Raw genomic sequence first — 55,809 nt, 5'->3', positions numbered from 1 at the left:
GCCAGATGCCGCTGTATCGCCGCCTGCCCAAGCGCGGCTTCAGCAAGCCGAATCGCCTTGAGTTCGCGGTGGTGAACCTGGGCCAGCTGCAGGCCTTTGTCGACGCGGGCAAGCTCGATGCGAAAGCCGCCGTGACCGAGGATGCTCTGGTTGCTGCCGGCGTCATCCGCCGCAAGCTGGACGGCGTCCGCGTGCTGGCCAAGGGTGAGCTGAAAGCCAAGCTGGACCTGACCGTGGCCGGCGCATCGAAGACCGCCGTCGAGGCCATCGAGAAGGCCGGCGGCAAGATCACCCTGACCCGCCCGGTCAAAGAAGAAGCTGCGGCCGAATAAGCTGTTGAAGGGCGCGCCTGCGCCCAATACATAGCTTTCCAAGTTTTCCAGGCGCCGCGGGATCGGGAAACGATCCGGCGGCGCTGCCATGAAGGGGCAGAAGAATGGCGTCAGCCGCAGAACAGATGGCCGCGAACCTTTCCTGGGGGGCGCTTGGCAAGGCGACCGAGCTTCGCCAGCGGATCTGGTTCACCCTCGGACTTCTTATCATCTATCGTCTTGGCACCTATATCCCGGTGCCCGGCATCGACGGCGGCGCGCTGCGCAACTTCATGGAAGAGGCGCAGGCCGGCATCGGCGGTATCCTGTCCATGTTCACCGGCGGCGCGCTGGGGCGGATGGGGATCTTTGCGCTGGGGATCATGCCCTATATCAGCGCCTCGATCATCGTGCAGCTTCTGGCCTCGATGGTGCCCGCGCTTGAGCAGCTCAAGAAAGAGGGCGAGCAGGGCCGCAAGAAGATCAACCAATATACCCGCTATGGCACCGTGGCGCTGGCGCTGTTCCAGGCCTGGGGTCTGGCCGTAAGCCTCGAGGCCGGCAACCTGGCCCATGATCCGGGCCTGTTCTTCCGCGCATCCGTGGTGATCACGCTGGTCGGCGGCACCATGTTCCTGATGTGGCTGGGTGAGCAGATCACCGCCCGCGGCATCGGCAACGGCATCTCGCTGATCATCTTTGTCGGCATTGTGGCCGAGATCCCGACCCATATCGCGCAATTCCTCGCGCAGGGCGCGTCCAGCGGCTCGACGCTGGTGACGCTGGGCATCGTCGTGATGGTGGTCGCGGTCATCGCCTTCGTGGTGTTCATGGAGCGCGCGCTGCGCAAGATCCACATCCAGTATCCGCGCCGTCAGGTGGGGATGAAGATCTATGACGGCCAGTCGTCGCACCTGCCGATCAAGGTCAACCCGGCCGGCGTCATTCCGGCGATCTTTGCCAGCTCGCTGCTGCTGCTGCCGGTCACCATCTCGACCTTCTCGGGCAACCAGACCGGGCCGATCATGTCGACGATCCTGGCCTATTTCGGTCCCGGCCAGCCGCTTTACCTGCTGTTCTTCACGGCGATGATCGTCTTCTTCGCCTATTTCTACACTTTCAACGTCAGCTTCAAACCCGATGACGTGGCCGAGAACCTGAAAAATCAGGGCGGCTTCATCCCGGGCATCCGTCCCGGCAAGAAGACCGAGGATTACCTGACCTATGTGGTGAACCGGGTGCTGGTGATCGGCTCGGCCTATCTGGCCGCCGTCTGCCTTCTGCCCGAGGTGATCCGCCATCAGCTGGCGATCCCGTTCTACTTTGGCGGCACCTCGGTGCTGATCGTGGTCAGCGTCGTCATGGACACGATCAATCAGGTGCAAAGCCACTTGCTTGCGCATCAATACGAAGGTTTGATTGAGAAATCACAACTGCGTGGCAAGCGCGGCAAGCCCGGTGCGGCCAAGCCGAAAAAAGCGCCCGCGCGTCGCTGAGGGAACCCCACCGGAAGGGTAGGAGAGGGACGACAATGACGATCGATATCATTCTGCTGGGACCTCCGGGTGCGGGCAAGGGCACTCAGGCCCGCCGCCTGATCGAAGAGCGGGGCCTGGTCCAGCTCTCGACCGGGGACATGCTGCGCGAGGCAAAGTCCAGCGGGACCGAGATGGGCAAGCGCGTCGCCGAGGTCATGGACCGTGGCGAGCTTGTCACCGATGAGATCGTCATCGGCCTGATCCGCGAAAAGCTGGCTGCCGGCGGCAAGGGGTTCATCTTTGACGGCTTCCCGCGCACGCTGGCCCAGGCCGATGCGCTTGAGGCGCTGATGGCCGAGATGGGCCAGCATGTCGATGCCGTGGTCGAGATGCGCGTCGATGACGAGGCGCTGGTCGCCCGCATCTCGGGCCGCTTTACCTGCGGCAATTGCGGCGAGGTCTATCACGACGTGACCAAGCCGACCAAGGTTGCGGGCGTCTGCGATGTCTGCGGCTCGACCGACCTGCGCCGCCGGGCCGATGACAATGCCGAAAGCCTCAAGACCCGGCTGATGGAATATTACAAGAAAACCTCGCCGCTGATCGGGTATTACTATGCCAAGGGCAACCTGAATCCGGTCGACGGTCTGGCCGATATCGACGATGTCGCGGCCGAGGTCGCGGCGGTGCTGGACAGGATTCCCGGTCAGGGTTGACGTTCCGCGGGGAATCCCTTAATCCGCCTCATCTCGCAAGAGAATCGCCTCTCAGGCCCGAAGGCATGGCTTTCGGGTCTTTGGTTGTGAAAAAAGGTTCCGGTGCTACGGAACCGCAACATGAAAAGGAAAACGCGTGGCTCGTATTGCTGGCGTCAACATTCCGACCGGGAAACGCGTCCCGATCGCTCTGACCTATATCCATGGCATCGGCCCCAAATTCGCCGAAGAGATCGTCACCTCGGTCGGCATTGATCCGGCCCGTCGCGTGAATGACCTGTCGGATGCCGAAGTTCTGCAGATCCGCGAATATATCGACGCGAACCTGACCGTCGAGGGCGACCTGCGCCGTGAAACCCAGATGAACATCAAGCGCATGATGGACCTGGGTTCGTATCGTGGCCTGCGTCACCGCCGCGGCCTGCCGGTTCGCGGTCAGCGCACCCACACCAATGCCCGCACCCGCAAGGGCCCGGCGAAGCCGATCGCCGGCAAGAAGAAATAAGGGGGCTGATCCATGGCACGCGATAAAACCCGCATCAAGCGCAAAGAGCGCAAGAACATCGCCACTGGCGTGGCGCATGTGAACAGCTCGTTCAACAACACCAAGATCCTGATCTCGGACGTGCAAGGCAACGCCATCTCGTGGTCGTCGGCTGGCACCATGGGCTTCAAGGGCTCGCGCAAATCGACGCCTTACGCTGCCCAGATGGCCGCTGAAGACGCCGGCAAGAAGGCGCAGGAACACGGTGTCCGCACCCTCGAAGTCGAGGTTCAGGGCCCCGGTTCGGGCCGTGAATCGGCGCTGCGCGCGCTGGCTGCCGTCGGCTTCAACATCACGGCCATCCGTGACGTGACCCCGATCGCGCATAACGGCTGCCGTCCGCCGAAGCGCCGCCGCGTCTGATTTCTAAGCTCTTATCGCGTCCCGCGCCGCATTTTGGCGCGGGACGCGCATTCGCATTTCACCTCGGGCGTTTTCGACCACCGGTCATGGGTCGAAAACTGGTATGGAGGAAAACGCATGATCCACAAGAATTGGGCTGAACTCATCAAGCCGACCCAGCTTGAAGTCAAGCCGGGCGCCGATTCGGCCCGTGTCGCGACCGTGGTCGCCGAACCGCTGGAACGCGGCTTCGGTCTGACGCTCGGCAACGCGCTGCGCCGCGTGCTGCTGTCCTCGCTGCAGGGCGGGGCCATCACCTCGGTGCAGATCGACAATGTGCTGCATGAATTCTCGTCCGTTCCCGGCGTGCGCGAGGACGTGACCGACATCGTCCTGAACCTCAAGGGCGTGACGCTGAAAGTGGACGTCGATGCGCCCAAGCGCCTGGCGCTCTCGGCCAAGGGGCCGGGCGAGGTCAAGGCCGGCGACATCCAGGAATCGGCCGGCATTACCGTGCTGAACCGTGATCATGTCATCTGCCATCTGGATGACGGCGCCGAGCTGCACATGGAACTGACCGTTGCCAATGGCAAGGGTTACGTCGCCGCCGACAAGAACCGTCCCGAGGACGCGCCCATCGGCCTGATCCCGATCGACGCCATCTTCTCGCCGGTCAAGCGCGTCAGCTACGAAGTCACGCCGACCCGCGAAGGTCAGGTACTGGACTATGACAAGCTGACGATGAAGGTCGAAACCGACGGTTCGCTGACCCCGGAAGACGCCGTGGCCTATGCCGCGCGCATCATTCAGGACCAGCTGTCGGTCTTCGTGAACTTCGACGAGCCGGAAGCCGCGACCCGCTCGGATGCCGAGGACGGTCTGGAATTCGACCCGCGCCTGCTGAAGAAAGTCGACGAGCTGGAGCTGTCGGTCCGTTCGGCCAACTGCCTCAAGAACGACAATATCGTCTATATCGGCGACCTGATCCAGAAAACCGAAGCCGAGATGCTGCGCACCCCGAACTTCGGCCGCAAGTCGCTGAACGAGATCAAGGAAGTGCTTTCGGGCATGGGCCTGCATCTTGGCATGGACGTCGTCGACTGGCCGCCGGAAAACATCGAAGATCTGGCCAAGCGCTTCGACGACCAGTTCTGATCGGGCAGTTCTGATCGGGCGGTGCGTGTAAACACGCATCCTGCGGTCTTGCGAATCGGGTAGGGTGCGTGTTTACACGCACCTTCCCAAATACCGGGCATCCCGCCCCAAGGAGAGCGGCTTTCACGCAAGGGCCGCCAGACAAAGCAAAAGACGTAAACGGAGAAACATCATGCGTCACGCCCGCGGCTACCGCCGACTGAACCGTACCCACGAACACCGCAAGGCGCTGTTCGCCAACATGGCTGGCTCGCTGATCGAGCACGAGCAGATCAAGACCACGCTGCCGAAAGCCAAGGAACTGCGCCCGATCGTCGAAAAGCTGATCACGCTGGCCAAGCGCGGCGATCTGCATGCCCGCCGTCAGGCCGCCTCGCAGCTCAAGCAGGACATGCATGTCGAGAAACTCTTCGACGTGCTCGGCGCCCGCTACAAGGACCGTCAGGGCGGCTATGTCCGCATCATGAAGGCCGGCTTCCGCTATGGCGACATGGCGCCGATGGCAATCATCGAATTCGTCGAGCGTGACACCGATGCCAAGGGTGCCGCTGACCGCGCCCGTCTGGAAGCCGAATCGGCCGCTGACGAAGCGTAAACCCAGGTCTTTCCTCGGGTTAACAGAAAGTTCATGCCCGCGGCCAGAGCCATGGCTGCGGGCTTTTTGCAACAGCAGAAGTGCAAATCTTGCACGCGCGGTGGCGGCTGTTGGCCGGTCCGTAAAATTTTCGGTTGTGCAGGGCCTTGGAATACGCGCATAAATCGCGCGTTATTGTTGTGGAGAGGTGACGGTTGTCTGGGAACAGCGAAATTTTCTTCACTAAGTTTACCTTAGGGAAGGGTAAAAAACGTCATGTTATTTTGCAGTATCGCTTGAATAGCCTGCAAACTCTGCCATTTTTCCTGCTAACGTAAAAAAACGCAATCTGTCCAAATCGTCATGTCGTCTCGCGCGGAAATCAATGCAGCACTGGCCAAGCTGAAGAAGCTCTCTCCGGCGGGCTACTTCGTTGGGCTTCACATTCGCTTTGCTGCACCCTTGATGCAGTTCCAGACCTATAACAAGGACTGGGCGCAGCGCTATTCCGAACGCGCCTATGCCCTGCGCGATCCCACCATCGCCTGGGGGTTCTCGACGACCGGCGCCTGCCGCTGGAGCGTTTTGCCCATTCCCGACCCGTTCTCGATTCTGCAGGACGCGGCGGATCACGGGCTGCATTACGGGCTTGCCATCGCGCATGGGCCGATCAAGTCGCGAACGATTTGCTGCTTCGCCCATGACAAACGCGAATTCACGGATGACGAGATCGAAGTGATCTCGGCCATGGTACGACGGCTTCACGAAGTGACGGAGCCGCCGGAGAGCCTGACAAAGGCTCAGCAAGAGGCCCTTCGGTGTATCGCAGAGGGGGATCGCCACGCGGCGGCGGCTGCCAAACTTGGTATTACGGAAAGTGCATTCAAGGCTCGTTTGATCTCGGCGCGTGAAAGGCTGATGGCGCGAACAACGGCCGAGGCGCTGCAACGGGCCAAGGACTACCGCTTGCTATAAACGGTCCGTCTATCGTTGCGGTATATCCTGGGGGCCACCACCACCACCACCCCAGGAGAAAACCACCATGCAGACCACCACCACAATTCGCAGCGCTGACGTTCAGACCACGACCATCCGGACCCCTGACGCACGGCTGCCCGAAGTTCAGACAACCACACTTTCGTTCGCCAACATGCATAATCATGGCGAACTTTTTGCCAATATCTTCCGCGCGCGGAAACAAAGCTTCATCGATCTCAAGAAATGGCCACTGCCCGAGGTCGATGGGATGGAGTTCGACCAGTATGACACGCCGATGAGCCGCTGGGTCGCCATCCATGAACATGGCCGTGTTCTTGCCGGCGTTCGCCTGACGCCGACCACCGCCCGCTGCGGTGTGTATTCCTATATGATCCGTGATGCGCAAGAGGACCTGCTGGGCGGCTCGATCCCGCAGAACCTGCTGGACGGGCCGGCCCCGGTCGAGGAAACCACCTGGGAGGCGAGCCGCCTGTTCATCGATCATTCGATCCCGGCCGGGCGGCGCATGCGTGTTCAGATGAGCCTGATCGCCGAGATGAGCAATTCGGCCCGTGCGCTTGGCGCCAGCCGGCTGATCTGTCTGGTCAAGGCGACCTGGCCGCGCTGGCTGAACCCGCGTGGCGTCGATGCGCAGGCCATGGGTCCGGTCATTTGGATCGATGACGATTATTTCCAGTGTGTTTCGATCAATCTTGCACCCAAGATGCATTGATGGTGGCGCATGGGCGGTGGGCCTTTCGTGTCGGGTCTGCACGGCGTAACATGTTGCGCTGATGGCAGACCTATTCGACACGGCGCCCCCCGCTGGCGACCCGCAGCCCGACGTGACACGCCCTCTGGCCGACCGGATCCGTCCGGCGCGGCTAAGCGACGTTGTCGGGCAGGGCAAGGTGATGGGGCCGGACGGCCCGCTGGGGGCCATGCTGGCCTCGGGCAGCCTGTCCTCGCTGATCCTTTGGGGGCCTCCCGGGGTTGGCAAGACCACCATCGCGCGGCTGCTGGCGCGGGAAACCGACCTGGCTTTCGTGCAGATCTCGGCGATCTTTTCGGGTGTGCCGGAACTGCGCAAGGTTTTCGATGCCGCCCGCCTGCGCCGCCAGCAGGGTCGGGGCACGTTGCTGTTCGTCGATGAGATTCACCGCTTCAACAAGGCGCAGCAGGACAGCTTCCTGCCGCATATGGAGGACGGCACCATCACCCTGGTCGGTGCCACCACCGAAAACCCCAGCTTCGAGCTGAACGCCGCGCTTTTGTCGCGCGCGCAGGTCATCGTGCTCGAGCGTCTGAGCCTTGCCGATCTGGAGCTTCTGGCGCAGCGCGCCGAGCAAGAGCTTGGCCGCCCCTTGCCCCTGACCGGCGAGGCGCGCGAGCGGATTTTGGAAATGGCCGATGGCGATGGCCGCGCCGCCCTGAACCTGATCGAACAGGTCATGGCCTGGAAAATCCCGGCCAAGGAGAACGGCGGCAAGCTGAACACCGAACAGTTGTCGCAACGGCTGATGCGGCGCGCGGCGAAATATGACAAATCCGGGGACGAGCATTACAACCTGATCTCGGCCCTGCACAAATCCGTCCGTGGCAGTGACCCGGATGCGGCGCTTTACTGGTTTGGCCGCATGCTTGAGGGGGGCGAGGACCCGCGCTATCTGGCGCGCCGCCTGACCCGCATGGCGGTCGAGGATATCGGGCTGGCAGATCCGGCCGCGCAGCGTCACTGCCTTGACGCATGGGCGCTTTACGAGCGCCTTGGCAGCCCCGAGGGGGAGCTCGCGCTGGCGCAGGCGGTGATCTATCTGGCGCTCGCGCCGAAATCGAATGCGGGCTATGTCGCCTACAAGGCGGCGCGCGATCTGGCGCGGCGCAGCGGCAGCCAGATGCCCCCGGCCCATATCCTGAACGCCCCCACGGCGCTGATGAAGGATCAGGGCTATGGCGCGGGCTATGCCTATGACCACGATGCCGAGGACGGCTTTTCGGGTCAGAATTACTTTCCCGAGGGTATGAAACGCCCGGTCTTTTACCTGCCGGTTGAGCGCGGCTATGAGCGCGAGCTGAAAAAGCGCGTTGAATGGTTCGCCAGCCTGCGCCAAAAGCGGCGGCCAGAGGGCAAGACATGACACATAATTTCCTGCAGGTGGCGCTTGGCGGGGCCATTGGCGCCTCGGCGCGTTACGGCGTCAATATTCTGGCCGGGCGCATCAGCCCCGGCTTTCCGCTGGGCACGCTGACCGTCAATGTGCTGGGCTGTCTGGCCATGGGCATGCTGGCATCGCTGCTGGCCCTGCGCGGCGGCCAGCATCTGGCGCCCCTGCTGCTGACCGGGGTGCTGGGCGGCTTTACCACGTTTTCGGCCTTTGCGCTGGACACGATGACCTTGTGGGAACGCGGTGCGGGCGGGCAGGCCATCGGCTATGTGCTGGCCTCGGTCCTCCTGTCGCTCGTGGCAGTGATGGCTGGCCTTGCCATCGGACGGGGAGTTTTCGCATGAGCGGCGTCCAGACCATCCAGATCGGCCCCGATGAGGGCGACCAGCGCATCGACCGCTGGCTGAAAAAGAAATTCCCGCAACTGACCCAGGGCGCCATCGAAAAGATGTGCCGGACCGGGCAGTTGCGCGTCGATGGCGGCCGGGTCAAGGCAAATACCCGCATCGAGACCGGCCAGGAGGTGCGCGTGCCGCCCTTGCCCGATGCCTCGGCCCCGGTGCCGGCGCGGGCGAAAAAGCCATCCGTCAAGCAATCGGATGCCGAGATGATCCAGTCCGCCGTGCTGTGGCGGGACGAGCATATCATCGCTCTGAACAAGCCGCCGGGCCTGCCCTCGCAGGGCGGCTCGGGGCAGGGGGACCGGCATGTGGACGGGCTGACCGAGGCGCTGATGTTCGGCTATAAGGACCGGCCCAAGCTGGTCCACCGGCTGGACAAGGACACTTCGGGCGTGCTGCTGCTGGCGCGCACCGACCGCATCGCGCGTTCGCTGAGCGAGGCGTTCCGTCACCGGCTGACGCGCAAGATCTATTGGGCGGCGGTGGCGGGGGTTCCGCATCCGCGCATGGGTTCGATCAAATACGGGCTGGTCAAGGCGCCGGGCCGGGGCCGCATGGGCGAGGGCGAAAAGATGGTCGCCGTCCATCCCGGTGAGGTCGCCACGACCGAGGGCGCCAAGCGCGCCCATACCGATTACGCGGTGCTGGATGCGCTTGGCGGGCGGGTCAGCTGGGCGGCGATGGTGCCGGTCACCGGCCGCACCCACCAGCTGCGCGCCCATATGGCCGAGATCGGCCACCCGATCGTGGGCGACGGCAAATATGGCGGCTCGGGCCAGGAAAACCTGGGCGATGGCTGGGGCGCGCAACTGGGCGGTGAGATCAGCCGCAAGCTGCATCTGCATGCCCGCCTGATCCGCTTTGAACATCCGATCACCAAGAAGCTGATCACCGTGACCGCACCGCTGCCCGAGCATATGGCGCGGACATGGCAGACGCTGGGCTGGTCCGAACAGGACGTTCCCGAAGATCCTTTTGCCGAGGACCCATGAAACTTGTCATTTTCGATGTCGACGGGACCCTGATCGACAGCCAGCTGATGATCGTCAACTCGATGAATGCCGGCATGGCCGAGGCCGGTCTGCCGCCGCTTACGCGTGAGGCGATCCTGTCCATCGTCGGTCTGTCGCTGCCCGTCGCCATCGCGCAACTGCTGCCCGAGGCGTCGCAGGCCCAGCTGGACAAGGTGGCGGCAGGCTATCGCGCCGCCTATATGGCCTCGCGCATGCATCTGGAATCGCCGCTTTATCCCGGCGCGCAGGATTGCCTGGATGCGCTTGCGGCGCATGAGGGCGTACTTTTGGCCATCGCCACCGGCAAAAGCCGGCGCGGGCTGGATGCGCTGATTGAAAACTATGGCTGGGACGAGCTGTTCGTCAGCCGCCAGACCTCGGATTTCCACCCCTCTAAGCCGCATCCGGCCATGCTGCAGGCGGCGCTGGACGAGGCGGGCGTCGCCGCCGCGCAGGCCTGCATGGTCGGCGATACGGAATTCGACGTCGCCATGGGGGTTGCGGCGGGGATGCCGTCATTCGGTGTCGCCTGGGGCTATCACCCGGCCGACCGGCTGCTGGCGGCGGGGGCGGTGATGGTCGCGCCCGATTACCCGGCCTTGACCCGTGCGCTGCTGGAGTGGGCCGATGACTGAATGGAAGGCGCGCCGCTTCTGGAAAACCGCCGGTATCCGCCCGCAGGGTTCGGGATGGGAGGTGGTTCTGGACGACCGCCCGCTGCGCACGCCGGGAAAACTGCCGCTGGTCCTGCCGACCGAGGCGCTGGCCCGCGCCATCGCCGCCGAATGGGATGCGCAGACCGATGTGATCGACCCCAACACCATGCCGCTGACCCGGGCCGCGAACTCGGCCATCGAAAAGGTCACGCCGCAGTTCCATGACGTGACCTCGATGCTGGGCGATTACGGCGGCACCGATCTTCTGTCCTATCGCGCCAGCGAACCCGAGGCGCTGACCCAGATGCAGGCCATGGGCTGGGACCCGCTGATCGACTGGGCCGCGACCGAGCTGCGCGCACCGCTGCGCATCACCCATGGCGTCATCCCGGTGCCTCAGGATCCGGCGGTCCTGCTGAAACTGCAGGCCGAGATTGCCTCGCTGGACGCCTTCGCCCTGACCGCGCTGCATGATCTGGTCACGCTTCCCGGCTCGCTGATTCTGGGGCTGGCGGTGCTGCGCGGACGGCTGGACGCCGAAACCGCCTGGAAGCTGGCCCGAATCGATGAAGAATTTCAAGCTGATCGCTGGGGCCGCGACGAGGATGCCGACCTTGCGGCCCAAGGCAGGCTGGACGCGATGCGCAATGCCGAGCGTTTCTATCATCTCAGCCGGCCCTGACCGGCGCGGCATGTATATTTCTTGACGCAAGCGTGCCGATCGGCACAATACAAGCTTATAGGGGCATAAACGCCCCTTGTGAAACGGGCTGCGCAGACCCTGCTGACGCAGGGCTGGGGCAAGTCCGAAACAACAGTGAGGAACTCCATGTATAAGTCTGTACTCTTCGGCTCTGTGACCGCGCTGGCTTTGGCTGCGTCGGGCGCCATGGCGGCCGAGGGCGATACGCTGAAAGAGGTCAAAGCCCGCGGCGTGCTGAACTGTGGCGTGAACACCGGTCTGATCGGCTTCGCCGCCCCGGACGCGAACGGCAACTGGTCCGGTTTCGACGTGGCCTTCTGCAAGGCGGTGGCTGCCGCCGTTCTGGGCGATGCGACCAAGGTGAAATACGTGCCGACCACCGGCCAGACCCGCTTTACCGCCCTGTCCTCGGGCGAGGTGGATCTGCTGGCCCGGAACTCGACGGTGACTTTCCAGCGCGACACCGACCTCAAGCTGGATTTCATCGGTGTGAACTACTATGACGGCCAGGGCTTCATGGTGCGCAAGGATCTGGGCGTCAGCTCGGCCAAGGATCTTGGCGGGGCCACGGTCTGCATCCAGACCGGCACCACGACCGAGCTGAACCTGGCGGATTATTTCAAGTCCAACAACATGGAATACCAGCCGGTCAACATCGATTCGAACGCCGAGGGCGAACAGCAATACATGGCCGGCGCCTGCGACGCCTATACGACCGACGCCTCGGGCCTTGCCGCGACCCGCGCCAGCTTCGCGGACCCGGAAAACCACATCATCCTGCCCGAGATCATCTCGAAGGAACCGCTTGGGCCGGCCGTGCGTCACGGCGACAACAACTGGGGCGACATCGCCCGCTGGACGCTTTACGCGCTGGTCGCCGCCGAGGAATACGGCGTGACCTCGGCCAATATCGACGAGTTGGCCAAGTCCTCGCAGAACCCCGAGGTGCAGCGCCTTCTGGGCACCACCGACGATCTGGGCAAGATGCTGGGTCTGGATGCCAACTGGGCGCTGAATGCCATCAAGGCCAGCGGCAACTATGGCGAGATCTTCGCCGCCACCATCGGCGAGCAGACCCCCATCGGTCTGGCCCGCGGTCTGAACGCACAGTGGACCCAGGGCGGGCTGATGTACGCCATGCCCTTCCGCTGATCGCGGCCTGACACTGACGCGCGGGATCCATTCCCGCGCGTTTTCAAATGATAAGACCGGTGTCGGCAGCAGAGGCCAGAATGGCCCGCCCGTTCAAACCGGACTCAGGGGGTTAAAACATGGTCGCTTATCCGGGCGCGGACAATCCGCCGTTCCGAATGTCTATGCTGATCTATGATCGGCGCTATCGTTCGCTGACCTTGCAGGCGGTGGTGTTCATTCTGGTCATGCTGATGGCCAGCTGGCTGATCAACAACACGCTGCATAACCTGTCCGCCATGGGCAAGACGCTCAGCTTTGATTTCCTGTTCCGGCGGGCGGGGTATGACATTCCCCAGCAGTTGATCCCCTATACCTCGGACGACACGCATCTGCGCGCGACCATGGTCGGGCTGTTGAACACGCTGCTGGTGTCGATCCTGGGCTGCATCGCGGCGACGGTGCTGGGGGTGACGGTCGGCGTGCTGCGCCTGTCCTCGAACTGGCTGATCGCGCGGCTGATGACGATCTATGTCGAGATCTTCCGCAATATACCGCTGCTCTTGTGGATCCTGGTGATCCTCGCGATCTTCACCGAGGTGCTGCCGCCCCCGAACGCCTATCGCGGCGACAATCCGGCGGCGCATATGATGCTGTTTGACACCATCGCGCCGACCAACCGCTATACCGCCATTCCCTCGATCGGCATGACCAATCCGCCCGGCGTCATCGCTTTGGGGCGCGAGGGGATCAGCTGGGCCGTCGTGGCCTTTGCCGTCGTCATCGTGGCGGCGTGGTTCGGCCGGCGGATGCTGAACGCCCGCGCGCAGCGCATTCAGGACGCGACCGGCCTGCGCCCGACGACCTGGTGGATCAACCTCGCCATGTTCGTGCTGCCGGTGCTGGCGCTGAGCTGGTATTACGGGCTGCACCTGAACCGCCCGGTGCTCAAGGGCTTCAACTTTGCCGGCGGCATCACGCTGGACAACTCTTTCGTGGTGCTGTGGCTGGCGCTGACGCTTTATACCGGCGCCTTCATCGCCGAGATCGTTCGCGCCGGCATCCTTGCCGTCAGCAAGGGCCAGTCCGAGGCCGCATCCGCACTGGGCCTGCGTCCGCAGCGCACCATGTCGCTGGTCATCCTGCCGCAGGCGCTGCGGGTGATCGTGCCGCCGCTGATCTCGCAATATCTGAACCTGACCAAGAACAGCTCGCTGGCGATTGCCGTGGGCTATATGGACCTGCGCGGCACGCTGGGCGGCACGACGCTGAACCAGACCGGCCGCGAGATGGAATGCATGGTGTTGATGATGGGGATCTATCTGTTGCTCAGCCTGATCATCTCGGGCGGGATGAACGTCTTCAACAGCAGCGTCAAGCTGAAGGAGCGGTGAGATGAGCGATATCCAAGCCCAATCCCCCGCCTTTGTCCGCGAGACCATGCTGCCGCCGCAACCGCCGCCCAGCAGTGCGGCGGGCGTGGTGCTGTGGCTGCGCACCAACCTGTTCTCGGGGCCGCTGAACATCGCGCTGACCGTGCTGGGGCTGGCGATCATCTGGATGATCTTCCGCACGCTCTGGCCGTGGCTGTCGCATTCGGTCTGGAACGCCGGCAGCATGGCCGAATGCCGGCAGATCATCTCGGAGGCTTACGGCCCCGATGCCCATGGCGGCTGCTTTGCCATCATCAAGCATCGCTGGAACCAGTTCGTCTTTGGCTTCTATCCGCAGGATCTGTATTGGCGGCCGGTGCTGGCATTCGGCTTGCTGTTCCTGGCGCTTGCGCCGGTGCTGTTCGCCGACAGCGCCAAGGCGCGGCGCATCGTGCTGGGGCTGGCGGTCGGCCTGACGCTGATCTTCTCGGCCATGCTGGGCGGGGGGGCTGGCGCGCTGGTCGGCATGGCCGTCCTGATGCTCGGCTGGGTCGCGTTGATCGAGACCCGTCCCGGCTGGGCGCTGCTGGCCAGCCTGCTTTACCCCTTCCTTGCGGTCTGGCTGCTTTGGGGTGGCTCGCTTTGGGGGCCGGTGATGGCGCTGGCGGGCTTTGGCGTGGGCTTTGCCGTCTGGCAGGCCGGCGCCCGCTATGGGCTGTTCGCCGTCGCTCTGGGCGCGGTGGCGGCGGCGCTGTGGTGGATGTTCGCGGCCGCGCCGGTCGCCCATACGCTGGCGGGGCTTGTGCCCTTGCGGCTGACGCCGGTCTCGTCGGACCAGTTCGGCGGGTTCGTCCTGTCGATCACCATCGGCGTCGCCGGCATCGCGCTGTCGCTGCCCATGGGGATCATTCTGGCGCTGGCGCGGCGTTCGGACCTGCCCGTCATCAAGATGATGGCAGTGATGTTCATCGAGTTCATCCGCGGCGTGCCGCTGATCACGCTGCTGTTCGTGGCCTCGCTGCTGCTGAACTATTTCCTGCCGCCGGGGACGAATTTCGACATCATCCTGCGGGTCATCATCATGGTGACACTGTTCTCGTCGGCCTATATGGCCGAGGTGATCCGCGGCGGTCTGGCCGCCCTGCCCAAGGGGCAATACGAGGCCGCCGACGCATTGGGGCTGGACTACTGGAAAGCGCAGCGGCTGATCATCCTGCCGCAGGCGCTGAAGGTCAGCATCCCCGGGATCGTCTCGACCTTCATCGGCATGTTCAAGGACACGACGCTGGTCGTTTTCGTGGGCCTGTTCGATCCCCTCAAGGCCATGTCCGACACCGTGCGGGCCAGCTTCGAATGGAAGGGCGCCTATTGGGAACCCTATATCTTCGTCGGCTCGATCTTCTTCATCCTCTGCTTCGGCATGTCGCGCTATTCCATGTATCTGGAACGCCGGCTGAAGCGCGACCATCGCTGAGGAGCGCAATCCATGACCGCAACCAACCCCGTCGCGACGCCCGAGCTTGGCGAAACCGCGATCGAGATTGCCAAGCTGAACAAGTGGTATGGCACTTTCCACGTCCTGCGCGACATCGACCTGAATGTCAGCCGGGGCGAGCGGATCGTCATTGCCGGGCCTTCGGGCTCGGGCAAGTCGACGCTGATCCGCTGCATCAACCGGCTTGAGGAACATCAGGCCGGCAAGATTGTCGTGGATGGGACCGAACTGACCAACGACCTGAAAAACATCGACAAGGTGCGGTCCGAGGTCGGGATGGTGTTCCAGCACTTCAACCTGTTCCCGCATCTGACCATTCTGGAAAACTGCACGCTGGCGCCGATCTGGGTGCGCAAGATCCCCCGCCGCGAGGCCGAGGAAACGGCGATGCATTTCCTGACCAAGGTCAAGATCCCCGATCAGGCCCATAAATATCCGGGCCAGCTTTCGGGCGGTCAGCAGCAGCGCGTGGCGATTGCCCGGTCGCTCTGCATGCGGCCGCGGATCATGCTGTTCGATGAGCCGACCAGTGCCCTTGACCCGGAAATGATCAAGGAAGTTCTGGATACCATGATCGAGCTGGCCGAGGACGGCATGACCATGCTGTGCGTCACCCACGAGATGGGCTTTGCCCAAGCCGTGGCGCATCGGGTCATCTTCATGGATCAGGGCCAGATCGTCGAACAGAACACCCCGCGCGAGTTCTTCAACAATCCGAAATCGGAGCGCACCAAGCTGTTCCTCAGCCAGATTCTGGGGCACTAAGGGCGTGAATGGCCGGTTGCCGGGGCCTTGCGCCCCGGTCTATCCTGCCGCCGACCGTTTCGGAGATTAATGATGAATCAGACCATCTTTCTGATGCTGGGCCTGCTGGGTCTTGTCGGCATCGGTGCGGCCGTTTCCGGCAATGACGACGACCATCCGCCCGAGGGCCCGGCCGACGATCCCCGGCTGGAGTTTGATGAAGATACCGCCATCGGGGATGATGACTGCAACGACGATCAGGTCGTCACCGGCACCGATGGCATCGACTTCATCCAGGGCGGCGACGGCAACGATACGCTGAACGGCCTTGCGGGGAACGACGGATTCCGCCCCGGCGATGGCGATGACGTCATCTCTGGCGGGGCAGGCGATGACGGCATTCGCGGTGAGGATGGCGACGACACGATCGACGGCGGCGAGGGGGATGACCTGGTCGGCGCGGGCTATGGCGACGATTCCGTGGTCGCCGATGTCGGCGATGACTCGATCTATCTGGGTTCGGGCGACGATATCTATGGCGCCGATGCCCCCGGCGTGAACGAAGGCAATGACACCATCTATGCCGGCTATGGTGACGACACCATCACCACCAATCTGGGCAACCATTCGATCGAGGGCTTTGATGGCAATGACGAGATCCGCGACTATGGCGGCTCGGTCTATATCAACGGCGAGGCGGATAACGACCTGATCGTGTCGCCCGATGCCTCGGACCCCGAGGCGGTCGATACGCTGATCGGCGGCGAGGGTGCGGATACCATCCATGCCGGTGCCGGCGATCTGGTCGACCCGGGCACCGGCTCGGACGTGATCATGCTGCGCAGCGATGCCGGCGGCGCGGCCGACATCACCTATGGCGGCGCCGACAGCATCACCATCACGCTGGCCGCCGATTACACCGGCGAAGCCAGCTATGAGCTGGTTCAGGACGGCGAGGATGTGCGTCTGGTGGTCGATGGCGTCGATCTGGCGATCCTGCGCGCGACCAATGTTGCCGACGTCGATTCCATCTCGCTGGTGCGCGAAGCCGTCGAGTAACGGCCAGGCGCCTTGCGCCGGACAGGAATGAAAACGGCGCGCGGGGGGATACCTCGCGCGCCGTTTCCTTATGTGCCTTGGCGTCGGATTACTGCGCGGCCTTGCGCGATTCCTCAAGATAAAGTTCGCGCAGGCGGGCGGCGACCGGGCCGGGCTTGCCGCTGCCCAGCTTGACGCCATCGATCTCGACCACCGGCATCACGAAGGCCGAGGCCGAGGTGAAGAAGGCCTCATCCGCCGCCTGCGCCTCGGCGATGGTGAAGGGGCGTTCCTCGATCTGCATCTGCGCCTCGGCGGCATAGCGCAAGAGCGAGGCGCGGGTGATCCCGTGCAGGATGTCGTTGGACAATTGCCGGGTGACGATCTTGCCGTCCTTGACGATATAGGTGTTGTTCGAGGTGCCCTCGGTCACGAAACCGTCCTCGGTGAACCATGCGTCATCGACGCCCTGATGCTTGGCCTCCATCTTGGCCATCGAGGGATAGAGAAGCTGCACGGTCTTGATGTCGCGCCGGCCCCAGCGCAGGTCGGGGATCGAGATGACGCGGATGCCGGTTTTCGCCTGCGGATTGTCGGCGAGGCCGGGCTTGGCCTGGGTGAACAGCACCACGGTCAGCGGCGTGCCCTCGGGCGGATAGGCGAAATCGCGGTCGCCGCCATTCCCGCGCGAGACCTGCAGATAGATCAGCCCCTCGTCGATATCGTTCAGTTCGACCAGCTTGTGATGGATCGCCAGCCACTCGGCGCGGTCCATCGGGTTCTTCATCCCCAGGGCTTCCAGCGAGCGGGTCAGCCGCGCCAGATGGCCATCGAATTCCAGGATCTGGCGGCCCAGCACGCTGGTGACCTCATAGACCGCGTCAGCCATCACGAAACCACGGTCAAAGATCGAGACCTTGGCCTCGGCCTCGGGCAGGTAGTCCCCATTCAGATAGACGGTGCGGGTCATGTCGTCGTTCTCCTGTCCTCAAGGCGCGGGTGCCGGGCGTTGTCATGGCATCCTGTGTTCGCGCGTCAACTTCGGCCAAGAGGCCGGGCTGTGCAACCGCAATCGCGCGGAGCGGCGCGCGCCGCGATCGCTCAGGGGCCGGCAAGATCAAGCCAAAGCTCCTGTCAGCACGGTTGACAGGGCGTTCATTGCTCAGGCAAAAGTGATGCAGTGGCGGGCAGGTCTGGCGACCGCGTGACCACGAGGAACACCTGGGCGGCTATGCGGGGAGGCTGGCCGCCATTCAGGGGAGGAGCAACAGGCCCTGCGGTGACCGCAGGGCCTGTTGTCGTTCAGGCGGCGATCGGAAAAAAGCTGACCGCCAAACCCATGGAAACCGGGAGATTAGGCAATATTGCCTATATGGCGCCCGCGCCAGGCACGCGCCACGCGGGCAGGCTCAGGCCGCGGATCTGATCGCTTCGCCGGTTTCGGCCAGCGGGTCGGGGGTGCGATTGCGGGCGGACCAATCCGGCATGGGTGATTCGGGCATCGCCAGAGGCTTGCCGTGATCCGTCGCCATATCGGGCTGGATCGCGCCGGCAAGATCCGGCGTCCGGGTGGTGATCGAGCTGCTCATCGCTTGCCTCGCATTCATAAAAGCGAGGGGGAGTTAGGCGTTGGGGCCGGAAAGTGCAAGCCTGCTGACCTATTCGTGAGCGATCCAGCCCTCGGGGATCTGCGGTGACGCTGCGATCAGGCGCCGGGTATAGGGGTGTTCGGGCGCTTCCATGACCTTATGGGTGGCGCCGCTTTCGACGATCTTGCCATTTTCAAGAATCAGCACGCGATCGGTGATCTTGCGCACCACCGACAGGTCATGGCTGATGAACAGATAGGCAAGGCCGTGACTGACCCGCAGTTGCGCCAGCAGGTCCAGAACCTGCGCCCGCACCCGCACGTCCAGCGCGCTGACCGCCTCGTCCAGAACGATCAGGCGCGGCTTGATGATCAGCGCCCGGGCAATGGCGATGCGCTGCCGCTGCCCGCCCGAGAATTCGTGGATATAGCGGCGCATGGCATCGCCGGTGATGCCAACGTCATAAAGTGCTTCGGCGACCTGCTCGCGCCAGTTGCGGGGCCGGCCGGTCAGATGAAAGGGCTCGGCCACCAGCCGCTCGACCCGCCAGCGCGGATCGAAGCTGCCATAGGGGTCCTGAAACACCACCTGCATCTGGGCGCGCAGTTTTGGGGCAAGGTCGCGCCCGGCGCGGATTTCCTGCCCGTCCAGCGTGATGCGCCCGCCTTGCAGCGGATCAAGGCCAAGGATGGCGCGGGTCAGCGTCGATTTCCCGCTGCCGGATTCGCCGATCAGCCCCACGGATTCGCCCTGATCGATGTGAAAGCTGACCTCATCCACCGCGCGCCAGCTTTGCGCGGGGCCAAAGCCCGAGGCGCGGGGCAGGGGATATTCGCGCACCAGCCCCTCGACCTTCAGCAGGGGCTTGGCCTCTGCGGGCTTCAGCACCAGCCGGGGCTGGTGGTTCGAGGCGGCGAAAAGCTGGCGCGTATAGGGATGGCGCTGGTTGCGAAACAGCTCTTCGGTTGGGCCTTCCTCGACGATGACGCCCTGCTGCATGACCGCGACCCGGTCGGCGATGCCCGCCACCACCGCAAGGTCATGGGTGATCAGCAGCATCGCCATGTTTTCGTCGCGCACGAGGCCGCGCAGCAGGTCAAGGATCTGCGCCTGCGTGGTCACGTCCAGCGCCGTTGTCGGCTCGTCCGCGATCAGCAGGTCCGGGCGCTCGGCAATGGCCATGGCGATGGCGACGCGCTGGCGCTGGCCGCCCGACAGCTCATGCGGGAAAAGCGTCAGCGGAAAGCGCGGCGCGGTCAGGCCGACGCGGTCCAGCCGGTCGCGGGCGCGCGCCAGGGCCGCCTCGCGGTTCAGGCCCTGATGGATGCGCAGCACCTCGGCCACCTGATCGCCGATGTTCATCAAGGGGTTCAGCGCCGTCATCGGCTCCTGAAAGATCATGCCGATGCGATGGCCGCGAATGCGACACAGCGCGATCTCGGGTTCAGTCAGCAGGTTCCTGCCGTCCAGCGCGACCTGTCCCTCGGCCTGCATGCCGGGGGGCAGCAGCCCGATGATCGACAGCGCTGCCATGGACTTGCCCGAGCCGCTTTCGCCGACCAGCCCGGTGATCTGCCCCGGCATCAGCCGCAGATCGACATCGCGCAGGATCTCGCGCGTGCCGATGGAGACGGAAAGGTCGCGGGTCTCGATCATGGCACGGACCTGCGCAACCGGGGGTCCAGCGCATCGCGCAACCCGTCGCCCAGAAGGTTCAGGCCCAGGACGGTGATGACGATGGCAAGGCCGGGGACGATGGCGACATGGGGGGCGATGGCGAACATGGTCTGCGCCTCGGCCAGCATCCGGCCCCAGCTTGGGGTGGGGGGCTGCGCGCCCAGCCCGACATAGGAAAGCCCCGCCTCGGCCAGAATGCCAAGGCTGAACTGGATGGTGCCCTGCACGATCAGCAGGTTGGCGATATTGGGCAGGACATGCTGCAGGCTGATCCGCCCCGCACCCTTGCCCGCCACCTGCGCCGCGCGGATATAGTCCAGCGTCCAGATCGGCAGCGCCCCGCCACGGGTGACGCGGGCAAAGACCGGGATGTTGAAGATGCCGATGGCGATGATCGCGTTCACGGCGGACGGCCCCAGCGCCGCCGTGATCAGGATGGCGATGACAAGGCTGGGGAAGGCAAAGATCAGGTCATTGCCGCGCATGATCGCCTCGTCCAGCCAGCCGCCGCGCCGGGCGGCGGCGATCAGGCCAAGGGGCACGCCAAAGCCCATGCCGATCCCCACCGCGACCAGCGCCACCGCGATCGAGGTCCGCGCGCCCATCATGATCATCGACAGCATGTCGCGGCCCAGCTGGTCGGTGCCCAGCCAATGCTGATCCGATGGGGGCTGCAGCTTCTCCGCGACCGAGATCTGCAGCACATCGCCCGGCGTCCAGACAAAGGACAGCGCCGCCGCGACCAGCGCCAGCCCGGCCAGCACCCCGCCAAGGATCAGCGACCACCTCATTTGCGCAGCCTCGGGTCGATCAGCGCATAGCCCAGATCGACAAGGAAGGTGACAAGGATCACGGCGGCGACCAGCACCAGCACCGCGCCCTGCACCACGATCAGGTCGCGCTGGGTGATGGCCTGAAAGATCATCCGCCCCAGCCCGGGCAGGTAAAAGACATTCTCGATGATGATGGCGCCGGCCAGCAGAAAGGAAAACTGCATGCCCAGAATGGTCAGGACCGGGATCAGCGCATTGCGCAGCGCGTGGCGGGTCAACACCTGCGCCGCGCTCAGCCCCTTGGCGCGGGCGGTGCGGATATAATCCTGTCCCAGGGTCTCGACCAGGGATGAGCGCAGGACCCGCGCAAGGATCGCCGCCTGCGGCAGCGCCAGCGCGACCGCGGGCAGGATCAGCGCCCTGAGTGCCGCCAAAGGATGGCCCCAGCCCGGAAAGCCGCCCGCCGGCAGCAGTTGCAGATTGACCGCAAAGACCAGCACCAGCAGCATGGCGAACCAGAAATTCGGCAGCGAGATCCCGATCTGCGTCACCCCCATGGCCAGCGTGTCGCCGACCCGACCCCGGCGCGCGGCGGCATAAAGCCCGATGGGAAAGGCGATCACCACCGCCAGCACCAGCGCCATCAGCGCCAAGGGCAGCGACACTTGCATCCGGTCAAGGATCATCCCCGCGACCGGGGTCTTGTAGGTAAAGCTATAGCCCAGATCGCCGGTCAGAACGCCGCCGATCCAGCCCGCGTAGCGCATCGGCCAAGGCCGGTCCAGACCCAGCTGCTCGCGCAGCGCGGCGACGGTATCGGGCTGGGCGCCGGTTCCCAGCATGTAGCTGGCCGGGTCGCCCGGCACCAGCTCGACCACCGCGAAAATCACCAGAGACGCCACAGCAAGGCTGAGGCCAAGGGCGGTCAATCTGTGAATGACGTAGCGTCGCATGTCTAAAAGGCTAGTGCCGTCCGCAGGAACGGTAAAGCGGTCATGCACGGCGCTTGGGTTGTCCCTTAGGGCAGTTCCAGCTTGCCCAGCAGCGGCAAATCGTCACTTTGGCTGACCGCGTGGCGCTCGATCATGCGATGCACGGCGGGCGGGTGCTCGCCGCGATGCAGGCGGTGCAGGTCCTCATAGGTCTGGAAGTCGGCCTTGGTGCGGCGCAGGTTGTGGCGCACATATTCGTCCCAGGTGGCGATGTGATAGCTTTCGGTCCAGCGCTCGGGGTTCTCCAGATCGCGCAGAAGCGCCCAGTTCCGCGCCCCGTCGCGGCGGCGGATATTGCGGCGCAGCGCCATCAGGCGCAGGAATTCGGGCACGTCCTTCTGGTCGATCTCATAGTCGATCATCACCATGATCGGGCCGGAGCGGCCGCGCAGGTCCAGCCGCAAGGCCGGCTCGCGAAAGCGGTTCACCGGGTCCAGATCGACAGTGCCGAATTCAGGGATGCGCAGCCATTGCCCCAGCACCGCGCCAAGGATCAGCGGGATCGCCGCCAAGGCCATCGCCATGTCGACGCCATGGGTCGAGGCGACGGCCCCCCAGACCCAGCTTCCCAGCGCCATGCCGCCGAAAACGGCGGTCTGATACAGTGCCAGGGCGCGCGCCACCACCCAGCGCGGCGTCGAAAGCTGCACAGTCACGTTGAAAAGCGACAGCGCCAGAACCCAGCTTGCACCGGCGGGCAGCATGGCCGCGGCATGCGCCCAGACGCTTTCGGTCCATGCCAGCACCAGCGCGGCAGTGGCAAAGCCCGCGAAAGCCAGCCGCACGACGTTTTCATTGTCCAGCCGCTCGCGCAGGCGGGGATTCAGCAGCGCGCCGCCGATGGCGCCAAGGCCAAAGCAGCCCAGCAGCAGGCCGAACAGCAAGGATCCGCCCTGCGGCTGTTCCTTGGCGACAAGCGGCAACAGCGCCATGACGACAATCGCCGAAAAGCCGAACAGCGCGCCGCGCAGCAGCACCCGCATCAGGTTCGGCGACAGCGCCACATAGCGCAGGCCGGCGCCGACGGCGGCCACGAAGGGCTCGGGCGAGGTGGTGCGGGGCGGGGTCTGCGGATGCCAGCGCAAAAGCGCCCCCAGCAGCGGGATATAGCTGACCGCATTGACCGCGAAGGCTGCCGCCGCCCCGAATGCGGCGGTGATGATACCGCCCGCCGCCGGCCCCACGCTGCGCATCAGGTTGAAGCCGACCGAGTTCAGCGACACCGCGGCGGGCAGGTCCGCGCGCGGCACCAGATCCTGCATGCTGGCCTGCCATGGCGGGTTGTAGATCGCCTGCCCGACCCCGATCAGAAAGGTCAGCGACAACAGCAGCAAGGGCGTCATCCAGCCCTGCCATGTCAGCACCGCCAGCAGCACCGAGACCGCCGCCATGAAAGCCTGCGCCGCCAGAAGCAGCGTCTTGCGGTCAAAGATATCCGCCAGCGCCCCCGAGATCAGCGCGAAAATCATGATCGGCAGCGTGTTCGAGGCCTGCACCAGCGCGATCAGCGTCGCCGAGTCGGTCAGCTGCGTCATCATCCATGCCGCGCCGACCGATTGCACCAGCGCCCCGAAATTCGAGATCAGCGTCGCCGTCCAGAGCGTGCGGAAATCGCGATGACGAAACGGGGCAAAAGGGCTTGGGCGCGCGGAACTTGGCATGGGGCTGAAAACCTGGGGCAGCGGTCCCGCCAGCCTAAGCAGAGCTGCCGCGGGCTGCAATCACCCCGGCGCAAATTCTGCCGGGTGATTCCGCTTCGCCGCCACCGGATGTCCCGCCATATCCGGTATGGATCGAAGAATATTTCCTGAAACCGCCAATCGGTCGAATATCCATCGACGGGATGGTCAAATTTGTCGCAAGATCGGGAATTCATTTTCCGGCATTCGGCTATTTTTGCCGCAACTTGGTGTTGGGGATGCGCGAAGATGAAAGTCATCGTTCTGGGGGCTGGCGTTCTTGGGGTTACTTCGGCCTGGTATCTGGCCAAGGCCGGCCATGAGGTCACGGTCATCGACCGCCAGCAGGGCCCGGCGCTGGAGACCAGCTTTGCCAATGCCGGCGAGGTCTCGCCCGGCTATTCCTCGCCCTGGGCCGCGCCCGGCATTCCGATGAAGGCGCTGAAATGGATGTTCCAGCGCCATGCGCCGCTGGTGATCCAGCCGAAACTGGACTGGCAGCGCATCTCGTGGATGGCGCGCATGCTGGCGAACTGCACCAGCTCGGCCTATGCGATCAACAAAAGCCGCATGGTGCGTCTGGCCGAATACAGCCGCGATTGCCTGGGCGAGTTGCGGGCCGAAACCGGCATCCAGTATGACCAGCGCATGCAGGGCACGCTGCAGGTCTTCCGCAAGGCTGAGCAGATGGACGCGGCCGGCAAGGATATCGAGGTGCTGCGCGCCGATGGCGTCCCCTTCGAGGTTCTGGACCGCGCCGGCTGCATCGCCGCCGAGCCGGGTCTGGCCGGATCGGCCGACCGCATTGCCGGGGGCCTGCGCCTGCCGGGCGATGAGACCGGCGATTGCTTCAAGTTCACCAACCGTCTGGCCGAGATGGCCGAGGCGGCGGGCGTCACCTTCCGCTGGGGTGTCTCGATCGAGGCGCTCGAGGCCGAGGGCGGCCGCATCAGCGCCGTGCGCACCGACAAGGGCCGTATGACCGCCGACCGCTATGTGCTGGCCATGGGCCCGCATTCGCCCAAGCTGGTCAAGCATCTGGGCCTGAACCTGCCGATCTATCCGCTCAAGGGCTATTCGCTGACCATCGACATCGAGGACGAAAGCCGCGCCCCGGTCTCGACCGTCATGGACGAGACCTACAAGGTCGCGATCACCCGTCTGGGCGACCGCATCCGCGTCGGCGGTCTGGCGGAAATCGCCGGCTATGACCTGCGCCTGAACCCGCGCCGCCGCGCCACGCTGGCGAAATCGGTCAGCGAACTGTTCGGCGGCTCGGGCGACCCGGACAAGGCGCTGTTCTGGACCGGGCTGCGGCCGATGACGCCCGATGGCACCCCCATCGTCGGCGCGACGCCGATCCCGAACCTGTTCCTGAACACCGGCCATGGCACGCTGGGCTGGACCATGTCGGCCGGCTCGGGCCGTCTGGTCGCCGACCTGATCTCGGGGCGGACGCCCGACATCGCCGCCGACGATCTGGGCTATGCCCGTTATCTGCGCGGCGCCAAGCGCCCGGCCATGGGCGTGCTGCAACCCGCCGGGGCCTGAGGCCAGGACGCAAGGGGAAACAAGGGGCTGGCGGTGACGCCGGCCCTTTTGCTTTTGGGGTGGTGGTGCGGGGCGGGGCTGCTCTCAAGTTTTCCAAACGCGGGGCGTTTGCCAAAACCATTTGGCAACAGTCGGGTAACGAATTGTTCTGCTTGCCGGGCTTGCCCTTGACGTCCCGAGGGTATGAAACACTGATATGCCTTTACGAATCGCGCTTGGCCTTTTGCTCGGGTCGGGCGCGCGATCTGACGAATCGTCAATGCTGCCACGGCTGCGCCCTTTGCGCGCGCCGCGTTACGAAGGGAAATAACCATGCGCCTTGCTTCGCTGATGCTGGCCATGGGGCTTGGCCTTGCCGCCTGTGCCCCGACGCCTCAGACCACGACCGCGCCCGCCGATCAGGGCGTTTACGGCGCCCGCACCGATAGCGGCCCCAATGGCGAGCCGATCGAGATCCATGCCGTCCGCCCCGCCTATCTGACCGAAAGCAACCGCCGCCAGCGTGTCGCCTATAATGGCCCCGAGGCGCCCGGCACCATCGTTGTCGATCCCTATGCGCGCTTTCTCTACCACGTTCTGGACAATGGCGAGGCCATGCGTTTCGGCATCGCCGTCGGTCAGGCCGGCAAGAATTTCCAAGGCAATGCCACCATCCGCCGCAAGCAGGCATGGCCCAGCTGGACGCCCACCGCGAACATGGTGCGCACCCAGCCCGAGCTTTACGGCCCGCTGAAGGGCGGTCTGCGCGGCGGCGTCGACAACCCGCTGGGTTCGCGCGCGCTGTATCTTTATCGCGGCGGGCGCGACACGATGTATCGCATCCACGGCACGATGGACCCGTCCTCGGTCGGCAAGGCCACTTCGGCCGGCTGCATCCGGCTGTTCAATCAGGACATCATGGACCTGTTCGACGAGATCCCGAACGGCACGCCGGTCAAGGTCCGCACGCCGGGCGAAAGCCGCGCGCTTGAGGGCGAGATGATCCAGCAGCCGAACGGCTATCTGGTCCCCGCCAATCAGGTCCAGACCGCCGCCGCGACCCCGGCGCCATAAGCGACATCGCAGCGTGAACACATGCGCCCCTGCCTTGCGGCGGGGGCGTTTCCATGTGCCGCAGGGGCAAGACGGTTTTCAAGCCGCGCCGGGGCTGCTATCTGACGGGCAGGTTCTCGGGGTCATGGTCGATATGCGTCATCTGGTTTGGGCATTTCTTGTCGCGCTGACGGCGACCTCGGCCTTGGGCTATGAGGCGATGAATGCAACTGACAGCCATCCCGCGCCGCGCAAATCCGACAAGATCCGCTGCACCGACGATGCCAGCACCTGCATTTCGGTGGTGAATTACGTCCCCGATGTCTGCTCGGCCATCGAGCGCTCGGCCGGGCGGCACCGGCTGGACCCGCATTTCTTTGCCCGCCTGCTGTGGAAGGAAAGCCTGTTCGAGCCGGGTGCCGTCAGCCCGGTGGGCGCGCAGGGGATCGCGCAATTCATGCCCGGCACGGCGGCGCTGGTCGGGCTGGACGATCCCTTCAATCCGGCCAAGGCCATTGATGCCTCGGCCCGCTATCTCAAGCAACTGAGCGACGGTTTCGGCAATCTGGGGCTGGCCGCCGTGGCCTATAATGGCGGCGAGAACCGGGCCGCGCGCTTCAAGGCGCAGGGCGGCAACCTGCCCTGGGAGACGCAGGATTATGTGCAGGCGATCACCGGCAAGGATGCCTGGACCTGGCGCGACAATCCGCCCGAGGCGCTGGATATCCGGCTGGACAAGGAACAGTCCTTTTACGCCGCCTGCGTCGATCTGGCCAGTTCGCGCAAGCTGCGCGAGTTCAAGACCAAGGACCACGCCTGGCCCTGGGGCGTCATCGTCGCCACCCATCCCAGCCAGTCGGGCGTGACCGGGCAGGTCTCGCGGCTGAACCGGCAATTGCGTCCCATTCTGGGCGGCAAGCGTGTCAGCTATGTGCGGCGCAAGGTTTCGGGCGGGCCGAGGCGGGTCTATACCGCGCAGATCGGTTATTCCTCGAAATCCGAGGCGCATGCCTTTTGCAGCCGGTTGCGCGGGGTCGGTGGCCGCTGTCTGGTGCTGAAGAACTGAACGCCGCGCTTGTGGCGGCGTTCGATGGATATTTGAGTGAAGAAGAAACTGGGTGAGGGGGGCGCTGTGGGGGCGCCCTTAGTCTTTCCAGTGGACGCCGGTCAGGTCATTGGCGGGCATGGGGGCGTTTTCCCACAGGCCTTCGATTTCGGCCTTGGCGACGCCGGTTTTCGCCAGCTGGAACAGGTAGGCGTTGACATAGTCATTCGCGATGATTTCCTGCGCCTGTTTCAGCAGGTTTGAGCGTTCGCTTGGGTCGGTGGCGGCATCGAGTTTCGTCAGCACCTCGCGCAGGGCCGGGTTCTGGTAGTTGAAGTAATATTTGTCGCGGCCATAGATGCCGATATCCATCGGCTCGACATGGCTGATGATGGTCAGGTCGTAATCGGCATTCTTGTAGACCTGCTCCAGCCACTGCGCCCATTCCATATTGGTGATCTGGGTCTCGATGCCGATGGCGCGGAGTTCCGCCGCGACGATCTCGCCGCCGCGTCGGGCATAGGGGGTGGGCGGCAGGGCAAGGCGCAGCGTCAGGTTGGTGACGCCGGCATCCGCCAGGAGCTTTTTCGCCAGTTCCGGGTCATGGGCGGATTTCGCCGTCAGGTCGGTGTAATCCGGGTGATGGGGGGCGAAATGCGTGCCGATCGGGGTGCCATAGCCGAACATGGCGCCGTCGATGATGTCCTGACGGTTCACCGCATGGGCGATGGCCTCGCGCACCCTGGCATTGTCGAGCGGGGCTTTGGCGTTGTTCATCGCCAGGATCGTCTCGCCCTCGGTGGTGCCGACCAGCACCTTGAAGCGCGGATCGGACTGGATCTGCGCCAGCGTCTCGGGCGCCGGATAGATCGGGAAGGCGTCAATATCGCCGGCCATGATTGCCGCGAATGCCGCCGTCGGGTCGCCGATAAAGCGGAAGGTCGCGGTCTTCAGCGCCGGTTTCTCGCCCCAATAGCCGTCATAGGCGGTCAGGGTGATGTGGTCGCCCTGTTTCCATTCGCCGAATTTGAACGGGCCGGTGCCGACCGGATGGGTGGCGATCTCCTTGACGCTGGCGGGGTCCAGCATCACCGCGTCGCCCCAGGCCATCTTGAAGGGAAAGGCGCCGTCCGGGGCTTTCAGCGTCACGCGCACGGTCTGGGGGTCGATGGCCTCGACGGTCTCGATGCCTTCGAACAGTCCCTTCTGGGCATTGGTGCTGTCGGGCGCGCGGGCGCGGTCGAGCGAAAAGATCACGTCCTGCGCGTCAAAACCTGCGCCGTCATGGAAGGTCACGCCGGGGCGCAGATGAAAGGTATAGGCCTTGCCGTCATCAGCCACATCCCAGCTTTCGGCCAGACCCGGCTTGACGCTGCCATCGGGGCCGATGCGGGTCAGCCCCTCGAAGAGGTTGGCATAGACCACCTCGTCGATGGCGGCGGCGGCGCCGCCGGTCGGGTCGAGGTTCGGGGGCTCAAGCACCATGGCCAGCGTGATCGTGTCGGGCGCGGCAAGGGCCGGCGTGGCAAGCAGGGCCGTCAGGGCGGCCGTTTGCAGGAATCTGGCGAACATGCGCGCCCCTTTTTTGGTTAACCTGTCGGGGGCAGCTTCCGGGTAAATGGCCTGGCGATCAAGCCCGTCTCTCGGTCAGTTGCTGGGCGAGGCCTGCGAAGGTCAGCCAGAGCGAGGTCACAAGCAGGCCCCAGCGGGCAATGCTGTCGGGGTGGAAATCGTCCAGCACCGCCCAGACTGCGAAGACCACCCAGGCGGCGGTCATCGGCAGCGAGATCGCCCGCCAGCGCACGGTGCGGACCGGGTGGATGAACTTGATATTGGTGAACATGGTATAGGTCAGCGCCACCACCACGATCAGGATGATCCAGAAGTTCGGCTTCAATGCGAACAGGACCAGCACCAGCATGTTCCAGCAGGCCGGAAAGCCCGCGAAGGAGTTGTCCTTGGTCTTCATCCGGGTGTCGACGAAATAGAGCACGCTGCCATAGGTGATGGCGATGATCGCGATCCAGCCGGTCCAGCCGGGCAGCAGACCCGACATGAACAGCGCATAGGCCGGGATGAATACATAGGTCAGGTAGTCGATGATCAGGTCCATCAACACGCCGTCATAGGTCGGCCAGTAGCGCGTGACGTCATAGCGCCGCGCCAAGGGGCCATCGATCCCGTCCACGATCAGCGCGATCACCAGCCAGAAGAACATTTCCGGCCAGTCGCCCTTGCCCGCGGCCAGCAGGGCGAGCATGGACCAGACGGCGCCGGTCGCGGTAAGCAAATGAACGGACAAAGCTTTAAGACGAGGACTCATGTCCTGCTTTTGTCACCGAACCGTTGTAATCGCAAGTTCGTGAGCCGCCATTGGCGCCGGTTTCGGGGCTGGGTGCGGCTGGGATGCGACGCGCGCGGGTCTTATTCGACGAACTCCTCGGCCGCGTAGCCTTGCAGATACAGAAGCGCGGTCAGATCGCCATGGTTGATTCGGATATTCACCTGCGCCGCAACCGAGGGTTTCGCGTGCGCCGCGACCCCCGTGCCCGCCAGTTGCAGCATGCCAAGGTCATTGGCGCCGTCGCCGACCGCAATCACATCGGCGGGGGTCAGCCCGCGCGCGGCGGTGATGTCCTGCAGGGCCTCGACCTTGGCTTCGCGGCCCAGAACCGGCAAGGCGACATGGCCGGTCAGCACGTCATTGTCGGCCAGAAGCGTGTTGGCGCGGTGTTCGTCGAACCCCAGCGCGGTCGCGACCGGGCCGGTGAATACGGTGAAGCCGCCCGAGACCAGCGCCGTATAGGCGCCCTGCGCGCGCATGGTGGCGACCAGTTGCCGCCCGCCCGGCATCAGGGTGATGCGCGTGTCCAGAACCTCGTCCACGGCGGTTTCCGGCAGGCCCGCCAGCAGGGCGACACGAGCGATCAGGGCCTCGTGGAAATTAAGCTCTCCGTTCATCGCCTGCGCGGTGATGGCGGCGACGTGGGGGCCGACGCCGGCGACATCGGCCAGCTCGTCGATGCATTCCTGCTGGATCATGGTCGAATCCATGTCGGCCAGCAGCACCGCCTTGCGCCGTCCCAAAGTGGGCTGGATAGCAAGATCGAAGCCCTGCGTTTGCAGGATTTCCCAGACGGCCCAGAAATCGGCGGGCTGGGTCTCGAGCGGGAATTCGGCGGCGATGCCCTCGCTGAGCCAGATCACATGGCCGCCCTGCCATTGGGCACGCAGGTCATCGACCAGGGTTTGCGTCAGGTCGGCGCACCTGGGGGCGGCAAGGATGGTGACGGTGAACATGGGGGGCTCCGCTGCGGATGGCTGGGGCTGCACTAGCGAATGCGGGGCGGGGGTGCAATCGGGGGGCGCGCCTCAGGTCAACTTGTGCGGCTCATTCGCATTTCCCCAACGGGACCCGGACCGATAGGGGCTTCGCGACCGCGGCGCTTGCCTCTTCTGCGGATATGAAACCGTGTTTCGCCATGCTTTTCAGGACGTGGTTGCGCCGTTTCAGACTGCGGTCAGGGAGGAGGGAGGGGTTGAGTCTTGCCGGTGCCTGAATGATCGCCGCCAGAAGCGCCGCTTCGTGCAGTTCAAGTTCCGGGGAGCTCTTGCCGAAATAAGCCATGGCCGCGCCATCGACGCCAAAGCAGCCTTGCCCCAGATAAACGCCATGGATGAACCAGTCCAGAATTTCTTCGCGGTTCAAGGCCCGTGCAATGGCCATTGATACCGCGAATGACCTGTCCATACCCGGCTGGGGATACCAGTTCGTTATGCTTGAGGTGATCAGCGACCGGCCCGCCGGGCGATTGCGGAAATCGCGGTCTTCGGCCACGAGAAAGGCATCCCTGACCTTGTTCGGGAGGGGCAGCCAATCTGTCCGTGCGTCTTCATATGCCGATCGCACTGCATCGGGTTCCAGGACGGGGAAGGTTTCGTTGGCCCCGGCCGGCGTGAGAAACCCGGCGACAGCAAGGATGATGCTCGCGCAGATCGGCAGATATTTCATGGTGAATTGCCTGTGCTCGTCTGTCGCGGCAAGTTATCGCGGGTTGACAGCCATGCAACCCGATGCGGGGGTGAGGCAAAGGCGGATCGGGGCTCAAGAATCCCTCTTGCGGGAATCTGCGGCCCGATATATCGCCGTCAGCGGGACACGCCGCCCCAACGCGGCGCTATCTAGCTGGAAGGCTACACATATGAGCATGACTGCTCCGGCTGCGCGCCCGGTCAATCCGCGCTTCTCCTCGGGCCCCTGTGCCAAGATCCCCAATTTTTCGCTGGATATGCTTGCTGACGCGCCGCTTGGCCGCTCGCATCGTGCCGCGATTGGCAAGTCGAAACTTGCCGAGGCCATCGACCTGACCCGCGAGGTCCTTGGCGTTCCCGCAGATTACCGGATCGGCATCGTTCCCGCCTCGGATACCGGCGCGGTCGAGATGGCGCTGTGGTCGCTTCTGGGCCCGCGCAAGGTCGAGATGCTGGCCTGGGAGAGCTTTGGCGAAGGCTGGGTCACGGATGTCGTGAAGCAGCTCAAGCTGGACGCGGTGACGCGCAAGGCGCCCTATGGCCAGATCGTCGATTTCACGCAGGTCGATTTCGACAATGACGTGGTTTTCACCTGGAACGGCACGACCTCGGGGGTGCGGGTCCCGAATGGCGATGCGATCCCGGCAGGGCGCGCCGGTCTGACGATCTGCGACGCGACCAGCGCGGCCTTTGCCATGGACCTGCCCTTTGACAAGCTGGATGTGGTGACCTTCAGCTGGCAGAAGGTGCTGGGCGGCGAAGGGGCGCATGGCGTCCTGATCCTGAGCCCGCGCGCCGTCGAGCGGCTGGAAAGCTATGTCCCGGCATGGCCGATGCCCAAGATTTTCCGCATGACCAAGGGCGGCAAGCTGATCGAGGGCATCTTCAAGGGTGAGACGATCAACACGCCCTCGATGCTGTGCGTCGAGGATTATCTGGTGGCGCTGAAATGGGCGCAGTCGCTGGGCGGGCTGAAGGGCCTGATCGCGCGTTGCGATGCCAATTCGGGCGCGGTGCGGGATTTCATCGCCGGCAAGGACTGGATCGCCGATCTGGCCGAGGATCCGGCCACCGCCTCGACCACCAGCGTGTGCCTGAAATTCACCGATCCGCGCATCAAGGATGCCGCCGCTTTCGCCAAGGCCGTCGCCAAGCGGCTGGAGAAAGAGGGCGTGGCGCTGGATGCGGGCGCTTACCGCGATGCGCCGGCCGGGCTGCGGATCTGGTGCGGGGCGACCGTCGAGGCCTCCGATGTCGCGGCGCTGATGCCGTGGATCGAATATGCCTTCAACGCCGAGATCGAGGCGCAATCCGCGTGATGTCGCTGCCGGACCGGGGCTCTGCCCCGGACCCCGGGATATTTTCCCATGAAAGAAGATGTGACGCCGGTTTTCTGGCGCACCCCTGCTTATCCAGAGGATGATGAAAATGCCCAAGGTTCTTGTTTCGGACAAGCTGTCGGAAACCGCCGTCCAGATCTTTCGTGATCGCGGCGTCGAAGTGGATTACCTGCCGGATGTCGGCAAGGACAAGGATAAGCTGGCCGAGATTATCGGTCAGTATGACGGTCTGGCGATCCGCTCGGCCACCAAGGTGACGGCGAAGCTGTTGGAAAGCGCGCCCAATCTGAAGGTGATCGGCCGCGCCGGGATCGGGGTCGACAATGTCGAGATCCCGGCGGCCTCGAAAAAAGGCGTGATCGTGATGAACACGCCTTTTGGCAACAGCGTCACCACAGCCGAGCATGCGATTGCGCTGATGTTTGCCGTGGCGCGGCAATTGCCCGAGGCCAGCGTCTCGACCCATGCCGGAAAGTGGGAAAAGAACCGCTTCATGGGCGTCGAGGTCTTCAACAAGACGCTGGGCATCATCGGTGCGGGCAATATCGGCTCGATCGTGATCGACCGGGCGCTGGGGCTGCGGATGAAGGTTCTGGCCTATGACCCCTTCCTGTCCGAAGATCGCGCGGTCGAGCTGGGCGTGAAGAAGGTCGAGCTGGACGAGCTGCTGGCCAAGGCGGATTTCATTACCCTGCACGTGCCGCTGACCGACAAGACCCGCAATATCCTGTCGCGCGAGAACCTCGCCAAGACCAAGAAGGGCGTGCGCATCGTCAATGCTGCGCGGGGCGGCCTGATCGACGAGGACGCGCTGGCTGATCTGCTGAAGTCGGGTCACGTCGCCGGCGCCGCGCTGGACGTGTTCGCGGTCGAGCCGGCGACGGAAAGCCCGCTCTTCAACCTGCCCAATGTGGTGGTGACGCCGCATCTGGGGGCCTCGACCAATGAAGCGCAGGAAAACGTCGCCCTGCAGGTCGCCGAGCAGATGGCGGATTACCTGCTGACCGGCGCGGTGCAAAACGCGCTGAACATGCCCTCGGTCACGGCCGAGGAGGCTGCTGTCATGGGGCCGTGGATCAAGCTGGCCGGGCATCTGGGCGCCTTTATCGGCCAGATGACCGATGAGCCGATCAAGGCGATCAACGTGCTTTACGACGGCGTTGCCTCCGAGATGAACCTGAAGGCGCTGAACGCGGCGGTGATCGCGGGCGTGATGAAGGCCACGAACCCGGATGTGAACATGGTTTCGGCCCCGGTCATGGCGCATGAGCGCGGTGTGCAGGTCGCCACGACCACGCAGGCCAAGACCGGCGTTTTTGACGGCTATATCAAGGCGACCGTGGTGACGGACACGCGCGAGCGCTCGATCGCCGGGACGGTCTTCAGCGATGGCAAGCCGCGTTTCATCCAGATCCGCGGCATCAATGTCGATGCCGAGATCGGCGAGCATATGCTGTATACCCGCAACAAGGATGTGCCGGGTGTGATCGGCGCGCTGGGGATGACGCTGGGCGATCTGGGGGTGAACATCGCGAACTTTACCCTGGGCCGGACCGGCGCGGGCAATGACGCCATCGCCATCCTCTATCTGGACGAGGCGCTGCGCCCCGAGGTGCTGGAGGCGCTGCGCGCCACCGGCAAGTTCCTGCAGGTTCGCCCGCTGCATTTCGAGGTTTGAACCTTGCAAGCCCCCGGAGTAACCTCCGGGGGTTTCGCGTTTCGGAGGGACGGCATGCGCCTATATGCCATCGGCGATATCCACGGCCAGCTTGAGCTGTTGAAATCCGCGCATGAGCTGATCGCCGGGGATGATGCCGCCCATGGCGGTGGCGGCACCATCATCCATGTTGGCGATCTGCTGGATCGTGGCCCGGATTCGCGCGGCGTCGTCGAGCATCTGATGCGCGGGCAGGCCGAGGGGCGGCCTTGGATCGTACTCAGGGGCAATCACGACCGTTTCCTGCCGCGTTTTGCCCGCCAGCCGGACTGGATCGATGCCGGGCTGGGCTCGGGCAAGCATTGGCTGGACCATCCCTCGCTGGGCGGGGCCGAGACATTGGCCTCATACGGGATCGAGTATGACGGCGATCATGCCCGCGCCCATGCCGAGGTGCTGCGCGAGGTCCCCGAGGCGCATCTGCGCTGGCTGGAATCGCTGCCCCTGTGGCATCTGACGCCAAGGGCGCTGTTCGTTCATGCCGGCATCCGGCCGGGTGTCGATCTGGCACGGCAAAGCGAGCATGACCTTTTGTGGATCCGCAACGGTTTTCTGGATGATCGGACCGATCACGGCCCGCTGGTCGTGCATGGCCATACCGTCGTCGATCATGTCACGCATTTCGGCAACCGTCTGGCCATCGACACCGGTGCGGCCTATGGCGGGCCGCTGAGCGCGGTGGTCTTTGACGATGCGCCGCCGCAGCTGTTGACCCGCGAGGGGCGGGCGCTGATCGCGCGGCACTGACGCTGCGGCATCTCCACCTGGCTAAATCGTTCAAATGGTTGCGGTCCATTGACGGATTCGCAGGGCGGTCCATTATGACAGTCAGATGTCATTCGTGCCGCCCCCCTGCGGGCGGTCGCAGAAGGTGAGCCGCCGTGCAGTCGCTATCCGTCATTCTTCAGCTGGCCGGGGCCGTGGCGCTGCTGCTGTTCGGGCTGGGTCTGGTGCGCGACGGCATGGTGCGTGCCTTTGGCATGCGGCTGAAGATGGCGCTGGGACTGGGCACGCAAACCGGGCTGCGGGCGTTCCTGTCGGGGCTGGTGGCGACGCTGGGGCTGCAAAGCTCGACCGCGACGGCGCTGATGACCGCCTCCTTCGTGGATCGCGGCATGATCGCGCCCCGCATGGCGCAGATCGTGCTTTTGGGGGCCAATCTGGGCACGGCGCTGACCGCATGGATCGTCGCCTTCGGGCTTGAGGCGCTGGCCCCGGGCCTGCTGCTGGCGGGCTATGTCCTGCGCCGGCAGTCGCGGCGGGAATGGTCGGGGGCGGGGCTGGCGCTGATCGGCATCGCGCTGATGCTTCTGTCACTGGCGCTGCTGTCGCAGGCGACGGTGCCCTTGCGCGAATCCCCGGCCATGGCGGCGTTTCTGGCCATGCTGGGCAATGCCTGGCCGGTGGCGCTGGCATTCGCGGCGGGGCTTGCGGTGATCTGCTCGTCCTCGCTGGCGGTGGTGATGCTGATCCTGTCCCTGGGCACTGATCCGGCGCTGACGGTAGTGCTGGTTTTGGGGGCCAATCTGGGCGGGGCGATCCCGCCGCTGCTGGCGACTGCGGGGCAGGGTATCCCCGCGCGCCGCGTCACGCTGGGCAATCTGGTCGTGCGCGCCACCGGCTGCCTGATCGCGCTGCCGCTGGCCGGGCAGGCGGCGCAATTGCTGACCGCGATGCCGCTGCCCCGGACCGGGCTTGCGGTCGAGGCGCATCTGGCCTTCAACCTTGCGCTGGCAGTGGCGATCTGGCCGTTCTCGGGGCTGATCACCCGGCTGATCGCGCGCCTTCTGCCCGAGGTCGACGAGGTGCCGCAGATCGGCGTGCCGATCCTTGACGGGGTGACGCTGGAAACGCCGGCCATCGCGCTGGCGGGCGCGAGCCGCGCGGCCATGGCCATTGGTGATGTGGTCGAACGCATGCTGCAACAGACCCGTACGGCCTTTGCCCGCAGCGATGATGCGCCTTTGGCCGAGGTCGCGGTGCTGGAAGAGCGCGTCGACCGCATGCAGCAAGAGGTCAAGCTGTTCCTGTCCCGCCTTGGCCGCGACGCCGGCGAGGCCGAGCGGCGGCAGGCCATCACCATCCTTGATTACGTCATCAACCTGGAACATGTCGGCGACATCATCCACAAGGGGCTGGCCCCCGAGATCCGCAAGAAGGTTGGCCTGTCGCTGCGTTTCTCGGACGAGGGTTATCGCGAACTGGACGGGCTGTTCCTGATGACCATCGAGAACCTGCGCGTGGCCCAGACCGTGTTCATGACCCGCGACCGCGATCTGGCCCGGCAACTGATGGAGGAAAAGGTCGAGATCCGGCGACTGGAGCGGCTTTCGGCGCAGCGCCACCTGACGCGGCTGCGCGAGGGGCGCGAGGAAAGCCAGCGCACCTCGTCGCTGCATCTGGACATCCTGCGCGACCTCAAGCGGGTGAATGCGCATATCGTCTCGGTCGCGCATCCGATTCTGGACGAGGCGGATCTGCTGATCGAAAGCCGGCTGAAACGATCCTGAGCGGCGGCGTTGCGAGGATGCTTGCGCCTTTTGCCGGGGCTTGCCATCCTGCGCGCGACACCCATGCGCGGAGGGATCGGATGATGCGATGGCTTGCCTTGCTGGCACTGATGAGCGGCCCGGCCATGGCCGAAGAGGTCGGCCGGGTGGGCGTGGACTGGACCGGCAATGACATCATCGTCGATGCGGTCGCCGATCCGCTGGTGCAGGGTGTGACCTGTCATCTGGCCTATTTCGACCGCTCGATCCTGGACCGGCTGAGTCAGGGCAACTGGTTCGAGGATCCCTCGAATTCGGCTATCGAATGCGCGCGGACCGGGCCGATCCGCATCGGCGACATTCGCCGGGGCGAAAAGGGCGAGGATGTGTTCAGCGCCTCGCGCTCGCTGATCTTCAAGTCGCTGCGGGTCAAGCGGATCTATGACGAGAAAAATCAGGTCCTGATCTATCTGGCCCACGCCAATGAGCTGCAGGAGGGCTCGGCCAAGATGGCGATTTCGACCGTGGCGCTGGAACCGGGCGAGGCACTTCCCGCCGAGTGATCGGAGGGAAACCGGGCCTTGTGTCGGACCGTTGATCCCATCGCATTCTATTATTCTTGGTCGCAGATCCCGGCGCAAAAGGTGGACAGTCGAGCGGCGGGGATGTAATAGCCCCGCCAAACAGGAACGGACCGATGCGGATGAACACCAAGACCGCGAAATACAGTCTGGGCCAGGTCGTGCGCCATCGCGAACACCCGTTTCGTGGCGTTGTATTCGATGTGGATCCGGAATTTGCCAATACCGAGGAATGGTACGAATCCATTCCCGAAGAATCGCGCCCGTCCCGCAATCAGCCGTTCTACCACCTCTATGCCGAAACCGAGGCGACCTATTACGTCGCCTATGTCTCGGAGCAGAACCTGCTGCCTGACAGTTCGGGCGAGCCGCTGGACCACCCCGAGGTGCCCGAGATGTTCGGCGAGTTTAGCGATGGCCGCTACCCGCTGCAATTCGGGCTGAACTGACCGCCAGAACATGCAGCCGCCCGATCGCTGCTGGCCTAGCCCTCGCCGGCCAGCGCCGATTCATGGATCAGCGGTTCGGTGACCGGAACGATGAAGGCGAGGAAGTTCCGCCGCCCCTCGCGGAAATAGCTGAGCGAGGCGGTCAGATCCTGGATCATGTACCAGCCGAAACCGCCTTCCGGCAGCATGGCGATGATATCTTCGTCCGGCGGGTCGGGCAGGATATAGGGCAGGGTCTTCGGGTCGAGACAGGCCGGCGGCAGCGGCTGGCCGTCATCGGTGATCGCACAGGCGATGCCGCCTGTATGGCGGGCGACGCAAAGGTGGATCAGCGGCGTATGGACGCGGCCGCCCAGCCGCTCGGCGTCGCGCTGACAGCCATGCTCGCAGATATTGTTCAGCACCTCGGCCAGTGCCAGTTCGACCTTGGCGATGACATCCTCGGCGGCGCTGCCGTCGAACCTTTCGCGCAGATAGCCCAGGGCCTCGCGTACGGTCAGGGGATCGGCGCGAAAGATCCTGTGCAGCATCGGATGGCGCCCGGGCGGAACCTGACGCAGGCGCTTCCTTTCGGGTCCCGGTTCGGCGTTCATCAGCAGGCGCCACGGGCCTGATCGCGAGGACTGGCCTGTGCCGGCCGGCGGATGGTCAGCACGGTGTCCATCCGTGTCAGCTGGAACACCCGCTCGACATTCGGGGTCAGACCGGTCAGTTCCAGCTTTCGCCCCTCGGGCATGGCCTTGAAGATCGCGATCACCGCCCCGAGACCGGAACTGTCCATGAATTCGACGCCGCCCAGATCCAGTGTCACGGTCGGGCCGCCATTGTCGATCAAGCTGCGCACCTGATCCTTGAATGCCGTCGCAATGGCTGCATCCAGCCGCTTTTCGTCGACATGGATCGTCAGCCTGTCGCGTTCGGGGACCAGTGTCAGTTGCATCTTCTTTCCTGCCATCCATCGCCATCGGGAGTGTTGACGACCCAGATTAACCCGGAACTCTTACCCGGGCGTTAGCGAAACTCATTTTCGCGGCGACCGAATGCGAAGCATATTCTTCAACTTTTAGGCGATTGTATATTTGACAAACCCAACCTGTGACCCTATATTGAGGTCATAGAGTTGAGGAACCCATCATGTCCGTTTTGTCCAAGCCTTACATGCACGACGAAGCCGCAGCCTTTGCGCATGTCGAAAGCATCATCTGGCCTGATGGTCCGGTCTGCCCGCATTGCGGAAACTGCGGCAAGGTCTATGTGCTGACTGGCGTTCGCTCCAAGCCTTCCAAGAAGAACCCGGAAGGCGTTGAACGTCACGGACTCAAGAAGTGCGCTGAGTGCCGCAAACAGTTCACCGTGCGCATTGGCACGATCTTCGAGGAAAGCCACATTCCGCTGCACAAGTGGCTGCAAGCCATTCACCTGATGGTATCCAGCAAGAAGGGCATCAGCAGCCATCAGCTTCACCGCGTTCTAGAAATCACCCACAAGAGCGCGTGGTTCATGTCTCACCGCATCCGCGAAGCCATGCGCAGCGATGGCGCTGTGAACTTCGGCAACGGCGGCGGCGTGGTTGAGGTCGATGAAACCTTCATCGGCACCAAGCAGAAGAAAGCCAAAGGCGCGCGCGGCTATGCCCACAAGAACGCCATGCTGTCCCTCGTGGATCGCACCACAGGCCGCGCCAAATCCATCGTCGTGGACGATGTGACCAAGGCAACGCTTCTGCCGATCCTGCGCGATAACATTGCCAAGGAAGCGACTGTCTACACCGACGAGGCAAAGCAATACACCGGCATCGACAAGGACTTTGCTGAGCACGATTTCACCACGCACAGCAAGGGCGAGTATGGCCGTGGCGTTGTCCACACGAACACGATTGAGGGCTATTTCTCCATCTTCAAGCGCGGCATGAAGGGCGTCTATCAGCACTGCGGAAAGAAGCACCTGCACCGTTACGCGGCAGAGTTCGAGTTTCGCTATAACAATCGTGTGGCGCATGGAGTTGAAGACGCGGAACGCGGCCTGATCGCACTGCGTGGCGTAGCAGGAAAGCGCCTGACATATCGTCGGCCTAACAACGGGTTCTTGACGGTCTGGGTATAATCCCCCATATTTCAGTTGGGTAGTCATGCGCCGGAAAACCCCAGAGTGGCCTAAAAGCCGCAGGCGGAGACGCAATCATGGGCCGGGGGGCTACCCTACCTAAACCTCTGAAATGATTCGGCTTGTTGTTGGCTCAGGTTAGCCTGATCTAACGGGGGCAGGGTCTTTAGGCCGTAACTCGCGAAGTTTCCGCGCCTATTGTAAATGTTGCCCGCAAGTTCGTGCAGGTACGACGCCTCCACGTTGCCATAAAGGTCTGGCTCCATTGCCGCAGCAATTGCACTCACGCCGCAATCTGCAATCTGCAGTGCCGCAACTCGCGAATGGTCTTGGGCGTCCACGGACGCAATGTCGATTACGGGCCAGTGAATTTGTGTTTCATGACGGTCCTTCAGAAGCTCCAGATAGCTTCTGAAGCCGTCATAGCTAAGTCCTCCACGCCGCGAGAAAACGATCTTCGCCGTTCCATTACCCTCCGGGACGGAGGGGCGCTTGTCACGGCACAGCCAGGAAACGCGCTCAATGAGGTATCGCGTCAGGTAGAAGTAAAGCTGGTTTTTCTGCACAAATGTTCCGGCATTCGGGGTGTTCTTGAGACCCAAGACACATGAGAACCTAAGCGGTTGACCGGCTATGATCTGGCATGCACGACGCTTCTGATTGTGGTTGAAGTCCTTGAAGTGGATTTCCCTCTTAGACGAACGGGGTCGGCATTCTTGCCTGATTCGATCTCGCAGTGCCACTAGTTCCAAGTCTCTGCTAGACCGAACGACACATGCGCCCACCGCAAGCCAGTTAGACGCACCACCGCCATCTCCGGCACCCCTGAATTTGGCCATGCCATCATCGCCAGATTCGTCTATATATACGTTAAATGAATGCGCCATCAGAGAACTAGATGACCACCACCAAACAGAGTCAACTCGACAAGTTCAAGGAAGCCGCCCGCCAGCTAGAGACGGACGACGACGACGAACGGTTTGAAGAACGGCTTAGGCAGATCGTGAAGCAGAAGCCCGACGACAGGAAGCCGTCAAAAGACGAGTGAGGTATTGAGATGCAAATGAGCAAGCAGCAGGGCCTACAGGCCGCGATCATTAAGCCACTTCCCGCAAACGGGCATACTCTTGCCCGCCCAAGCGCCGCTGACCTCATCCACGAACAACTTGTCGTTAGCATCAAGAACGGCAGCGAGAGCGTCTCTGAGAGCGGTGGTAGGGCCTTTTGCCTCGACAAACCAGACTGACCCTTGAGCGTGGCAATGCGCGAAACCCTTCAAGGTTTGTGTAATTCTTTCGTAGTTTTGCCCCGGATTATTAAGGTCATAGGCAACAAGATAGATTGGCATACTCGAATCTCCCTAAAGGTAATCCGAGGCTACCTCACGGACCGGGTTTGTCAAATATACAATCGCCAACTTTTACCGGTCTGTTTCGCCCGGGAATTGGCGGCGCGATGCCGCCCTCTGCCGGAAAGGACAGGTCCGCTGGCATTGATGCGTTCGACGCCTGCCGTTACCCTAACGGCGAAGCCGATCCTTGGCCTCTCATCGTTGGTTGAAAGATGTTTTCATGCGTTGTCTTTTGCTGTCCAGCGCCCTCGTGGCGGCCTGCGCCATGAGCGACGGGACGCAAGCCCAGGCTGGTCCGGTGTCTCTTGTCTGCCCCGCTGACGCCGCGCCGGCGGTGTCGCGGCTTTGTACCGCGATCGGGGCCGCCTTGCGCGAAGATGGCCGCCAATTGCAGGACGAGGCACCGATCCGGCTGGTTCTTGAGGCCGAGACGCCGCAACCCGGAATGTTGAAGGCGCGTCTGGCGGTCGAGCAGGGCGGCTTGCGCCAGCTAGGGCCGCAGGGCGAGCTTTCCGCCATGGATGTGGCCGCCATTCCCGAGGATCGCATCGATGGTTTCGCCCGGACGCTGCTGGCACGCACACCTCTTCCCTCTCTGCAAGAGTAACTTTTCACGAGGATCATTTCGATGAGTTTGAAGCCGAACCTGTTCAATTCGCCCGAGCAGTTCACTGCGCCGCCGCAGTCAGAGCCTGCGAATGCACATGCGTTGCGCCTTGAGGGTGCGGATGCCGCAGCATCGCGCGCCACCACCTACAGCATCGCGGCCGGTGACACATTCAACGGTACGCTGACGACGAGTGGTGATGCGGATTGGGTGCGCGTGACGCTGCAGCCGGGAACCTATGTCGTCACGCTGGATGGCCGTGGCACGGCGGATCCGCTGTCGGATCCCTTCTTGCGGGTCATGGATGCCGGTGGCGCGCAGATCGCCTATGATGACGATGGCGGCCAGGGCTACAACTCGCGTGTGGTGCTGAACGTCACCGCGCCGGGCACCTATTACCTTGAGGCGGGCAGCTATTCCGGATCCTACAGCGGCGCATACAGCCTTGAGATCGAGAAGCAGGCGGGTTCAGGCATGCTCAGCATGGATGAGATCGCCAAGCAACTGACCGACGGTTTCTGGGAGACGCAGGGCGGCGCGCGGCGGGCCTTTGACGTCGAGCAGGGCGGCACGTTGAACGTGGACCTTTCGGGGCTGACCAACGGGGGCCTGGCGCTGGCCAAGATGGCGCTGGCGGCCTGGGAATCGGTGCTGGGGATCACCTTCGACAGCGATCCCGAGGCCGGCGATCCAATCCATATCACCTTCGATGACAATGCCTCCGGGGCCTATTCCACCTCCGAGGTCTTTGGCAACCAGATCTCCAGCTCGTTTGTCAATGTCGGACGCGACTGGCTGACGACCTATGGCTCAGGCTACAATACCTATTCCTATCAGACCTATATCCACGAGATCGGCCATGCGCTGGGGCTGGGTCACGCCGGGAACTACAACGGCTCGGCGACCTATGGCATCGACAACAGCTATCTGAACGACAGCTGGCAGGCGTCGGTCATGTCCTATTTCAGCCAGACCGACAACACCGCCGTCAATGCGAGCCTTGCCTTTGTCGCCTCGGCGATGATGGCCGATATCCTGGCCATGCAGGATCTTTACGGCGCGACGACGATCCGGACCGGCAACAACACCTATGGCGAGCTGACCAATGCCGGCCCCAGCTATGAGGTGATCGCCACCCTGCTGCGCGACAGCTCGCGGCGCGACGACATCACCTTTACCATCTTCGATCAGGGCGGTGTCGACCGGCTGGACATGCGCATGGACAGCAACGACCAGCGCATCAACCTGACACCGGGCGCCATATCCAGCGCCTATGGCCTGATCGGCAACATCTCGATCGTCGAGGGCACGATGATCGAGGAGCTGCTGACCGGTTCGGGCAACGACTATGTGCTGAGCAACAGCGCAAGCAACATGATCCGCGGCGGCGCGGGCAGCGACACGATCTACGGCTTTTCCGGCAATGATACGCTGTTTGGCGATCAGGGCGCCGACCGGCTGATCGGCGGCGCGGGCAACGACGTCTATTTCCTCGATCAAAGCGATATCGTTTCCGAGGCGGTGGATGGCGGCATCGACACGGTCTACAGCATTATGGGCTATCGGCTGGGTGCCGAACTTGAAAACCTGAACCTCAGCCGGGGCGTCGCGCGCAGCGGCGTCGGGAACCAGCTCGACAACAACGTCATCGGCAACAACGCGATCAACGTGCTGCAAGGGCTGGGCGGTGCCGACACGCTGTTCGGGAGCGGCGGCAACGACACCCTGTTCGGCGGGAACGGCGACGACTGGCTGAACGGCGGAAACGGCCGGGACCTGCTGAGCGGCGGCGCCGGCAACGACATCTACAGCACCGACGGTCAGGATGTCATCTCGGAGGCCGCGGGCGGCGGGACCGACACCGTGCGCGCCACCACAACCCTGGCGCTGGCGGCCAATGTCGAGAACCTCGTCATGGTTGGCACCGGCGTGCAGCACGGGTTTGGCAACGCCCTGTCGAACGTGCTGCGGGGCAATGCCGCCGCCAACTTCCTGTCCGGAAATGACGGCAGCGACACGCTGACAGGCGGTGGCGGCAGCGACAATTTCGTCTTCAGGTCCGGCGGCGACATCATCACCGATTTCGCCGATGACGTGGATACCATCCGCATCGACGACGCGGCCTGGGGCGGAGGGGCGCGCAGCGTCGCGCAGCTGCTGGCCGATGCCACGGTGGTCGGCGGCAGCATCGTCTTTGATTTCGGCAATGGAAACTTGCTGACCGTCAACGGCCTGACCAATGTCGCCGCATTGCAGAACGACCTGATCGTCATCTGAGAAACCCGCGATCCGGGCAGGGGCGCCGCGATTCTCGCGGCGCTTTTCCATGTCCGGCCGATGTTTCCCGGCGTCAACCTTTCGGCGACAAGTCTGCCTATTTTTCAGGCAAACACCTCTGACACCGCAAAATAAATGCCAGATTCGCTGTCGCTTCTGGGGCGCGCGCTGTGGACAGCGCCGATGCAGATGCGAAGATCACAGGCATAGGTGAGGGTGCCAGTGATGACGACATATTATAACGAGATGGTCGATGGTGGTGTGGTGCGGGAACCCTATGCCATGCTCTCCGACTGGGTCGAGACCATGCCGGCCGAGATCCGTCAGATGAAGCAGGCCGAGGCCGAGGACCTGTTCCGCCGCATCGGAATTACGTTTGCAGTCTATGGCGAGGGGGGCGACCCGGACCGGCTGATCCCCTTTGACATGATGCCGCGCGTGTTCTTGCAAAACGAATGGCGCAAGCTCGAGCGCGGCATCAAGCAGCGTGCTCGGGCGCTGAACGCATTCCTGCGCGACGTCTATGGCCGGGGCGAGATCGTCCGCGCCGGCCGCATCCCGGCCCGGCTGGTCTATCAGAACGAGGCCTATGAAAAGGCCGTCGTCGGTTTCGTGCCGCCGCGCGGGGTCTATTCGCATATCGTCGGCATCGACATCGTGCGCACCGGCCGCGACGAATTCTATGTGCTCGAGGACAACTGCCGCACGCCTTCGGGCGTCAGCTACATGCTGGAAAACCGCGAAATCATGATGCGGATGTTCCCGGCCCTGTTCCGCAACAGCCGCATCGAGCCGGTGGACCAGTATCCCGAGATCCTGCGCCGCACGCTGGCCTCGGTCGCGCCAGCGAAATGCGAGGGCACGCCGACGGTCGTGATCCTGACGCCGGGCCATTACAACAGCGCCTATTACGAACACAGCTTCCTTGCCAACCTGATGGGGGTCGAACTGGTCGAGGGCAGCGATCTGTTCGTCGACAAGGGCTTTGTCTACATGCGCACAACGCAGGGGCCCAAGCGCGTCGACGTGATCTATCGCCGCATCGATGACGCTTTCATCGACCCGCTGTGCTTCCGCCCCGATTCCATGCTGGGTGTGCCGGGGCTGATGGATGTCTATCGCTCGGGCGGGGTGTCGATCTGTTCGGCGCCGGGCGCGGGCGTGGCCGATGACAAGGCGATCTATACCTTTGTGCCGGAAATGGTGCGTTTCTATCTGGGTGAAGAGCCGATCCTGAACAACGTCCAGACCTGGACCCTGTGGAAGGAAGACGACTACAAATACGTCATGGCCAACCTCAAGGATCTTGTGGTCAAGGAGGTCCACGGCTCGGGCGGCTATGGCATGCTGGTCGGCCCGAAATCGACCAAGGACGAGGTCGAGGCCTTCCGCAAGAAGATCGAGGCCGATCCCAGCAATTACATCGCCCAGCCGACGCTGGCCCTGTCCACCTGTCCGACCTTCGTTGATGAGGGGATCGCGCCGCGCCATGTGGACCTGCGGCCCTATTGCCTGTGTGGCGACCGGATCGAACTGGTGCCGGGCGGGCTGACCCGCGTGGCACTGCGCGAAGGCTCGCTGGTGGTGAACTCGTCGCAGGGCGGCGGGGTCAAGGACACCTGGGTCCTGTCGGAATAAGGGAAGGGGACAAGATATGCTCAGCCGCACCGCCTCGAACCTGTTCTGGATGGGCCGCCACCTGGAACGCTCGGAAACCGCCGCCCGTCTGCTGGACGTGGGCGCGCGCATCACGCTTTTGCCCAATACCGAAGAGGGCTATCGCAACGAATGGGAATCGCTGCTGCGCGCCTCGGGGGCCAGTCATGCCTTCTCGGAACGCTATGGCGACCAGATCATTCAGGAAAACATCGAATCCTGGCTGTTTTTCGACCATGACAACCCGTCCTCGGTCGCGTCCTGCATCGAGCAGGCGCGCGAAAGCGGCCGGATCGTGCGCACCGCGCTGACCAGTCAGGTCTGGGACGGGCTGAACACCGCCTTCCAGGAATTGCGCGCGCTGGAGCGCAAGCGGCGCAGCCAGCTTGACCCCGCCATGCTGACCGATTTCACCACCCGCCACAGCTCGGCGGTGCGCGGTGCGATCAACGCCACGCAATTGCGCAATGATGGCTGGCATTTCATCAATCTGGGCTATTCGCTGGAGCGCGCCGACGCCACCGCGCGCCTGCTGGACGTGAAATATTACGTGCTGCTGCCGCGGGTCGAATTCGTCGGCTCGGGTCTGGACAATTACCAGTGGCAAGTGATCCTGCGGGCGCTGTCGGCGCATCGCGCGTTCCATTGGGCTTACGGCGGCGACATCACCGCCACCAAGGTGGCCGATTTCCTGATCCTGAACGGGGAAAGCCCGCGTTCGCTCCTGACCTCGCTTTACGAGGCGGTCTGGCATCTGGACGGGCTGGCGCGCCGCTATGGCGATCAGGTTCCCGCCACCGCCAAGGCCAAGGCGCATGAGACGCTGGACGCGCTGGTCGCCCATGACATCGAGCGGATCTTTGACGATGGGCTGCACGAATTCCTGTCCTGGTTCATCACCGAGGTCTCCAGCATCTCGAACGCGGTGCATGACGATTACCTCAGCGGCCGGATGTAAGGGGGCGATGCCATGAAGCTGAAAATCATCCATGAGACCAGCTATCGTTACGACCAGCCGGTGCGGGGGCTTGTGCAAAGCCTGCGGTTGACGCCTTCGGCGCATGAGGGCCAGCGGGTCGGCGACTGGTCCATCGCCGTCACCGACGGCGAACGCGGCGCGGCCTTTCGCGACGGCGCAGGCGACTGGATCGAGGCCTGGACCGTGCGCGGCCCGGTCGACGAGGTCACCGTCACCATCTCGGGCCTGATCGAGACCCGCGACACGGCGGGCGTGCTGCGCGGCCATCGCGAAACGATCAACCCGCTGGTCTATCTGCGCGACACCGCGCTGACCAAGCCCGACGCAGCGCTGCGCGAGCTGGCGCAATCCGTCTCGGGCGAGGATGCGCTGGATCTGGCCCACAAGCTTGCCGCCGCCGTCAGCGAGGCCATCGCCTATGTGCCGGGCGTCACCGAATCCGTGACTACCGCCGCCGAGGCGCTGGCGCTGGGGCAGGGGGTCTGTCAGGACCATGCCCATGCGCTGATCGCCTGCGCCCATGTCCACGGAATGCCGGCGCGCTATGTCTCGGGCTATCTGCATTCCAACGCCGATGGCACGCCCCATGACGCCGCCCATGCCTGGGCCGAGATCCATGTCGGGTCGCTGGGCTGGGTCGGGTTCGATGCGGCCAATGCCTGCTGCCCGGATGACCGCTATGTGCGGCTGGGGTCGGGCTATGACGCACAGGATGCGGCGCCGGTCCGGGGCACGACCTTTGGTTCGGGCGAGGAAAGTCTGGACGTGCGCGTGCAGGTCGAGGAAATGGAGCAGGAGCAATAAGCCCGTTGCGCAGCCGCGCGGGCGCCTCTATCTGACCGCGAAACGCGAATCCTCGGAAAAGACCATGACCTATTGCGTCGGACTCAAGCTGAATGCGGGGCTTGTGCTGCTGTCTGATACCCGCACCAATGCCGGGCTGGATAACATCTCGACCTATCGCAAGATGTTCCATTTCGAGAACCCGGGCGAGCGGGTGATCGTGATCATGACCGCGGGCAGCCTGTCGGTGACCCAGACCACCTTGGCGCGCCTGCAAGAGGCGATCGAGGCCCCCGATGCCGACGAGACCAGCTCGATCATGCGGGCCGAGACGATGCTGCAAGTCGCCACGATCATCGGCAACACGCTGAACCGCACGCGTCGCGACATCACCGAGCAGTGCCGCGACCTCAGCCAGCAGGCCAGCGCCAGCATGATCGTCGCCGGCCAGCGCGCCGGCGGCACCATGCGCCTGTTCCTGATCTATCCCGAGGGGAACTTCATCGAGGCGACCGATGACACGCCCTATCTGCAGATCGGCGAGCACAAATACGGCAAGCCCATCCTTGACCGGGTGGTGACGCCCGAAACCAGCCTGTCGGATGCGAAAAAGGCGGTGCTTTTGTCGATGGATTCGACGCTGCGGTCAAACCTGTCGGTGGGGATGCCGCTGGATCTGGCGGTCATCGAGCGCGACGACTGCCGCGTCAGCCAGCGCCGCCGCATCGACGAGGGCGACCCGGCCTTCATGGCCATGTCGGCGGCCTGGTCGGCGGCGCTGCGCGACAGCTTCGTCAATATCCAGATCTAGGTCTTTTCCGTCAGCATCCCGCTGAGTTCATAGAGCAGATCCAGCGCCTCGCGCGCGGTGATGGCGTCGGGGTTCAGCGCGCGCAGCCGCTCCTCGATGGCCGAGGGCTGGGCCTTGAGTGTAGGGGCGGGCGCGGGGGCCGGGCTGGGGGCCGCGCGAAACAGCGGCAGATCGTCCAGAAGTGCGGCGGGCCGGCCCGCGCCCTTGTCCTCGCCGCTTTCAAGCTGGTGCAGGATTTCCCGGGCGCGTTCGACGACCGAAGGCGGCAGGCCCGCCAGACGCGCGACCTGCACCCCATAGCTGCGGTCGGCGGCGCCCTTTCTGACCTCGTGCAGAAAGATCACCTCGCCCTCCCATTCGCGGACGGCGACGGTGGCGTTCTCGACCCCGGGCAGGCGGGCGGACAGCGCCGTCATCTCGTGGTAATGGGTGGCAAACAGCGCCCGGCAGCGGTTCTTGGCGTGCAGATGCTCCATCACCGCCCAGGCGATGGAAAGCCCGTCCCAGGTCGCGGTGCCGCGCCCGATCTCGTCAAGGATCACCAGCGCATGATCGTCGGCCTGATTGAGGATCGCGGCGGTCTCGACCATCTCGACCATGAAGGTCGAGCGGCCGCGCGCCAGATCGTCCGCCGCGCCGACGCGGCTGAAAAGCTGGCTGACAAGGCCGATATGGGCGTGGCTGGCGGGGACAAAGCCGCCCGCCTGCGCAAGGATGGCGATCAGCGCGTTCTGGCGCAGGAATGTCGATTTGCCAGCCATGTTCGGACCGGTCAGCAGCCAGATCGCCGGGGTATCGCCTTGGGTCAGGGCGCAGTCATTGGCGACGAAGGCCTCGCCCTTGCGTTTCAGGGCGCGTTCGACGACCGGGTGGCGGCCGCCCGTGATCACAAAGGCGCGGCTTTCATCGACCTGCGGGCGCGTCCAGCCCTCGCCCGATGCCAGATCGGCAAAGGCGGCGCTCAGGTCGATCTCGGCCAATGCGCGGGCGGCCTGACCGATGGAGCCGGCCTGATCCAGCACGGCGCGGGTCAGGCGGGCAAAGACCTCGCGTTCGATTTCCAAGGCGCGGTCGCGGGCGTTCAGGATGCGGGTTTCCAGTTCCGACAGTTCGACCGTGGTGAAACGGATCTGGTTGGCGGTGGTCTGGCGGTGGATGAAGCGCGCGTTCAGCGGCGCGGCCAGCATCTTTTCGGCATGGGTCGAGGTGGTCTCGATGAAATAGCCCAGCACGTTGTTGTGCTTGATCTTCAGGCTGGTGACGCCGGTTTCGGCGATATAGTCGGCCTGCATGCCGGCGATGACGCCGCGCCCCTCGTCGCGCAGACGCCGGGTTTCGTCCAGATCGGCGTCATGGCCGGGCGCGGTAAAGCCGCCGTCGCGGGTCAAAAGCGGGGGTTCCGCCACCAGCGCATCATCCAGCAGGTCGATCAGGGCGTCATGGCCGGTCAGATCGCGCGCGGCCTCGGCTAGAACCACGATCTCGTCATCGCCCAGCATGGCGGCGATGGCGGCGCCTTGGGTCAGGCCGGCGCGGATCGCGGCCAGATCGCGCGGGCCGCCACGTTCCAGCGCCAGCCGGGACAGCGCCCGGTCCATGTCGGGCGCGCGGCTGAGCGCGTCGCGCAGATCGGCGGTCAGGCGCGGATCCTCGACCAGATGCGCGACGGCGGATTGGCGGGCATGGATCAGCCCCAGCTCGCGCGAGGGGGCGCTGATCCGCCGCTCCAGCAGCCGTGCGCCGCCTGCGGTCACGCTGCGGTCGATGGCGGCCAAAAGGCTGCCCTCGCGCCCGCCGGACAGGGCCTGGGTCAGTTCCAGATTGCGCCGGGTCGCGGCGTCGATCTGCATGGCGCCGCCCATGGCCTCGCGCACGGGGGGGCGGATCAGCGGCATCCGGCCTTTCTGGGTCAGGTCCAGATAATCGGCGATGGCGCCCATGGCGGCCAGCTCAGAGCGGCTGAAATGGCCGAACCCGTCCAGCGTCTCGACATTGAACATCGCGCCAAGGCGGCGCTGCGCGGCGCCGGAATCAAAGCTGCCGGCGGGCAGTTCGGTCAGCGCGGCACCGGCCTCAAGCGCGATATCGTCAAGGCGCGACCCCTCGGCGGCCAGCAATTCGCGCGGGGCGTGGCGGGCCAGTTCCGGGCCGAGCCGCGCGGGGGGGCAGGGCATGACGCGGAACTCGCCGGTCGAGATATCGACCCAGGCCAGCGCGGATTCGTCGCGCACGGTGGCGAAACTCGCCAGAAAATTGTGGCGCCGTGCCTCAAGCAGGGTTTCCTCGGTCAGGGTGCCGGGGGTGACAAGGCGGACGACATCGCGGGCGACGACGGATTTCGCACCGCGCTTCTTGGCCTCGGCGGGGTCCTCCATCTGCTCGGCGATGGCGACGCGGAACCCCTTGCGGATCAGCGTCAGAAGATAGCTTTCGGCGGCATGGACCGGCACCCCGCACATCGGGATCGGTTCGCCCTGATGCGTTCCGCGCTTGGTCAGCGCGATATCCAGCGCGGCCGAGGCGGCAACGGCATCGTCAAAGAACATCTCGTAGAAGTCGCCCATGCGATAGAACAGCAGCGCGCCGGGATTGGCCTCGCGGATCGCCAGATATTGCGCCATCATCGGGGTCGGTTGGTCGCTCATGCCAGCCCTTGTCATTTGGGGTCCCGCCCTTCTAGGGGATGGCGCGGGGGATGCAAAGCCGGGCCGGGCCATGCAAACGCAGGCTGAAGAATCCCGGTGACAGTCGCGTCGCATTGCGGCATCGTTCCGGACCAGGAATATCGGCGAGGTCTGGGTATGAAATGGTTGGTTCTGGGGGCATTCCTGCTGCCGTTTGCTGGGGCGGGTCAGGCTGCCTGTCCCGATGGCTCGCTGATGCAGAATGCCGCGCGCGGCTGGATCGCCGGCCAGCGCCTGCCCGATCCGCAGGTCCGCACGCTTGAGGACGGGCTATGCGCCTATGCCACCTTCCGCAGCGTCCTTGAGGCCGAGCTGGGCGCCCCGGTGGGCGTCAAGGTCGGCTTCACCTCGAAACCCGTGCAGGAAAAATTCGGCATCGATGCCCCGGTCGCGGGGGCGCTTTTCGCGCCGATGCTGCTGCCCGATGGTGCGCGGGTCAGCATGGCGGGCAGCCGGACGCCCTTCTACGAGGCCGATCTGATCGTCACCGTGGGCGATGCCGCGATCATGCAGGCCAAGACCCGCGAAGAGGCGGTGGCGGCGCTGAAGGATCTGCGCCCCTTTGTCGAACTGCCCGACATGGCGCTGCAAAAAGGCGTGACGCCGACCGGGCCGCTGATGGCGGCCTATGGGGTGACGCCCTGGCGCGGGGTGCTTGGGCGCGGCATCGCCATTGCCGACCTCAAGGACCCGATCAGCGATCTGGCCGGGCTGACCGTCAGCCTGCGTGTCGATGGCAAGACCGTCGATACCGCCCAGGCCGACATGCTGCTGGAGCATCCGCTGGATGTGGTGCTGTGGCTGGTCGAGCATGGCGGCTATGATCTGAAGCCTGGCTCGGTCATTTCGCTGGGCTCGCTGGGCTCGCTGCATCCGGCGCAGGCCGGGCAGCGCGTCGCCGCGGTCTATCGCGTGGGCGGCAAGACCATGCATGTCGATCTGTCGCTGGTTCCCTGACGTCAACGGCCCTGCCGGTTTGGGCAATTCGGGAAAAAACCTTTGCGTTTTCGGGGCCGTGTCGCAAGACTGTCATCCGGCGCCGCTAACAGGCAGCCTGCCGCAACGCGGCGCATAAGGAAACGGGGAGTTGACCACATGAAGATTCAATCGACTGCGGCGGGGCTTGCCGCTTTGATGGCGCTGGCCGGTTCGGGTGTGGCGCAGGCGCAGGATCTGGCGGCGCTGGAAGAGGCTGCCAAGGCCGAGGGGATGCTGAGCACCATCGCCCTGCCGCATGACTGGTGCGGCTATGGCGCCGTGATCGAGGGCTTCAAGAAGAAATACCCCGAAATTCAGGTCAATGAGCTGAACCCCGATGCCGGCTCGGCCGATGAGCTTGAGGCGATCCGCGCCAACAAGGACAACAAGGGCCCGCAGGCGCCCGACGTGATCGATGTCGGCCTGTCCTTTGGCCCGCAAGCCAAGACCGAGGGGCTGACCCAGCCCTATAAGGTCGCGACCTGGGATACGATCCCGGACGATGCCAAGGATGCGGACGGCCACTGGTATGGAGACTATTACGGCGTGATGGCCTTTGGCGTGAACACCGACCTGATCGAAGAGGGCCCGCAGACCTGGAAGGATCTGAGCAAGCCCGAATTCGCTAATGCTTTCGCGCTGGCGGGTGATCCGCGCGCCTCGGCGCAGGCGATCATTTCGGTCATGGCGGCGGGCATCGCCAATGGCGGCGAGCCGGGCGAGGCCTCGGGGCAAAAGGGCATGGAGCTGATGGCCGAGGTGAACAAGGCCGGAAACTTCGTCCCGGTCATCGGCAAGTCGGCGACCATCGCGCAGGGCGCGACGCCCATCGTCACGGCATGGGACTATAACCTGCTGTCGTGGCGCGACGGGCTGAACGGCAACCCGCCGGTCGAGGTGATCATCCCCTCGGATGGTGTCGTGGCGGGCGTCTATGTGCAGGCGATCTCGGCCTATGCGCCGCATCCGAATGCCGCGAAACTGTGGATGGAATACCTGTATTCGGACGAGGGGCAGTTGGGCTGGCTGAAAGGCTATTGCCACCCGATCCGCTTCAACGATCTGGTCAAGAACGGCAAGGTTCCGCAGGAAATGCTGGACGCGCTGCCCCCGGCCGAGGCCTATGAAAAGGCGATCTTCCCCTCGCTGGAACAGCAGGAGGCGAACAAGAAGGTCGTGACCGAGGGCTGGGACAGCGTCGTCGGCGCGGCGGTCAAGGAATAACGGACCTATCAGGACAAGGGCGGTCCCGCTGCGGCGGGGCCGCCCCCAGGTGAACAGGGCAGTCATGAGACAGATCGGTTGGAACTGGCTGGGCGTCGTGCCCTTTTTCGCCTTTGCGCTGCTGTTTCTGATGCTGCCGACGATGAATATCGTCATTGGCGCCTTCCAGAACCCCGAGGGACAGTTCACCCTGCAAAACCTTGCCGGGCTGGCCTCGCCCCGGATCGTGGACAGCTTTGTCATCTCGATCAAGATTTCGCTGGCCTCGGCGGTGCTGGGCTGCCTGATCGGCTTTGCCATGGCGGCGGCGGTGGTCATGGGCGGCGTGCCGGGCTGGATCAAGGCGCCCTTGATGACGTTTTCGGGCGTCGCCTCGAACTTTGCCGGCGTGCCGCTGGCCTTCGCCTTTATCGCCACGCTGGGCCGGGTCGGGCTGGTCACGATGCTGCTGAAACAATGGTTCGGCATCAACATCTATGCCATGGGCTTCAACCTGCTGTCCTTCTGGGGCCTGACGCTGACCTATCTGTTCTTCCAGATCCCGCTGATGATCCTGATCATTACCCCTGCGCTTGAAGGGCTGAAGCGCGAATGGCGCGAGGCGGCCGAGGTGCTGGGCGCGAGCACCGGCCAATATTGGCGCATGGTGGCGCTGCCGATCCTGTTTCCGTCGCTGCTGGGCACTTTCGCGCTTTTGTTCGCCAACAGCTTTGGCGCGGTGGCGACGGCCTATGCGCTGACCGGCTCGTCGCTGTCGATCGTGCCGATCATGCTGTTCGCGCAGATCCGGGGTGATGTCTTGCAGGACCCGCATCTGGGCTATGCGATGGCATTCGGCATGATCGTGGTGACGGGGCTTGCGAACCTTGCCTATGTCATCATGCGCACCCGGGCCGAACGGTGGATGCGATGAAACGCCTGTGGTCATGGGCGGCGATCATCGCCGGCAGCCTGTATTTCCTGCTGCCGCTGATCGGCACGGTCGAGTTCTCGTTGCGGATGCGGCGGGGGGAATATTCGCTGGACGCCTATCGCTCGGTGCTGGCGGACCCGAATTTCCGCGACACCTTCGGCTATTCCATCGTGATGGCGCTGCTGACCATCGTGCTGGGCGTGCTGATCGTGGTGCCGACCGCCTATTGGGTGCGGCTGCGCTTGCCGCGGCTGCGTCCGGTGATCGAATTCATCACCCTGCTGCCCCTGGTCATTCCGGCCATCGTCGTCGTCTTCGGCTATATCCGGCTATATAATACCTCGTCGGTCTTGCCGCTGACCGGGACGGCGGGCGGCACCAATCTGCTGCTGCTTTGCGGTTATGCCACGCTGGCGCTGCCCTATATGTATCGCGCCGTCGATACCGGGCTTTCGACGCTGGACGTGCGTTCGCTGACCGAGGCGGCGCAGTCCCTGGGCGCCGGCTGGGTGCGCATCATCGGCCGGCTGATCCTGCCCAATGTGCTGGGGGCGGTGATGTCGGGGGCGTTCCTGTCATTCGCCATCGTCATCGGCGAATTCACCATGGCGGCGCTGCTGAACCGCCCGGCCTTTGGCCCCTATATGCAGCTTCTGGGCGCGAACCGGGCCTATGAACCCGCCGCGCTGGCCGTCATCGCCTTTGCCGCCACCTGGGGCTGCATGGGCCTGATGCAACTGATTTCACGCCTGCTGGGCGTCAGAAAGACCGCGAAATGAGTTTCCTTGTCCTTGACCACCTGCAGAAATCCTTTGGCACGACCAAGGTCGTCCATGACTTCAACCTGTCGGTCGACAAGGGTGAGTTCGTCTCGTTCCTGGGGCCGTCGGGCTGCGGCAAGACCACGGTCCTGCGCATGGTCGCGGGCTTTGAGACCCCCAGCGAGGGGCAGATCGTCATCGACGGGCAGGACGTGACCCGCCTGCGCCCGAACCAGCGCCAGATCGGCATGGTGTTTCAGTCCTATGCGCTGTTTCCGAACCTGACCGTGGCCGAGAATGTCGGCTTTGGCCTGAAGGTCGCGGGCGTCCCCCGGGCCGAGCGTGGCCCCCGCGTGGCCGAGATGCTGGACCTGATCGGCTTGCCTGATCTGGGCGGGCGCTATCCGTGGCAGCTGTCGGGTGGCCAGCAGCAGCGCGTGGCGCTGGCCCGCGCGCTGGCGCCGCGTCCGCGCGTCCTCTTGCTTGATGAGCCGCTTTCGGCGCTGGACGCCAAGATCCGCGTCAGCCTGCGCAACCAGATCCGCGAGATCCAGCAGCAACTGGGCATCACGACCATCTTCGTGACCCATGACCAAGAGGAGGCGCTGTCGATTTCCGACCGCATCGTGGTCATGCACAAGGGCATCGCCGACCAGACCGGCACGCCCTCGGACATCTATAACAGCCCGGCCACGCATTTCGTCGCCGGTTTCGTCGGCACGCTGAACCGCTTCGAGGCCGAGGTGGTCGATGCCGCCTCGGGCCATGTCCGGGTCGCGGGTGCGGGCATCCTGCTGGAGCGTCCCTTGCCGCCCGGCAAGGTGGTGCTGGCCGCGCGTCCCGAAAGCCTGCAAATCGCCCCCGAGGGCATCCCGGCCGAGATCACCGGCGTCGAGTTTCTTGGCTCGGTCCAGCGGCT

The 55,809-nt window shown here is 64.1% G+C and carries 56 protein-coding genes (2 of these 56 cut by a window edge); 41 read left to right on the top strand and 15 right to left on the bottom strand.

Features of this window, described 5'->3' with window-relative positions; all coding sequences use genetic code 11:
• The 19 genes from rplO to DFP89_RS07825 all read left to right on the top strand — a co-directional run.
• Positions 1–332, top strand: partial view of a 50S ribosomal protein L15 gene (rplO, locus tag DFP89_RS07915; protein WP_114348887.1) — the 3' portion only. It extends 154 nt beyond the left edge of the window; the window shows 332 of its 486 coding nt (coding positions 155–486); its start codon lies off the left edge, out of view; it ends in the stop codon at positions 330–332.
• Between the two features lie 104 nt (positions 333–436).
• Entirely contained in the window at positions 437–1,807 is a 1,371-nt protein-coding gene (gene secY / locus DFP89_RS07910; RefSeq protein WP_114348886.1) for a preprotein translocase subunit SecY, read from the top strand.
• Positions 1,808–1,842: 35 nt separating this feature from the next.
• The gene (locus DFP89_RS07905) at positions 1,843–2,505 is read left to right on the top strand and encodes an adenylate kinase (protein ID WP_114348885.1); all 663 of its coding nucleotides are present in this window, start codon (positions 1,843–1,845) and stop codon (positions 2,503–2,505) included.
• 136 nt (positions 2,506–2,641) lie between these two features.
• Entirely contained in the window at positions 2,642–3,010 is a 369-nt protein-coding gene (gene rpsM / locus DFP89_RS07900; protein ID WP_114348884.1) for a 30S ribosomal protein S13, read from the top strand.
• A gap of 12 nt (positions 3,011–3,022) precedes the next feature.
• Positions 3,023–3,412, top strand: coding sequence for a 30S ribosomal protein S11 (rpsK, locus tag DFP89_RS07895; protein WP_011747123.1), 390 nt, complete (start codon positions 3,023–3,025; stop codon positions 3,410–3,412).
• Positions 3,413–3,529: 117 nt separating this feature from the next.
• Positions 3,530–4,546: a DNA-directed RNA polymerase subunit alpha gene (locus DFP89_RS07890; RefSeq protein ID WP_114348883.1), complete on the top strand. Its 1,017-nt coding sequence runs from the start codon at positions 3,530–3,532 to the stop codon at positions 4,544–4,546.
• A gap of 172 nt (positions 4,547–4,718) precedes the next feature.
• A complete protein-coding gene (gene rplQ / locus DFP89_RS07885) occupies positions 4,719–5,141 on the top strand; it encodes a 50S ribosomal protein L17 (protein ID WP_114348882.1) in 423 nt (140 codons plus the stop codon).
• Between the two features lie 342 nt (positions 5,142–5,483).
• A complete protein-coding gene (locus DFP89_RS07880; protein ID WP_114348881.1) occupies positions 5,484–6,095 on the top strand; it encodes an autoinducer binding domain-containing protein in 612 nt (203 codons plus the stop codon).
• Between the two features lie 175 nt (positions 6,096–6,270).
• The gene (locus tag DFP89_RS07875; protein WP_245948623.1) at positions 6,271–6,831 is read left to right on the top strand and encodes an acyl-homoserine-lactone synthase; all 561 of its coding nucleotides are present in this window, start codon (positions 6,271–6,273) and stop codon (positions 6,829–6,831) included.
• 61 nt (positions 6,832–6,892) lie between these two features.
• The gene (locus tag DFP89_RS07870) at positions 6,893–8,236 is read left to right on the top strand and encodes a replication-associated recombination protein A (RefSeq protein ID WP_114348879.1); all 1,344 of its coding nucleotides are present in this window, start codon (positions 6,893–6,895) and stop codon (positions 8,234–8,236) included.
• Positions 8,233–8,607 carry a fluoride efflux transporter CrcB gene (gene crcB, locus DFP89_RS07865; RefSeq protein ID WP_114348878.1) on the top strand — a complete coding sequence of 125 codons (375 nt, stop codon included), beginning with the start codon at positions 8,233–8,235 and terminating at the stop codon, positions 8,605–8,607. Before DFP89_RS07870 ends, crcB begins: the two co-directional genes overlap by 4 nt.
• On the top strand, positions 8,604–9,656 hold the full coding sequence (locus DFP89_RS07860) for an RluA family pseudouridine synthase (RefSeq protein WP_114348877.1): 1,053 nt from the start codon (positions 8,604–8,606) through the stop codon (positions 9,654–9,656). Before crcB ends, DFP89_RS07860 begins: the two co-directional genes overlap by 4 nt.
• The gene (locus tag DFP89_RS07855) at positions 9,653–10,312 is read left to right on the top strand and encodes an HAD family hydrolase (protein WP_114348876.1); all 660 of its coding nucleotides are present in this window, start codon (positions 9,653–9,655) and stop codon (positions 10,310–10,312) included. Before DFP89_RS07860 ends, DFP89_RS07855 begins: the two co-directional genes overlap by 4 nt.
• The gene (locus tag DFP89_RS07850; RefSeq protein WP_114348875.1) at positions 10,305–11,015 is read left to right on the top strand and encodes an ATP12 family chaperone protein; all 711 of its coding nucleotides are present in this window, start codon (positions 10,305–10,307) and stop codon (positions 11,013–11,015) included. Before DFP89_RS07855 ends, DFP89_RS07850 begins: the two co-directional genes overlap by 8 nt.
• 147 nt (positions 11,016–11,162) lie before the next feature.
• A complete protein-coding gene (locus tag DFP89_RS07845) occupies positions 11,163–12,188 on the top strand; it encodes an amino acid ABC transporter substrate-binding protein (RefSeq protein ID WP_114348874.1) in 1,026 nt (341 codons plus the stop codon).
• Between the two features lie 119 nt (positions 12,189–12,307).
• A complete protein-coding gene (locus DFP89_RS07840; RefSeq protein ID WP_114348873.1) occupies positions 12,308–13,561 on the top strand; it encodes an amino acid ABC transporter permease in 1,254 nt (417 codons plus the stop codon).
• Position 13,562: 1 nt separating this feature from the next.
• Positions 13,563–15,014 carry an amino acid ABC transporter permease gene (locus DFP89_RS07835; protein WP_114348872.1) on the top strand — a complete coding sequence of 484 codons (1,452 nt, stop codon included), beginning with the start codon at positions 13,563–13,565 and terminating at the stop codon, positions 15,012–15,014.
• A 12-nt stretch (positions 15,015–15,026) separates the two neighbouring features.
• On the top strand, positions 15,027–15,800 hold the full coding sequence (locus DFP89_RS07830) for an amino acid ABC transporter ATP-binding protein (RefSeq protein ID WP_114348871.1): 774 nt from the start codon (positions 15,027–15,029) through the stop codon (positions 15,798–15,800).
• 72 nt (positions 15,801–15,872) lie between these two features.
• A complete protein-coding gene (locus DFP89_RS07825; RefSeq protein WP_114348921.1) occupies positions 15,873–16,838 on the top strand; it encodes a calcium-binding protein in 966 nt (321 codons plus the stop codon).
• 88 nt (positions 16,839–16,926) lie between these two features.
• Here the strand turns inward: DFP89_RS07825 and DFP89_RS07820 are convergent, their stop codons facing one another.
• The 6 genes from DFP89_RS07820 to DFP89_RS07795 form a co-directional block, all read right to left on the bottom strand.
• Complete coding sequence (locus DFP89_RS07820) at positions 16,927–17,787, bottom strand: D-amino-acid transaminase (RefSeq protein WP_114348870.1); 861 nt, start codon at positions 17,785–17,787, stop codon at positions 16,927–16,929.
• 439 nt (positions 17,788–18,226) lie between these two features.
• Complete coding sequence (locus DFP89_RS07815) at positions 18,227–18,406, bottom strand: hypothetical protein (RefSeq protein ID WP_114348869.1); 180 nt, start codon at positions 18,404–18,406, stop codon at positions 18,227–18,229.
• Between the two features lie 69 nt (positions 18,407–18,475).
• On the bottom strand, positions 18,476–20,062 hold the full coding sequence (locus DFP89_RS07810; protein ID WP_114348868.1) for an ABC transporter ATP-binding protein: 1,587 nt from the start codon (positions 20,060–20,062) through the stop codon (positions 18,476–18,478).
• Positions 20,059–20,874: an ABC transporter permease gene (locus DFP89_RS07805; protein ID WP_114348867.1), complete on the bottom strand. Its 816-nt coding sequence runs from the start codon at positions 20,872–20,874 to the stop codon at positions 20,059–20,061. Before DFP89_RS07805 ends, DFP89_RS07810 begins: the two co-directional genes overlap by 4 nt.
• Entirely contained in the window at positions 20,871–21,809 is a 939-nt protein-coding gene (locus DFP89_RS07800; RefSeq protein WP_114348866.1) for an ABC transporter permease, read from the bottom strand. The genes DFP89_RS07805 and DFP89_RS07800 overlap by 4 nt, the downstream gene beginning before the upstream one ends.
• 65 nt (positions 21,810–21,874) lie before the next feature.
• Positions 21,875–23,509, bottom strand: a complete 1,635-nt coding sequence (locus DFP89_RS07795; RefSeq protein WP_114348865.1) for an MFS transporter — start codon at positions 23,507–23,509, stop codon at positions 21,875–21,877.
• 267 nt (positions 23,510–23,776) lie between these two features.
• Here DFP89_RS07795 and DFP89_RS07790 point away from each other — a divergent pair, with 267 nt between their 5' ends.
• From DFP89_RS07790 to DFP89_RS07780, 3 genes are all read left to right on the top strand, one after another.
• Positions 23,777–25,078, top strand: a complete 1,302-nt coding sequence (locus DFP89_RS07790) for a D-amino acid dehydrogenase (RefSeq protein WP_114348864.1) — start codon at positions 23,777–23,779, stop codon at positions 25,076–25,078.
• Between the two features lie 312 nt (positions 25,079–25,390).
• Positions 25,391–26,131 carry a L,D-transpeptidase gene (locus DFP89_RS07785; RefSeq protein ID WP_114348863.1) on the top strand — a complete coding sequence of 247 codons (741 nt, stop codon included), beginning with the start codon at positions 25,391–25,393 and terminating at the stop codon, positions 26,129–26,131.
• A 124-nt stretch (positions 26,132–26,255) separates the two neighbouring features.
• The gene (locus DFP89_RS07780) at positions 26,256–27,176 is read left to right on the top strand and encodes a lytic transglycosylase domain-containing protein (protein WP_245948620.1); all 921 of its coding nucleotides are present in this window, start codon (positions 26,256–26,258) and stop codon (positions 27,174–27,176) included.
• Positions 27,177–27,254: 78 nt separating this feature from the next.
• Here DFP89_RS07780 and DFP89_RS07775 read toward each other — a convergent pair whose 3' ends face one another.
• From DFP89_RS07775 to DFP89_RS07760, 4 genes are all read right to left on the bottom strand, one after another.
• A complete protein-coding gene (locus tag DFP89_RS07775) occupies positions 27,255–28,727 on the bottom strand; it encodes an ABC transporter substrate-binding protein (protein WP_114348862.1) in 1,473 nt (490 codons plus the stop codon).
• 58 nt (positions 28,728–28,785) lie between these two features.
• A complete protein-coding gene (locus tag DFP89_RS07770) occupies positions 28,786–29,478 on the bottom strand; it encodes a CDP-alcohol phosphatidyltransferase family protein (protein ID WP_114348861.1) in 693 nt (230 codons plus the stop codon).
• A gap of 101 nt (positions 29,479–29,579) precedes the next feature.
• Entirely contained in the window at positions 29,580–30,455 is an 876-nt protein-coding gene (serB, locus tag DFP89_RS07765) for a phosphoserine phosphatase SerB (protein WP_114348860.1), read from the bottom strand.
• A gap of 91 nt (positions 30,456–30,546) precedes the next feature.
• Positions 30,547–31,167 carry a transglycosylase domain-containing protein gene (locus DFP89_RS07760; protein WP_114348859.1) on the bottom strand — a complete coding sequence of 207 codons (621 nt, stop codon included), beginning with the start codon at positions 31,165–31,167 and terminating at the stop codon, positions 30,547–30,549.
• Between the two features lie 190 nt (positions 31,168–31,357).
• Between DFP89_RS07760 and DFP89_RS07755 the strand changes: the two genes are divergently transcribed.
• From DFP89_RS07755 to hspQ, 6 genes are all read left to right on the top strand, one after another.
• Positions 31,358–32,506: a phosphoserine transaminase gene (locus DFP89_RS07755; protein WP_114348858.1), complete on the top strand. Its 1,149-nt coding sequence runs from the start codon at positions 31,358–31,360 to the stop codon at positions 32,504–32,506.
• 109 nt (positions 32,507–32,615) lie between these two features.
• Positions 32,616–34,205: a phosphoglycerate dehydrogenase gene (gene serA, locus DFP89_RS07750; protein ID WP_114348857.1), complete on the top strand. Its 1,590-nt coding sequence runs from the start codon at positions 32,616–32,618 to the stop codon at positions 34,203–34,205.
• A gap of 54 nt (positions 34,206–34,259) precedes the next feature.
• On the top strand, positions 34,260–34,991 hold the full coding sequence (locus DFP89_RS07745) for a metallophosphoesterase (protein ID WP_114348856.1): 732 nt from the start codon (positions 34,260–34,262) through the stop codon (positions 34,989–34,991).
• A gap of 134 nt (positions 34,992–35,125) precedes the next feature.
• Complete coding sequence (locus DFP89_RS07740; protein WP_114348855.1) at positions 35,126–36,754, top strand: Na/Pi cotransporter family protein; 1,629 nt, start codon at positions 35,126–35,128, stop codon at positions 36,752–36,754.
• A gap of 80 nt (positions 36,755–36,834) precedes the next feature.
• Entirely contained in the window at positions 36,835–37,296 is a 462-nt protein-coding gene (locus tag DFP89_RS07735) for a CreA family protein (protein ID WP_114348854.1), read from the top strand.
• Positions 37,297–37,430: 134 nt separating this feature from the next.
• Positions 37,431–37,763, top strand: a complete 333-nt coding sequence (gene hspQ / locus DFP89_RS07730; RefSeq protein WP_114348853.1) for a heat shock protein HspQ — start codon at positions 37,431–37,433, stop codon at positions 37,761–37,763.
• 35 nt (positions 37,764–37,798) lie between these two features.
• Here the strand turns inward: hspQ and DFP89_RS07725 are convergent, their stop codons facing one another.
• Together DFP89_RS07725 and DFP89_RS07720 are read right to left on the bottom strand one after the other, a co-directional pair.
• Entirely contained in the window at positions 37,799–38,356 is a 558-nt protein-coding gene (locus tag DFP89_RS07725) for an ATP-binding protein (protein ID WP_114348852.1), read from the bottom strand.
• On the bottom strand, positions 38,356–38,703 hold the full coding sequence (locus DFP89_RS07720) for an STAS domain-containing protein (protein WP_114348851.1): 348 nt from the start codon (positions 38,701–38,703) through the stop codon (positions 38,356–38,358). Before DFP89_RS07720 ends, DFP89_RS07725 begins: the two co-directional genes overlap by 1 nt.
• A gap of 194 nt (positions 38,704–38,897) precedes the next feature.
• On the opposite strand from DFP89_RS07720, the gene DFP89_RS07715 reads away from it, so the two are divergent.
• Positions 38,898–39,866 carry an IS1595 family transposase gene (locus DFP89_RS07715; RefSeq protein ID WP_114348850.1) on the top strand — a complete coding sequence of 323 codons (969 nt, stop codon included), beginning with the start codon at positions 38,898–38,900 and terminating at the stop codon, positions 39,864–39,866.
• Positions 39,867–39,961: 95 nt separating this feature from the next.
• Here the strand turns inward: DFP89_RS07715 and DFP89_RS07710 are convergent, their stop codons facing one another.
• Positions 39,962–40,753 carry a DUF3800 domain-containing protein gene (locus tag DFP89_RS07710; protein WP_114348849.1) on the bottom strand — a complete coding sequence of 264 codons (792 nt, stop codon included), beginning with the start codon at positions 40,751–40,753 and terminating at the stop codon, positions 39,962–39,964.
• 11 nt (positions 40,754–40,764) lie between these two features.
• On the opposite strand from DFP89_RS07710, the gene DFP89_RS20300 reads away from it, so the two are divergent.
• Complete coding sequence (locus DFP89_RS20300) at positions 40,765–40,914, top strand: hypothetical protein (protein WP_181870283.1); 150 nt, start codon at positions 40,765–40,767, stop codon at positions 40,912–40,914.
• 33 nt (positions 40,915–40,947) lie between these two features.
• Here DFP89_RS20300 and DFP89_RS20100 read toward each other — a convergent pair whose 3' ends face one another.
• Complete coding sequence (locus tag DFP89_RS20100) at positions 40,948–41,214, bottom strand: hypothetical protein (protein WP_147273285.1); 267 nt, start codon at positions 41,212–41,214, stop codon at positions 40,948–40,950.
• 223 nt (positions 41,215–41,437) lie between these two features.
• Here DFP89_RS20100 and DFP89_RS07700 point away from each other — a divergent pair, with 223 nt between their 5' ends.
• The 6 genes from DFP89_RS07700 (at position 41,438) to DFP89_RS07675 (ending at position 48,330) form a co-directional block, all read left to right on the top strand.
• Complete coding sequence (locus DFP89_RS07700) at positions 41,438–41,824, top strand: hypothetical protein (protein ID WP_114348847.1); 387 nt, start codon at positions 41,438–41,440, stop codon at positions 41,822–41,824.
• A 21-nt stretch (positions 41,825–41,845) separates the two neighbouring features.
• A complete protein-coding gene (locus tag DFP89_RS07695; RefSeq protein WP_114348846.1) occupies positions 41,846–44,101 on the top strand; it encodes a M10 family metallopeptidase in 2,256 nt (751 codons plus the stop codon).
• A gap of 225 nt (positions 44,102–44,326) precedes the next feature.
• Positions 44,327–45,739, top strand: coding sequence for a circularly permuted type 2 ATP-grasp protein (locus DFP89_RS07690; protein WP_114348845.1), 1,413 nt, complete (start codon positions 44,327–44,329; stop codon positions 45,737–45,739).
• A gap of 16 nt (positions 45,740–45,755) precedes the next feature.
• Complete coding sequence (locus tag DFP89_RS07685) at positions 45,756–46,715, top strand: alpha-E domain-containing protein (RefSeq protein ID WP_114348844.1); 960 nt, start codon at positions 45,756–45,758, stop codon at positions 46,713–46,715.
• 12 nt (positions 46,716–46,727) lie between these two features.
• Positions 46,728–47,540 carry a transglutaminase family protein gene (locus DFP89_RS07680; protein WP_114348843.1) on the top strand — a complete coding sequence of 271 codons (813 nt, stop codon included), beginning with the start codon at positions 46,728–46,730 and terminating at the stop codon, positions 47,538–47,540.
• Between the two features lie 64 nt (positions 47,541–47,604).
• On the top strand, positions 47,605–48,330 hold the full coding sequence (locus tag DFP89_RS07675; RefSeq protein WP_114348842.1) for an Ntn hydrolase family protein: 726 nt from the start codon (positions 47,605–47,607) through the stop codon (positions 48,328–48,330).
• Here DFP89_RS07675 and mutS read toward each other — a convergent pair.
• Complete coding sequence (gene mutS / locus DFP89_RS07670) at positions 48,327–50,975, bottom strand: DNA mismatch repair protein MutS (RefSeq protein ID WP_114348841.1); 2,649 nt, start codon at positions 50,973–50,975, stop codon at positions 48,327–48,329. The genes DFP89_RS07675 and mutS overlap by 4 nt on opposite strands.
• 156 nt (positions 50,976–51,131) lie before the next feature.
• Here mutS and DFP89_RS07665 point away from each other — a divergent pair, with 156 nt between their 5' ends.
• The 5 genes from DFP89_RS07665 to DFP89_RS07645 all read left to right on the top strand — a co-directional run.
• On the top strand, positions 51,132–51,971 hold the full coding sequence (locus tag DFP89_RS07665; protein ID WP_114348840.1) for a 2-keto-4-pentenoate hydratase: 840 nt from the start codon (positions 51,132–51,134) through the stop codon (positions 51,969–51,971).
• Between the two features lie 138 nt (positions 51,972–52,109).
• Positions 52,110–53,216, top strand: a complete 1,107-nt coding sequence (locus DFP89_RS07660) for an ABC transporter substrate-binding protein (protein WP_114348839.1) — start codon at positions 52,110–52,112, stop codon at positions 53,214–53,216.
• Between the two features lie 64 nt (positions 53,217–53,280).
• Entirely contained in the window at positions 53,281–54,129 is an 849-nt protein-coding gene (locus DFP89_RS07655; RefSeq protein WP_114348838.1) for an ABC transporter permease, read from the top strand.
• A complete protein-coding gene (locus DFP89_RS07650) occupies positions 54,126–54,908 on the top strand; it encodes an ABC transporter permease (protein WP_114348837.1) in 783 nt (260 codons plus the stop codon). Before DFP89_RS07655 ends, DFP89_RS07650 begins: the two co-directional genes overlap by 4 nt.
• On the top strand, positions 54,905–55,809 hold the 5' portion of the coding sequence (locus tag DFP89_RS07645; protein ID WP_114348836.1) for an ABC transporter ATP-binding protein. Its footprint extends 130 nt past the window's final position; the window shows 905 of its 1,035 coding nt (coding positions 1–905); its start codon is at positions 54,905–54,907; its stop codon lies off the right edge, out of view. The genes DFP89_RS07650 and DFP89_RS07645 overlap by 4 nt, the downstream gene beginning before the upstream one ends.

The sequence above is a fragment of the Paracoccus lutimaris genome (assembly GCF_003337565.1).
Classification (GTDB): Bacteria; Pseudomonadota; Alphaproteobacteria; order Rhodobacterales; family Rhodobacteraceae; genus Paracoccus; species Paracoccus lutimaris.
The sequence above is the reverse complement of the archived record's forward strand: the minus strand, read 5'-3'. Positions and strand labels throughout refer to the sequence as shown.

Excerpts from the sequence above, each read along its gene's own strand:
- DFP89_RS07780 (WP_245948620.1), top strand. The coding sequence starts at position 26,256 with ATGGTCGATATGCGTCATCTGGTTTGGGCATTTCTTGTCGCGCTGACG.
- DFP89_RS20300 (WP_181870283.1), top strand. The coding sequence starts at position 40,765 with ATGACCACCACCAAACAGAGTCAACTCGACAAGTTCAAGGAAGCCGCC.
- DFP89_RS07790 (WP_114348864.1), top strand. The coding sequence starts at position 23,777 with ATGAAAGTCATCGTTCTGGGGGCTGGCGTTCTTGGGGTTACTTCGGCC.
- DFP89_RS07710 (WP_114348849.1), bottom strand. The coding sequence starts at position 40,753 with ATGGCGCATTCATTTAACGTATATATAGACGAATCTGGCGATGATGGC.
- DFP89_RS07650 (WP_114348837.1), top strand. The coding sequence starts at position 54,126 with ATGAAACGCCTGTGGTCATGGGCGGCGATCATCGCCGGCAGCCTGTAT.
- DFP89_RS07860 (WP_114348877.1), top strand. The coding sequence starts at position 8,604 with ATGAGCGGCGTCCAGACCATCCAGATCGGCCCCGATGAGGGCGACCAG.
- DFP89_RS07660 (WP_114348839.1), top strand. The coding sequence starts at position 52,110 with ATGAAGATTCAATCGACTGCGGCGGGGCTTGCCGCTTTGATGGCGCTG.
- DFP89_RS07870 (WP_114348879.1), top strand. The coding sequence starts at position 6,893 with ATGGCAGACCTATTCGACACGGCGCCCCCCGCTGGCGACCCGCAGCCC.
- DFP89_RS07890 (WP_114348883.1), top strand. The coding sequence starts at position 3,530 with ATGATCCACAAGAATTGGGCTGAACTCATCAAGCCGACCCAGCTTGAA.
- DFP89_RS07725 (WP_114348852.1), bottom strand. The coding sequence starts at position 38,356 with ATGAACGCCGAACCGGGACCCGAAAGGAAGCGCCTGCGTCAGGTTCCG.
- serA (WP_114348857.1), top strand. The coding sequence starts at position 32,616 with ATGCCCAAGGTTCTTGTTTCGGACAAGCTGTCGGAAACCGCCGTCCAG.
- DFP89_RS07735 (WP_114348854.1), top strand. The coding sequence starts at position 36,835 with ATGATGCGATGGCTTGCCTTGCTGGCACTGATGAGCGGCCCGGCCATG.
- DFP89_RS07845 (WP_114348874.1), top strand. The coding sequence starts at position 11,163 with ATGTATAAGTCTGTACTCTTCGGCTCTGTGACCGCGCTGGCTTTGGCT.
- DFP89_RS07840 (WP_114348873.1), top strand. The coding sequence starts at position 12,308 with ATGGTCGCTTATCCGGGCGCGGACAATCCGCCGTTCCGAATGTCTATG.
- DFP89_RS07800 (WP_114348866.1), bottom strand. The coding sequence starts at position 21,809 with ATGCGACGCTACGTCATTCACAGATTGACCGCCCTTGGCCTCAGCCTT.
- DFP89_RS07850 (WP_114348875.1), top strand. The coding sequence starts at position 10,305 with ATGACTGAATGGAAGGCGCGCCGCTTCTGGAAAACCGCCGGTATCCGC.
- DFP89_RS07810 (WP_114348868.1), bottom strand. The coding sequence starts at position 20,062 with ATGATCGAGACCCGCGACCTTTCCGTCTCCATCGGCACGCGCGAGATC.
- secY (WP_114348886.1), top strand. The coding sequence starts at position 437 with ATGGCGTCAGCCGCAGAACAGATGGCCGCGAACCTTTCCTGGGGGGCG.
- DFP89_RS07815 (WP_114348869.1), bottom strand. The coding sequence starts at position 18,406 with ATGAGCAGCTCGATCACCACCCGGACGCCGGATCTTGCCGGCGCGATC.
- DFP89_RS07675 (WP_114348842.1), top strand. The coding sequence starts at position 47,605 with ATGACCTATTGCGTCGGACTCAAGCTGAATGCGGGGCTTGTGCTGCTG.
- rplQ (WP_114348882.1), top strand. The coding sequence starts at position 4,719 with ATGCGTCACGCCCGCGGCTACCGCCGACTGAACCGTACCCACGAACAC.
- DFP89_RS07680 (WP_114348843.1), top strand. The coding sequence starts at position 46,728 with ATGAAGCTGAAAATCATCCATGAGACCAGCTATCGTTACGACCAGCCG.
- DFP89_RS07825 (WP_114348921.1), top strand. The coding sequence starts at position 15,873 with ATGAATCAGACCATCTTTCTGATGCTGGGCCTGCTGGGTCTTGTCGGC.
- DFP89_RS07795 (WP_114348865.1), bottom strand. The coding sequence starts at position 23,509 with ATGCCAAGTTCCGCGCGCCCAAGCCCTTTTGCCCCGTTTCGTCATCGC.
- DFP89_RS07770 (WP_114348861.1), bottom strand. The coding sequence starts at position 29,478 with ATGAGTCCTCGTCTTAAAGCTTTGTCCGTTCATTTGCTTACCGCGACC.
- crcB (WP_114348878.1), top strand. The coding sequence starts at position 8,233 with ATGACACATAATTTCCTGCAGGTGGCGCTTGGCGGGGCCATTGGCGCC.
- DFP89_RS20100 (WP_147273285.1), bottom strand. The coding sequence starts at position 41,214 with ATGCCAATCTATCTTGTTGCCTATGACCTTAATAATCCGGGGCAAAAC.
- DFP89_RS07745 (WP_114348856.1), top strand. The coding sequence starts at position 34,260 with ATGCGCCTATATGCCATCGGCGATATCCACGGCCAGCTTGAGCTGTTG.
- DFP89_RS07880 (WP_114348881.1), top strand. The coding sequence starts at position 5,484 with ATGTCGTCTCGCGCGGAAATCAATGCAGCACTGGCCAAGCTGAAGAAG.
- DFP89_RS07700 (WP_114348847.1), top strand. The coding sequence starts at position 41,438 with ATGCGTTGTCTTTTGCTGTCCAGCGCCCTCGTGGCGGCCTGCGCCATG.
- DFP89_RS07755 (WP_114348858.1), top strand. The coding sequence starts at position 31,358 with ATGAGCATGACTGCTCCGGCTGCGCGCCCGGTCAATCCGCGCTTCTCC.
- DFP89_RS07835 (WP_114348872.1), top strand. The coding sequence starts at position 13,563 with ATGAGCGATATCCAAGCCCAATCCCCCGCCTTTGTCCGCGAGACCATG.
- DFP89_RS07655 (WP_114348838.1), top strand. The coding sequence starts at position 53,281 with ATGAGACAGATCGGTTGGAACTGGCTGGGCGTCGTGCCCTTTTTCGCC.
- DFP89_RS07805 (WP_114348867.1), bottom strand. The coding sequence starts at position 20,874 with ATGAGGTGGTCGCTGATCCTTGGCGGGGTGCTGGCCGGGCTGGCGCTG.
- DFP89_RS07875 (WP_245948623.1), top strand. The coding sequence starts at position 6,271 with ATGCATAATCATGGCGAACTTTTTGCCAATATCTTCCGCGCGCGGAAA.
- DFP89_RS07760 (WP_114348859.1), bottom strand. The coding sequence starts at position 31,167 with ATGAAATATCTGCCGATCTGCGCGAGCATCATCCTTGCTGTCGCCGGG.
- DFP89_RS07665 (WP_114348840.1), top strand. The coding sequence starts at position 51,132 with ATGAAATGGTTGGTTCTGGGGGCATTCCTGCTGCCGTTTGCTGGGGCG.
- DFP89_RS07685 (WP_114348844.1), top strand. The coding sequence starts at position 45,756 with ATGCTCAGCCGCACCGCCTCGAACCTGTTCTGGATGGGCCGCCACCTG.
- DFP89_RS07820 (WP_114348870.1), bottom strand. The coding sequence starts at position 17,787 with ATGACCCGCACCGTCTATCTGAATGGGGACTACCTGCCCGAGGCCGAG.
- DFP89_RS07695 (WP_114348846.1), top strand. The coding sequence starts at position 41,846 with ATGAGTTTGAAGCCGAACCTGTTCAATTCGCCCGAGCAGTTCACTGCG.
- DFP89_RS07905 (WP_114348885.1), top strand. The coding sequence starts at position 1,843 with ATGACGATCGATATCATTCTGCTGGGACCTCCGGGTGCGGGCAAGGGC.
- serB (WP_114348860.1), bottom strand. The coding sequence starts at position 30,455 with ATGTTCACCGTCACCATCCTTGCCGCCCCCAGGTGCGCCGACCTGACG.
- DFP89_RS07830 (WP_114348871.1), top strand. The coding sequence starts at position 15,027 with ATGACCGCAACCAACCCCGTCGCGACGCCCGAGCTTGGCGAAACCGCG.
- DFP89_RS07785 (WP_114348863.1), top strand. The coding sequence starts at position 25,391 with ATGCGCCTTGCTTCGCTGATGCTGGCCATGGGGCTTGGCCTTGCCGCC.
- DFP89_RS07720 (WP_114348851.1), bottom strand. The coding sequence starts at position 38,703 with ATGCAACTGACACTGGTCCCCGAACGCGACAGGCTGACGATCCATGTC.
- DFP89_RS07715 (WP_114348850.1), top strand. The coding sequence starts at position 38,898 with ATGTCCGTTTTGTCCAAGCCTTACATGCACGACGAAGCCGCAGCCTTT.
- mutS (WP_114348841.1), bottom strand. The coding sequence starts at position 50,975 with ATGAGCGACCAACCGACCCCGATGATGGCGCAATATCTGGCGATCCGC.
- DFP89_RS07855 (WP_114348876.1), top strand. The coding sequence starts at position 9,653 with ATGAAACTTGTCATTTTCGATGTCGACGGGACCCTGATCGACAGCCAG.
- DFP89_RS07775 (WP_114348862.1), bottom strand. The coding sequence starts at position 28,727 with ATGTTCGCCAGATTCCTGCAAACGGCCGCCCTGACGGCCCTGCTTGCC.
- rpsK (WP_011747123.1), top strand. The coding sequence starts at position 3,023 with ATGGCACGCGATAAAACCCGCATCAAGCGCAAAGAGCGCAAGAACATC.
- hspQ (WP_114348853.1), top strand. The coding sequence starts at position 37,431 with ATGCGGATGAACACCAAGACCGCGAAATACAGTCTGGGCCAGGTCGTG.
- DFP89_RS07690 (WP_114348845.1), top strand. The coding sequence starts at position 44,327 with ATGACGACATATTATAACGAGATGGTCGATGGTGGTGTGGTGCGGGAA.